Origin of the sequence: Streptomyces sp. NPDC057854 (genome assembly GCF_042797055.1) — a bacterium.
Lineage (GTDB): Bacteria > Actinomycetota > Actinomycetes > Streptomycetales > Streptomycetaceae > Streptomyces.
The window spans coordinates 112,798-169,288 of sequence record NZ_JBHVMF010000006.1; the positions used below are offsets into that span (position 1 = coordinate 112,798).

Consider the following 56,491-nt stretch of genomic DNA (forward strand, 5'->3'; position numbering starts at 1 on the left):
GGCTGTAGGGAAGGCGCGCGGAGCCCTCCACCTTGTCCAGCCGGAAGATCTCGTACGACTCGTCGCCCACGCGCAGCGTGCTGCGGGCGTCGAAGCTGTTCGCCGACACGACAGTCTCCTTCATCAATGTGCGCGTACTACCGTCATGCTGCCGCCACGGCTCCTCGCCGATCCGCTAAGGTAAGGCTAAGTTAGGTAACCCTTACCGACCTGGCGGCCACGGTGCGCCGTAAGCAGTTATCTCGATGTCGAGATAACTCTAGTGCATCCCCGCCGATCGGTCATGCCTGGGCGGGGGTGGATGTGCCGTGGCGCGGACGGAGGCGCGGCGGCAGCGGGGGCTCCACGCCCGGCCCGGCATACACCCGGCGTACAGCGGCGCCGGCCGGCCCCGTACCCGGCCCGGCATACAGCGCCACCGGCCAGCCCCGCGCCCCACCAGCGGTCCCGCACACCACCGGCACCCCCGGGGGCCCACCCGTCCGGCCGCGCGCGCGTTGCCGGGGTGCCGGGGCGGGCCGAGGATCGGGGCATGTTCAGCGGCGCGCACGTGATTCTGTACACCCGGGACGCGGAGGCCGACCGGGCCTTCCTGCGGGACGTCGTCGGCTTCCCGCACGTGGACGCCGGACGGGGCTGGCTGGTGTTCCGGCTGCCGCCCGCCGAGATCGCGGTCCACCCGACCGAGGCCGAGCCGAAGCACGAGGTCTATCTGATGTGCGAGGACCTCACCCGTACCCTCACCGCCCTGGAGGACAAGGGCGCGGAGATCTCACGGGCCATCACCGACCAGGGCTGGGGCCTGCTGGCGGCGGTACGGCTGCCGAGCGGCACCGAACTCCCCCTGTACGAGCCGCGACACCCCACGGCGCTCGACCTCCCGGCGTGACCCGCACCGGTCCGATAGCCTCACAAATAACGACATGTCACCCGTACGGCGCACCCCGATGATCGCCACATCTCATATCTGAGATAACGTGACGGCATGGCAGACGACTACCTCGTACGCATCGGCAAGCTCATCCGTGACGCCCGGCAGCACCGTGGCTGGACTCAGACGCAGCTCGCCGAGGCCCTGGCCACCAGCCAGAGCGCGGTCAACCGCATCGAGCGCGGCAACCAGAACATCAGCCTTGAGATGATCGCCCGCATCGGCGAGGCGCTCGACAGCGAGATCGTGTCCCTGGGCTACGCCGGTCCGATGCACCTCCGCGTCGTCGGCCGCCGCCGGCTCTCCGGCTCGATCGACGTCAAGACCAGCAAGAACGCCTGCGTCGCCCTGCTCTGCGCCACGCTCCTCAACAAGGGCCGCACGGTGCTGCGCCGGGTCGCCCGCATCGAGGAGGTGTTCCGCCTCCTGGAGGTCCTGAACTCCATCGGCGTCCGCACCCGCTGGATCAACGACGGCGTGGACCTGGAGATCGTGCCGCCGGCCGAGCTGGACATGGAGTCCATCGACGCCGAGGCCGCCATCCGCACCCGCTCCATCATCATGTTCCTCGGCCCGCTGCTGCACCGCATGGACCGCTTCAAGCTGCCGTACGCCGGCGGCTGCGACCTCGGTACGCGCACGATCGAGCCGCACATGATCGCGCTGCGCCGCTTCGGCCTGGACATCACCGCCACCGAGGGCCTGTACCACGCGCAGGTCGAGAAGGCCGTCGCCCCCGACCGCCCGATCGTCCTGACCGAGCGCGGCGACACGGTGACCGAGAACGCGCTGCTGGCCGCCGCCCGCCACGACGGCGTCACGGTCATCCGCAACGCCTCCTCCAACTACATGGTCCAGGACCTCTGCTTCTTCCTGGAGGCGCTGGGCGTCCGCGTCGACGGCGTGGGCACCACCACCCTCACCGTGCACGGCGTCCCCGAGATCGACGTCGACGTCGACTACTCCCCCTCCGAGGACCCGGTCGAGGCGATGAGCCTGCTCGCCGCGGCCGTCGTCACCGAGTCCGAGCTGACGATCCGCCGGGTGCCGATCGAGTTCCTGGAGATCGAGCTCGCGGTCCTGGAGGAGATGGGCCTCGACCACGACCGCTCGGCCGAGTACGCCGCCGACAACGGCCGCACCCGCCTGGTCGACCTGACGGTCCGCCCCTCCAAGCTGGAGGCGCCGATCGACAAGATCCACCCCATGCCCTTCCCGGGCCTCAACATCGACAACGTCCCCTTCTTCGCGGCCATCGCGGCCACCGCGCAGGGCCAGACCCTCATCCACGACTGGGTCTACGACAACCGCGCCATCTACCTCACGGACCTCAACCGCCTCGGCGGCCGCCTCCAGCTCCTCGACCCCCACCGCGTCCTGGTCGAAGGCCCCACCCGCTGGCGCGCCGCCGAGATGATGTGCCCCCCGGCCCTCCGCCCCGCCGTCGTCGTCCTCCTGGCGATGATGGCCGCCGAAGGCACCTCGGTCCTCCGCAACGTCTACGTCATCAACCGCGGCTACGAGGACCTGGCGGAACGCCTGAACTCGATCGGCGCCCAGATCGAGATCTTCCGGGACATCTAGAACCGCTGGACGATCGGTGCCGGGCGTCAGCCGCCCGGCATCATCCCCCCGCCCTTCAGGCGTTCGATGTCCGAGGGGCGGACCTGGATGGCGAAGAGGGCTATCAGGAGGGCCACCAGGGCGAAGGCGGCGGCGACGATGAAGCCGGCGGAGACGCCCGCGGTGAGGACCTCGTCGCCCCAGGGGGGCGGGAGTTGGCCGGTTTCGGCGAAGCGGGCCTTTTCGGCGGGGTTCGCCTGGGAGAGGAAGGCCGGGACCTGGTCGTCGGCCTCGTTGCGGCTGGCGGTGCCGAAGACGGTGACCAGGATCGACAGGCCGAGCGAACCGCCCACCTGCTGGGTCGCGTTGAGGAGGCCGGAGGCGGCGCCGGACTCGGCGGGCTCGACGTTGGAGAGGGCCATCAGGGTCAGCGACACGAACATCAGGCCCATGCCGGCGCTGAAGACCAGCATCGGGCCGAGGATCGAGCCCGCGTAGGTCGAGTGCACGTCCGTCAGCGTCAGCCAGGAGAGGCCGACCGCCAGGCACAGGGCGCCCAGCACCATGAAGGGTTTCGGGCCGAACCTCGGGAGGAGCTGCGAGGTGACGCCGGCCACGACCGCGATCACCGCGCTCACCGGCAGGAACGCCAGGCCCGCCTCCAGCGGGGAGAAGCCGAGCACCTGCTGCACGAAGAGCGTCAGGAAGAAGAACATCCCGAAGATCGCCGCCGCCAGGCAGAGCATCATGCCGTACGTGCCCGCCCTGTTGCGGTCCGCGAACATGTGCAGCGGGGTGATCGGCTGCCGGCTGCGGCGTTCCACCAGGACGAACACGGCCAGTAGCACCACCGCCACGCAGAACGAGGCGATCGTCCACGGGTCGCTCCAGCCCTCCTGCGCGGCCCGGATGAAGCCGTAGACCAGCGCCACCATGCCGAGCGTCGACGTCAGCGCGCCCGCCAGGTCGAAGTGGCCGGGATGTCGTTCGGACTCCCGTACGTGACGGGGCGTCAGGATCGCGATCATCAGGGCGATCGGTACGTTCACGAAGAAGATCCAGCGCCAGTCGAGCCATTCGACGAGCACGCCGCCCGCGAGCAGGCCGATCGCTCCGCCGCCCGCCGACACGCCCGCGAACACCCCGAACGCCCGGGTGCGTTCCGGGCCTTCCTCGAAGGTGGTCGTGATGAGCGACAGCGACGTCGGCGAGGCGATCGCGCCGCCGACGCCCTGGAGGGCGCGCGCCGCGAGGAGTTGCCACGACTCCTGCGCGAACCCACCGAGCAGGGAGGCGAGTCCGAACAGCAGGACGCCGAAGACGAAGACCCGGCGCCTGCCGAGGATGTCGCCGAACCGCCCGCCGAGCAGCAGCAGTCCGCCGAAGGTCAGCGTGTAGGCGTTGACCACCCAGGAGAGGCTGGTGGTCGAGAAGTCGAGGGCTCTCTGGATGTCCGGGAGCGCGATGTTGACGATGGTGATGTCCAGGACGACCATCAGCTGGCAGGAGGCGATGACGAACAGGGCGATGCCCTTGCCGTCGCCCGTGCGGGTGGGAGTGGAATCCACCGCCGGGGTCGTCCGCTTCGGTGTGCTACTCATGTTCGTTCATGGCGCGTCGCGCCCTCACCGCAGGGGCCGTGGGCCGGTCGGTCCACCTTTCGACCCTAAGCCCGGCCCCCGGTCGCGACCAGTCGATCATCTGGCCGCCCGAGCACCTGCCCGCCGGACGGGCCCTGCGCCGCCATCCGCCCCGAGGGCCGGTGGAGTTGAGCGGTCACGGCCCGGGCCTCGTATGGGCCAGTCCGCCGGGCCCAGTGCCACGGGCCGGGTGAGAATGCCGCCATGTGGGACCTCTCCGACGCCCCCGGGCGTCGCCCCGGTCGCCGCCACCGGCCCGGAACCGGCGGTGCGGTGACGCCGCCGTGTCGCGGATCGGTGACCTCCGTCAGCTCTACGATACGTCGGTCGGGTGTCGGACGCCGCCCCGCCCCCTCCCACCGCGGGCGGTGGCCATGGAGCTGACGCCCTCCGGGCACGAGGACCGGTTCGCCCGCGACCGGCTGCCGCCCGCCGCCCAGTGGCCCCGGCTGCTCTTCGAGCTGCCCGGGCTCGCCTACCCCGCACGGCTCAACTGCGCCGCCGAACTCGTCGACGCGACGGCGGAACGGTTCGGCGCCGGGCGGCCCGCCTTCCACGACGGCGAGGGCGGCACCTGGAGCTACGGGGAGCTGCGCGCGCACGTCGACCGGATCGCCCACGTGCTCACCGGCGAGCTGGGGCTCCGGCCCGGCCACCGGGTCCTGCTGCGCGGGCCCACGTCGCCGTGGCTCGCCGCCTGCTGGCTCGCGGTCGTGAAGGCCGGCGGGGTCGCCGTCGCCGTCACGGCGCAGCAGCGGGCCGGCGAGCTCGCGTTCGCCGCGGGGACGGCCGCCTGCTCGCTGGCCCTGTGCGCCGCCGACGCGCTCGCGGAGCTGCGGGCCGCCCGCGTCCCGGGCCTGAGGATCGTCCCGTACGGCGGCGACGGCCCCGGCGACCTCCTCGCCCGCGCCGGGCGCGGGCCCGCCCGCCCGTTCCGGGCCGCGGACACCGCCGCCGACGACGTGGCGCTGATCGCCTTCACGTCCGGCACCACCGGCCGGCCCAAGGGCTGCGTCCACTTCCACCGGGACGTGCTGGCCGCCGCCGACACCTTCTCCGCGCAGGTGCTGCGGCCCCGCCCGGACGACGTCTTCGCCGGCTCCCCGCAGCTCGCCTTCACGTTCGGCCTCGGCGGGCTGCTCGTCTTCCCGCTGCGGGCCGGCGCCGCCGCCGTCCTGCTCGACCGGGCCGGGCCGCAGCAGCTGCTCGCCGCGATCGGCCGGCACCGGGTCTCGGTGCTCTTCACCGCGCCCACCGCGTACCGCGTGATGCTGGACCTGCTGGACGCGGGCTCCCCCGCCGACCTGTCCTCGCTGCGCCGCTGCGTGTCGGCGGGCGAGAACCTGCCGGACGCCGTCTGGACCGGCTGGTACGCCAGGACCGGGCTCCGGATCGTCAACGGCCTCGGCACCACCGAGCTCCTGCACATCGTCGTCGCCGCCGCCGACGCCGACAGCCGCCCCGGCACCACCGGCCGCCCGGTGCCGGGCTGGCGGGCCGCCGTCCTCGGCCCGGACGGCCGGCCCGTCCCCGACGGGCGCGAGGGGCTGCTCGCGGTGCGCGGCCCGGTCGGCTGCCGCTATCTGGCCGACCCCCGGCAGACGGAGTACGTACGGCACGGCTGGAACATCACCGGCGACCGGTACGTCCGCGAGCCCGACGGGCACTTCCGGTACGTCTCGCGCGCCGACGACATGATCATCTCGGCCGGGTACACCATCGCCGGGCCCCAGGTGGAGGAGGTGCTGCTCGGCCACCCGGACGTCCTCGACACGGCGGTGGTGGGCCGCCCCGACCCGCTGCGCGGCCAGGCCGTCGTCGCCTACGCGGTGGTGCGCGACGGAGTGCCGCGCGACGCGGCCACCGCCGCCGCGCTGCGCTCGTACGTCCGCGCCCGCCTCGACCCGTACAAGTCGCCCCGCGCGGTCGTCTTCGTCGACGACCTGCCGCGCACCGCCACCGGCAAGCTCCAGCGCCACCGGCTGCGCGACCGCACGGGACCGGAGGCCGGTCCGGCCGCCCGCCACGGCCTAAAGTGATCACGTGGCCGAGCAGCACACCCCCCGTTCCCTGATCGTCTCCCTCTACGGCGCCTACGGCCGTCCGTCCGAGGGGACGCCGATGCCGGTCGCCGCGCTGATCCGGCTGCTCGCCGCGGTCGGCGTCGACGCCCCGTCGGTGCGCTCCTCGGTGTCCCGGCTGAAGCGGCGCGGGCTGCTGCTGCCGCGCCGCACCCCCGACGGCGCGGCCGGGTACGCGCTCTCCGACGACGCCCGGCGGCTCCTGGAGGACGGCGACCGGCGGATCTACGCGCGCACCGAGCCGTCGCTCGCGGACGGCTGGGTCCTCGCGGTCTTCTCGGTCCCGGAACAGGAGCGGCACAAGCGCCACCTGCTGCGCTCCCGGCTCGGCCGGCTCGGCTTCGGGACGGCGGCGCCGGGCGTGTGGATCGCGCCGGCCCGGCTGTACGAGGAGACCCGCCACGCCCTGGAGCGGCTGGGCCTCTCCGCGTACGTGGACTTCTTCCGCGGCGAGCACCTGGGCTACACGGTCACGGCGGAGGCGGTGGCCCGCTGGTGGGACCTGCCGGCGATCGCGCGGCTGCACGAGGAGTTCCTGGCCGGCCAGGAGCCGGTCCTGGCGGCGTGGCGCGAGGCCCCGGGGACGGACGGGGACGCCTACCGCGCCTACCTCCTGGCCCTGGACTCGTGGCGGCGGCTGCCGTACGCGGACCCGGTGCTGCCGGCCGAGCTGCTGCCCGCGCGGTGGCCGGGCCGCCGGTCCGCGGAGGTCTTCGCCGAGCTGCACGAGCTGCTGTGGGAGCGGGGAGCGGAGCACGTACGCGCCGTGGAGAAGGACCTGACGGGCGGACCCGCGTAGGTCCCGGGCGGGCGGGGCCTCGGTCCCGTGGAGGTCGGGAGGGGGGTCTCTGTGGCCGGAAACCGCTCCCCCTTTATGGTTTAAACCAGGACGTTGTGCGAGACGCCCCGGGCGTCGCGCCGACGGCGCCCCACCCCCCTCCGGGGCGGGCAGCCCGCCCCTCACCCCCGGCCAAGGGAGCCCGCCCCCATGACCGACGCCACCGGCCCGGTGTCCGACGCGCCCGGAGCGTGCCGGCGCGTCTCCCTGCCCCGTACCACCGCCGCCGTCCCGCTGGCCCGCGCCCTGGTGCGTACCGCGCTCGACGAGCTCGCCCCCGCCGCGTCCGGCCGGCCGGACCGCGACACGGCCGAGCTGCTCACCGCCGAACTGGTGGCCAACGCGGTCGAGCACACCTCGGGCGACGGGCCCATCGAGCTGGTCGTGGAGCTGTTCGCCGCGCCCGGCGGCTGTCAGATCGAGGTGCACGACCCCGATCCGGCCCGCCCGGGGCAGCTGGAGTGCCCGGGCCCGGACGCCGAGGTCGACCCGTGGCAGGAGCACGGCCGCGGGCTGCTGCTGATCCGGGCGCTCAGCAGCGGCTGCGGCCACCGGCCGACCCCGCGCGGCAAGGCGGTCTGGTTCACGCTCCCGCGGGTGCCTTCCCAGCGGAGCCGTCCCCGGGCGTGACCGCGAGGCGGGAGTGGCGGCGCCCGTAGACGGCGTACAGCACGGATCCGGCCACGAGGAAGCACGCGAAGACCAGCCAGGTGCGCCAGCCGGTGCCCCAGATGAGGTAGAGGCAGAAGCCGATGCCGAGGACCGGGCTCAGCGGGTACAGCGGCACGGTGAACGAGCGGGCGAGGCCGGGTTCGCGGCGGCGCAGCACGAGCACCGCGAGGTTGACCACGGCCATGATCGCGAGGGTGCCGATGGTGGTGAGGCCGACGACGACGTCGAGCGGGGCGAAGGCGGCCGGGACGGCGAAGACGGCGGCGACGATCCAGGTGTTGGCGACGGGCGTCGAGGTCTTCGGGGAGACCCGTTCGAGGATCCGGGGCATCAGGCCGTCGCGGGACATCGCCATCAGGATGCGGGTCTGGCCGTACATCACGGCGAGGACGACGGAGGCGATCGCGACGACCGCGCCGAAGGCGATGATCCCGCCGCCGACGGAGGAGCCGGTGACCTGGTCGACGACGAGGGAGAGCGCGGCCGGCTTGTCGGCGACCTCGCCGGCGCCGAGCGCGCCGATCGCGGCGAGGGCGACGGCGCAGTAGAGCACGGTGACGACGCCGATGCAGATGAGGATGGCCAGCGGGACGTTCCGGCGCGGGTCGCGGACCTCCTCGCCGGCGGTGGTGATGGCGTCGAAGCCGATGTACGAGAAGAAGGCGACCGAGGCGCCGGCCGTGATGCCGCCCATGCCCTCGGTGGCGAACGGCGAGAGGTGCCCGGCCTGGAAGGCGGAGAAGCCGATCGCGCAGAAGACGACCAGGATGCCGATCTTGAGGACCGACATGGCGGCGGTGGCGCGGGCGCTCTCCCGGACGCCGCGCACGAGCAGGGTGGCGGCCATGAGGATGACGACGACGGCGGGGAGGTTGACCACGCCGCCCTCGGCGGGCCCGGCGGTGAGCGCCTCGGGCAGCCGGAGGCCGGTGACGCTGTGCAGCAGTTCGTCGAGGTACTCGCTCCAGCCGACGGCGACCGCGGAGACGGAGACGCCGTACTCCAGCAGCAGGCACCAGCCGACGAGGAAGGCGGCCCGCTCGCCGAGGCTGGCGTACGCGAACGAGTAGGAGGAGCCGGAGACCGGGATGGCGCCGCCCAGCTCCGCGAAGGAGAACGCGGTGAAGACGCAGGTGAGGGCGGCGAGGACGAAGGAGACGACGACGGCGGGGCCGGCCTCGGCGACGCTGTCGGCGAGGCCGACGAAGATGCCGGTGCCGACGATCGCCCCGACGCCGAAGCACACGAGCTGGAAGAGGCCCATGGTGCGCTGGAGGCTGTGGCCTTCGAGGTCGGCGCCCGATTCGGCGATGAGCTGCTGGGGGGATTTGATCCGCGAGGACATGCGGGCGGGTTCTCTCGTTCTCGGGCGTCGTGCGGGCGCGCGCCGGATGGGCGCACGCGTCAGGGGGGTCCGGGCAAAGTGCCCGGACCCCCCTGAACGATGCGATGGTAGACCCCCGCGCGCATATTCACCCAATCGGGCGCAAAGCTATGCCGGTCCGGCCAGGGTCGCGACGAGGACCGCCTTGATGGTGTGCAGCCGGTTCTCCGCCTCGTCGAAGACCACCGAGTGCGCCGACTCGAAGACCTCGTCGGTGACCTCCAGCTCGGTGAGCCCGTACCGCTCGTGGACCTCGCGGGCGACCTTCGTGCCGAGGTCGTGGTACGCGGGCAGGCAGTGCATGAACTTGACGTCCGGGTTCCCGGTGTCCCGTAGGACCTCCATGGTGACGGCGTACGGGGCGAGGGCGGCGATCCGCTCGTCCCACACCTCCTTGGGCTCGCCCATCGAGACCCACACGTCGGTGACGACGAAGTCGACGCCCCGGACGCCGTCGAGGACGGACTCGGTGAGGGTGAGGGTGGCGCCGCTCTTGTCGGCCAGCTCGTTCGCGGCGGCGACGACCTCCTCGGCCGGCCAGTACGCCCGGGGCGCCACGATCCGCACGTCCATGCCGAGCAGGGCGCCGGTGACGAGGTAGGAGTTGCCCATGTTGAAGCGGGCGTCGCCGAGGTAGGCGAAGCTGATCCGCTCCAGCGGCTTGGCGCTGTGCTCGGTCATGGTGAGCACGTCGGCGAGCATCTGGGTGGGGTGCCAGTCGTCGGTCAGGCCGTTGTAGACGGGCACGCCGGCGAAGGCGGCCAGCTCGTCGACGGTGGCCTGGCTGTCGCCGCGGTACTCGATGCCGTCGAACATGCGGCCGAGGACGCGGGCGGTGTCCCGCACCGACTCCTTGTGGCCCATCTGGGAGCCGGACGGGTCGAGGTAGGTGGTGGAGGCGCCCTGGTCGGCGGCGGCGACCTCGAAGGCGCAGCGGGTACGGGTGGAGGTCTTCTCGAAGATCAGCGCGATGTTCCGGCCGCGCAGCCGCTGCACCTCGGCGCCCGCCTTCTTGGCGGCCTTCAGCTCGGCGGCGAGGTCGACCAGACCGCGGAACTCCTCTGCGGTGAAGTCCAGCTCCTTGAGGAAGTGGCGGCCGGAGAGGTCAAGGGCCATGGCGGGCGCTCCTGGGTGGGTACGGTCGTCGGGACGGGCGGTGCGGGCGCGCGGCGGTGCGGGACGGCGCGGCGCGCGACGGAACCCTGGAAGTCTATACGTAAGACAGCATGTATATACAGACCGGGGGGAGGGTCCGTCCGTCACACCGGGTCCCGCACCACCGGGCAGCTCATGCAGCGCGGCCCGCCCCTCCCCCGCCCCAGCTCGCTCCCAGGGATCTCGATCACCTCGATGCCCTGCTTCCGCAGATGCGTGTTGGTCGTGACGTTCCGCTCGTACGCCACCACCACCCCCGGCTCCACCGCCAGCACGTTGCACCCGTCGTCCCACTGCTCCCGCTCCGCCGCGTGCACGTCCTGCGTCGCCGTCAGCACCCGCACGTCCTGGAGCCCCAGCGCCGCCGCGATCGCGCTGTGCATCTGCTCCGGCGGGTGGTCGGTCACCCGCAGCGCCTGCCCATCGTCACCCGGCTCGATCGTGTACGAGCGCAGCATCCCGAGACCCGCGTACTGGGTGAACGTGTCACCGTCCACCATCGTCATCACCGTGTCCAGATGCATGAACGCCCGCCGCTTCGGCATGTCCAGCGCCACGATCGACCGCGCCGAACCCGCCGCGAACAGGCCCCGCGCCAGCATCTCCACCGCCTGCGGCGTGGTCCGCTCGCTCATCCCGATGAGCACCGCGCCGTTCCCGATGACGAGCACGTCCCCGCCCTCGATCGTCGACGGATAGTCCGACTGCCCCTCCGACCAGTGGTGGAACGGCCCCGCCTCCGGCCCCGTGAACAGCGGATGGTGCTTGTAGATCGCCTCGAAGTGGACCGTCTCCCGCTGTCGCGCCGGCCACTTCATCGCGTTGATCGACACCCCGTCGTAGATCCACGCCGACGTGTCCCGGGTGAAGAGGTGGTTCGGCAGCGGACCGAGGACGAAGTCGTCCAGTTCGAGCGCGTGGAAACGGACCGACGTCGGCTCCCGGTGCCCCGCCAGGAACTCACGCTTCGTCATCCCGCCGACCAGCGCCTCCACCAGCGCCGCCGTGTCCATCGAGTCGAACGCGGCCCGCAGGTGATCGGCCGCCAGCGGCCCGTACTCCTTCTCGTCGAAAACCCGGTCGAGGACCAGCGCCCGCGCCGCCGGCACCTCCAGCGCCTCCCGCAGCAGATCGCCGAAGAGATGCACCTCGACGCCCCGGTCGCGCAGCACGTCCGCGAAGCCGTCGTGCTCCTGGCGGGCCCGCCGCACCCACAGCACGTCGTCGAAGAGCAGGGCGTCCTTGTTGGACGGGGTCAGCCGCTTCAGCTCCAGATCGGGGCGGTGGAGGATCACGCGGCGGAGCCGGCCGGTCTCGGAGTCGACATGGAATCCCATGCGCCCATCCTGACGGAGCGGACGGCCGTACGCGTGGCACGCGCACGACCGAATTCCGCGAGGGGGCAGGCGTGCGACCCCGGGCCTGGCGTACGGGCTGGGCTTGGCGTACGGGCCGGGCCCGCGCGTAGGACCCGGGCCGGGCTCGCTTACGGGCCGGGCCCCACGTACGCCCGCGCTACAGCCGCGGGTCCACCGGCTCCGACTCCAGGGCCAGGACCGCGAACACCGCTTCGTGCACCCGCCACAGCGGCTCGCCCGCCGCCAGGCGCTCCAGCGCCTCCAGGCCGAGCGCGTACTCCCGGAGCGCCAGCGAGCGCTTGTGCCCGAGGTGCCGCTCCCGCAGCCGCGCCAGGTTCTCCGGACGCGTGTACTCGGGGCCGTACACGATCCGCAGGTACTCCCGGCCGCGCACCTTCACGCCCGGCTGCAGCGGACGGCCCGAGCCGTCCTTCACCAGCGCCGCCAGCGGCTTCACCACCATGCCCTCGCCGCCGGCGCCGGTCAGCTCCAGCCACCAGTCGGTGCCCGCGCGGACGGACGCCTCGTCGCCGGTGTCGACGACGATCCGCCGCGTCACCTGGAGCAGCCCCGCCGGATCGTGCTCCACGAGCCGGTCCAGCCACCCGAGCTGCACGTCGTGCGGCACGTCCGCGAGCGTCCGGCCGCGCACGGCGAGCAGCTGGAACGGCGCGAACCGCACCCCGTCCAGTCCCTCCGTCGGCCAGCAGTACCGCCGGTACGCCTCGGTGAACGCGCCCGCGTCCGCCGCCCGTTCGCGCTGCGCGGCCAGCAGCCCGTCCAGGCCCTCGACACCGCGCCCGGCCGCCGCCTCCAGCGCCCGTACGGCCTCCGGGAACACGGCCCCGGCCGCCGCGCCGACCGCCGCGTACTGGTGCCGCAGCAGCCCGCCCGACTTCAGCGACCACGGCATCAACTCGCCGTCCAGCAGCAGCCAGTCGGTGTCCAGCTCCTCCCACAGCCCGGCCGCGCCGATCGCCGTCCGCAGCCGCGCCAGGACCTCCTCGGTGGCGGCGTCGTCGTCGAAGAACGCCCGGCCCGTACGCGTGTGCAGCGCGCCCGTCGGCCCGTCCACGCCGAACCGCTCCCGGGCCGCGTCCGCGTCCCGGCAGACCAGCGCCACCGCCCGCGAACCCATGTGCTTCTCCTCGCACACGACCCGCTCGACACCGTCCGCCCGGTACTGGGCGAACGCCTCCGCCGGATGCTCCAGGAAGCCCTCCGCCCTCGCGGTCGGCGTCGGCGCCATCGTCGGCGGCAGGTACGCGAGCAGCCGCGGATCGACCGCGAACCGGCTCATGACCTCCAGGGCCGCCGCCGCGTTCTCCTCCCGCACCGCCACCTTGCCCAGGTGCCGCGTCTCCACCGTCCGCCGCCCGTGCACGTCGGCCAGGTCCAGCGGCCGGCCCTGGTGCCCGCCCGGCGCCTCCGACGCCAGCGGACGCACCGGCTCGTACCAGACCCGCTCGGCCGGCACGTCGACCAGCTCGCGCTCCGGCCAGCGCAGCGCCGTCATCCGCCCGCCGAACACCACGCCCGTGTCCAGGCAGATCGTGTTGTTGACCCAGGACGTGGTCGGCACCGGCGTGTGCCCGTACACGACCGTCGCCCGCCCCCGGTACTCCTCCGCCCACGGGTAGCGCACCGGCAGCCCGAACTCGTCGGTCTCCCCGGTGGTGTCGCCGTACAGCGCGTGCGACCGCACCCGGCCCGACGTCCGCCCGTGGTACTTCTCCGGCAGACCGGCGTGGCAGACCACCAGCTTCCCGTCGTCCAGGACGTAGTGGCTCACCAGACCGTCGATGAACGCCCGCACCCGCTCGCGGAACTCGTCCGGCTCCCGCTCCAGCTGCTCGATCGTCTCGGCGAGACCGTGGGTCCGCTGGACGTTCCGGCCCTTCAGCCAGCGTCCCAGCTTGTTCTCGTGGTTGCCCGGCACGCACAGCGCGTTCCCGGACTCCACCATGCCCATCACCCGGCGCAGCACGCCCGGCGAGTCCGGCCCCCGGTCGACCAGGTCGCCGACGAACACCGCCGTACGCCCCTCCGGGTGCACCCCGTCCACGTAACCGAGCCGGCCGAGCAGCGTCTCCAGCTCGCTCCGGCAGCCGTGGACGTCACCGATGATGTCGAACGGGCCCGTCAGGTGCCGCAGATCGTTGAACCGGCGCTCCAGCCGGACCTCCGCCGCGTCCACCTCCTCCGCCGACCGCAGGACGTGGACCTTGCGGAACCCCTCCCGCTCCAGCCCCTTCAACCCCCGGTGCAGCTCCCGCCGGTGACGGCCGATCACGTGCGGAGGCATCCCGGCCCGGTCGGCGCGCAGCGCGTTCCGCTCCCGGCAGACCCGCTCCGGCAGGTCCAGCACGATCGCGATCGGCAGCACGTCGTGCGCCCGCGCCAGCTCCACCAGCTGCCGCCGCGCCTCCCGCTGCACGTTGGTCGCGTCGACGACCGTCAGCCGGCCCGCGGCCAGCCGCTTGCCGACGATGTAGTGCAGCACGTCGAACGCGTCCCGGGACGCCGACTGGTCGTTCTCGTCGTCCGCGACGAGCCCCCGGCAGAAGTCCGAGGACACCACCTCGGTCGGCTTGAAGTGCCGCCGCGCGAACGACGACTTGCCGGAACCCGTCGCGCCGACGAGCACGACGAGGGACAGATCGGTGACGGGCAGCACCCTGCGCCGCTCCTCGGCCACGGCCGTCACGCCGGCCGCACGGTCGTCGCTCATGCCGCGCCCTCCTTCTTCCTGTCGTCGCCGTTCGCGGTCCGGTCGTCGTGCACGGTCCGGTCGTCGTGCGCGGTCCGGTCCTCGTTCGCGGTCCGGTCGTCGTTCTCTGCACGGGTGAACACCGCCATCTGCGTCGGCGCCCCCACCTCCGGGTCGTCCGCCCCGACCGGCGCGAACTCCACCCCGTACCCGTACCGCCCCGCCACGCCCCCGGCCCACTCCCGGAACTCCGCCCGGGTCCACTCGAACCGGTGGTCCGCGTGCCGGGCGTGCCCGGCGGGCAGCGACTCCCAGCGCACGTTGTACTCGACGTTCGGCGTGGTCACGACGACCGTACGGGGCCGGGCCGAACCGAACACCGCGAACTCCAGCGCCGGCAGCCGCGGCAGGTCCAGGTGCTCGATCACCTCGCTCAGCACCGCCGCGTCGTACCCGCCCAGCCGCTTGTCCGTGTACGCCAGCGAGCCCTGCACCAGCTTCACCCGCGCGGCCTGCCGCTCACCCAGCCGGTCCAGCCGCAGCCGGCGCGCCGCCACCGTCAGCGCCCGCACCGACACGTCCACCCCGACGATCTCGGTGAACCGCACGTCCTTCAGCAGCTCCTGCACCAACTGGCCCTGCCCGCAGCCCAGATCGAGGACCCGGGCGGCGCCCGCCGACCGCAGGGCGGCCAGGATCGCGGCGCGCCGGTGCTCGGCGAGCGGCACCGGCCGCTGCTCGGTGTCGCGGGCCTCGTCCACGGCGTTGTCGACGTCCTCGACGTCGAGCCCGTCGGCCTCCGCCAGCCGGACCAGTTCCAGCCGCTCCGACGCCTCGCGGGCGAGGCTCCGGCGGCGCGACAGATAGCGGGTGGTGATCAGCTCCCGCCGCGGATGGGCCGCCAGCCAGCCGTCCCCGGCCCGCAGCAGCTTGTCCACCTCGTCGGGCGCCACCCAGTAGTGCTTGGCGTCGTCGAGGACGGGCAGCAGCACGTACAGCTGGTTCAGCGCCTCCGCCAGCCGCAGCCGCTCGCTCTCCAGCACCAGCCGCACGTACCGCGAATCGCCCCACTCGGGGAACTCCGCGTCCAGCGCGACCGGTTCGGCGTCCACCGTCGTCCACCCCAGCGGCCCGAACAGCTCCCGCACCAGCTCCGGTCCGCCGCGCGCGGGCAGCACCGGCACCTCGATCCGCAGCGGCAGCGCCTCCGCCGCCCGCTCGGGCAGCGCCCGGCACACCCCGTGCAGCGCCGTCTTGAAGACCTGCGCGAGCGCGACCGCGAGCAGCGACGACGCGGCGTACGGCCGGTCGTTCACGTACTGCGCGAGCGCCGCGTCCGGCGCACCGCCCCGGCCCTTGCCCTTCCCCCGGCGCACCAGCGCCACGGGGTCCACCTCCAGCAGCAGCGCCGCGGTGCACCGCTCCGCCGTCGCCTCCGGGTAGAGCACGTGCGCGGTGCCGTGCGCGGTCGAGAACGCCTGCGCCCGCTCGGGATGCTTGTGCAGCAGAAAACCGAGATCGGTCGCGGGACGCTCCGGGCTGCCGGTCGTACTGATCGTCAAGAACACACGCCCGAGTATGAGCGCCCCTCCCCGCGACAACCAGGCATTTTCGCCGCGGCCCCGGGGGGCTACGGGGACGGTCCTGTGGGTTCACCGACCTACCGGTGGCCGGCCCCGGCCGCGGGGCTCGGCCACGGCGCTCGGCGGAGGTCTACCGGGCGTCCTCCCCCGGAACCCGCCCGGCGAGCGCGGCGATCGTCGCGGGGCCGACCCGGCAGCAGCCGCCGACGAGCCGGGCGCCCGCCGCCGTCCACGCGGCGGCCAGCCGGGGCGCGGCGGCCGGACCGAACGCGGGCGCACCCCGCCAGCCGCGCGCCCCGGCGTCCCAGCGCTCCCCGCTGTTCGGGTACACGACCGCCGGGAGGCCGGTCGCGGCGACGGCCGCCGCGACGGCGTCACCGGCCTCCACCGGGTCACAGCAGTTCACCCCGACGGCGACGACCTGCGCGTTCCCCGCCGCGACCGCGAACGCCTCCGCGAGCCCCTGCCCGGCCCGGGTCCGCCCGCCGGCGACGGTGTACGACAGCCACACCGGCACCCCGCACCCCTCGACCGCCCGCAGCAGCGCCTCCGCCTCCACGACGTCCGGCACCGTCTCCAGCGCCAGCACGTCCGGCCCCGCCGCCGCCAGCGCCTCGACACGCGGCCGATGGAACGCCGCCAGCCGTGCCACCGACAACCCGTACCGCCCCCGGTACTCGCTGCCGTCGGCGAGCAGGGCGCCGTAGGGGCCCACGGAGGCGGCCACCCACGCGGCCCGCCCTTCGCCGCTTCCCTGCCTCCCCGGGGGCCCCTCCCCCACCCCACCCTCCCCCGTCCCCCACCCCAACCCTGTCCCCTGCCCCGTCCCCGTCCCCTGCCCTGTCCCTGTCCGCGTCCCTCCTCCGGCCTCGCCGCTCCGGCGCGTGGCGGCGCGGCGGGCCAGGGTGACGCTGCGGGTCAGCAGCGTCGTGGCCTCGTCGCGGGCGAGGCCGCGGCGGGCGAAGCCCTCGTAGGTCGCCTGGTAGCTGCTCGTGATCAGCACCTCGGCGCCGGCCCGGACGTACGCGGCGTGGGCCGCCTCGATCTGCTCGGGCGCGTCGGCCAGCAGCCGCGCCGACCAGAGGTAGTCCGACAGGTCGCAGCCCTGGGCCTCCAGCTGGTTGGAGAGCCCGCCGTCGAGGACGAGCACGCCGTCGGCGAGCGCCTGGGCGAACGTCCGGACCGGTGCCATCGGCTCAGCCCAGCTGCGGAGCGACCTCGGCGGAGATCAGCTCCAGGTGGTCCAGGTCGTCCAGGTCGAGGACCTGGAGGTAGACCCGGGAGGAGCCGACCGCCGCGTAGCGGCCGAGCTTGTCGGCGACCTCGGCGGGCGAGCCCGCGAGGCCGTTGGCCTTGAGTTCGTCGACCTCCCGGCCGATGGCGGCGGCACGGCGCGCCACCTCGGCGTCGTTCTTGCCGACACAGACGACCAGCGCGTTGGAGTACACGAGGTCGCCGGCGTCCCTGCCCGCCTCCGCGGCGGCGGCCCGGACCCGTCCGAACTGCCGCTCGGTGTCCTCCAGCGACGCGAACGGCATGTTGAACTCGTCCGCGAACCGGGCCGCCAGCCGGGGCGTGCGGCTCGCGCCGTGCCCGCCGATGAGGACCGGGACCTTCCGCTGGGCGGGCTTGGGCAGCGCGGGCGAGTCGGCGAGACGGTAGTGCTTCCCTTCGTACGAGAACGTCTTGCCGGTCTCGGTCTCCCACAGGCCCGTGACGATCTCCAGCTGCTCCTCCAGCCGGCTGAACTTCTCCTTCGGGAACGGGATGCCGTACGCGGTGTGCTCCTCCTCGAACCAGCCCGCGCCCAGGCCGAGTTCGACCCGTCCGCCGGACATCCGGTCGACCTGGGCGACCTGGATGGCCAGGACGCCCGGCAGCCGGAAGGTGGCGGCGGTCATCAGGGTGCCGAGGCGGATCCGCCGGGTCTCGCGGGCGAGGCCCGCGAGGGTGATCCAGGCGTCGGTCGGCCCGGGCAGTCCGTCGCCCGCGCCCATCCGCAGGTAGTGGTCGGAGCGGAAGAAGGCGTCGAAGCCGAGGTCCTCGGTGGCCCGGGCCACCCGGAGGAGGGTGTCGTAGTCGGCGCCCTGCTGGGGTTCTGTGAAGATGCGAAGATCCATACCTCCATCCTGCACCGTGGGGTGCGTGTCAAGCCGCGCGTCAGCGCGCCGTGCCGTCCGGCACGGTCGGGTGAATATCCGTCCCCCTGGGCGGGACGGGTCGCCGCTGGCCAGTGACCGTGTCCGGGTGTCGTCGTTGGCTCGGGCGGAGCCGGACCGCCCGGCCCGCGCGCCGGCGGCAGCAGCCGGTGCGTCGTTCTTCTCCCGTGATCCCGTCCGCGCCGGCCGGGGCCCGGGTCGAGGAGGCCGCGATGTCCCAGGAAGCCGCGTCGGAGCAGGCCCTGCCCGAACCGCAGGCGCCGCAGTCCGTGCCCGGGCAGCAGGCTCCCGGAGCCCCGAAGGGGCTGCTCCAGCAGATGGAGGAGCTGATGGCGGCGCTCTCCGCCGACCTCTCCCAGCTGGACGCGGACCTCCAGTCGTCCGTGGACCGTCTCGGTTCGGACCCGTCCGTCTCCGGCGGGCCTTCCGCCGGCGAGCGAGCCGTGTAGCGGTACGCCGCCCCCTCCGTTCCGCCCCCTCCCTCCCGCTTCCCGGGCCCCGGACCGTCACCGGTCCCGGGCCCGGTCGCGTTCCCGCTCCCGGTGCTCCCCCTGGCCCTGGTCCTGGCCCTGCTCCCGGTCCTGGCCCTGACCCTGCTCCCGACCCCCATCCAGTCCCCGCCCCTGGTCCCGCTCCCCGTCAAGGTCCCGCGCGGGCTCGGGGGCCGGGCGGGGGGTCGTGCCAGCGGCCGGGGTGCCGACGGCCACGTTCTCGGTTGCCGCGAGCCCGGCGGGCGGGGCGCCGGTGGCCGGGGCGCCGAGGGGCCCGTCCGGTGGGGGGTCCGGGGAGCGGTGGGCGGGGCGCGGGATGGCCGGGAGGGGGTCGGCGCGGCCTCGCGGCGGGTCGGGAGGGCGGGCCCGGGTTTGTTCGCGTACGTCGAGCCGGCGGAGCATGCCCCGTACCCGGTCCCCGGCCTCGTCGGCGGCGTCGATGGCCTCCATGCACTGCCAGTACAGTCCCTCGTCGTCGGTGACCGAGGCCACCCCGACGAGCGCGATGCCGACCTCTCCGAGGAGTTCGCCGAGCGCGGTCAGTGCCGAGCGCGGGTCGCCGACCTCGGTGAGCCGTGCGGCGCGGGGGCCGGTCGTGCCCCACGTCGGGTACTCCTCCTCCCCCTCCCCGGCCTCGCTGAGCCCCCGCGCCTCGCCGCGCAGCTCCCGTGGGCCGCACAGCGCGAGGTGACTCCCTATCGCCTCGGCGAGCGCCCGGGCCTGCCAGGCTTCCGCCACGATGTCGTGTGCCGTCCCGCTCTCGGCCAGTGCCCGCAGGCCGGCCTGGACGAGCCGCTCCGCTTCCATCAACTACGCCCCCGTTCGTGCGACTTGCTCGTGCGACGTGCCTTCGCGCGCCTTCCCTTCAATCCACTACCCAGAGTGAGGCCGTGCGAGCCCCGGCACCAGAGGAATTCGGAAATCTGTGGACAGGCGGCTCGATGAGGGGAAAGCGATCACTCCGAAGAGTGACGGTCGCCGCCATCGCTGTCCGACTCGCCCGTTCCGTCCCTTCTGCGGGCGGGGAAACGGAGCTCGTTCCGGTCGATCTTGGCGGCGAGGGCGGCCAGCGGGTCGATCCCCAGCACCTGGCAGAACTGGAGGAGGTACGCGAGGACGTCCGCGACCTCGTCCGTCACGCGGTGGGCCGTGTCCGGGTCGTCCATCACCCGAGCCGCCTGCTCGGGTGTCGACCACTGGAAGATCTCCAGGAGTTCGGCCGCCTCGACGCTGAGTGCCGCCGCCAGGTTCTTGGGCGTGTGGTAGGGCTGCCAGTCGCGCGCCGCCGCGAAGTCGGCGAGGCGGCGCTGGAGCCCTGCCACGTCGTGTTCGGTGTCCGTCACGGGGTCAGGTCTACCACTGTCACTCCGGGAACCCGCCGGGCCTCCGCCGCCCCGGCCTCGCCTAGGGTGCCGACGAGCCGGATGTGGCCGTCGGCGGCGATGGTCGCGGCCAGCCCGAGCAGCGCCGCCGTCTGCCGGGCGTCGAGCCCGCGGTCGAGGTCGTCGGTGAGCAGCGTGAGGCACTGCATGGCGTCCGGGACCTCCGCGATCCGGTCCATGGCGAAGACGCCCGGGCCGGTCAGCAGCGTCAACGCCAGGGCCAGGTAGCGCAGTTCGCCGTCGCCGAGCCGGCCCAGCGGGGTGGCGGGGCGGGCGCCCCGGGCGAGGAGGGCCTGGACGGTGCCGTCGGGCAGTTCCTCGACGGCGACGGCGGTGACGGGTCCCGCGCAGCCCGCGCCGGCGACCGTCGCGAGGCGCTGGTGACGGCGCGGGCAGGCGTTGTGCGTGCGGTGCAGGACCTCGGCGAGGTTCGCGCAGTCGGGCCGCAGCCGGCCCTCGCCGGGGAGGACGGGGGCCCGCATCCTGGACGGCTCGGGCGTGCACGGGAAGAGCGACCGGAGGCCGACGACGGTCTGTTCGGCGGCGGCCAGCACCTCGCGCTGCCCCGCGGTGGCCCCGGCGACGCGCAGCGGGAGGAGCGCGGTGCCGAGCAGGTCGTCGGGGAGCGGGGCGCGCGTCACCGGGGTGGACCCGGCGGTGAGCCACGCGGCCTGCACGGTGGCGCGGCCGGGGTCCCTGAGGGCGGTGGTGAGGAGGGTGCGTCCGTGGCGGGTGAGGCGTTCGCCGACGATGCGGAGGCGCGGCTCGGCCTGAACGGCGAGGTCGAGCTGGACGGGGCCGAGGGGGCCGTCGACGGTGCAGCCGATGCGGAAGCCGCGGCGGCCCTCGGAGTCGGGCTGGGCGCCCTCGGGGACGAGGGCGCTGGGGTCGGGGAAGACCTCGCCGAGCGGGTCGCCCGCGCCGAGCCGGGCCAGCGTCTCGTACGCGCCCAGCACCGTGGACTTTCCGCTGCCGCTCGGCCCGGTGAAGAGCGTGACGGGCCCGAGGGCGTGGTGCGCGCGCCGGCGTCCGGCGTAGGCGGAGAGGCGCAGTTCGGTCACGACGGGCCGCGCGAAGGCGGGCGGTGCGGCTTCGGCGCCGTCTCCGGAGCGAAGGCCGGGGCCGCCGCCGGGCGTGTTGTGCGGGGTGCGGGTACGGGCGCGGGGGCTGGTGCGGGACGACTGCCCGTCGGCCGCGCCGGGACGCGTACCGGCGACCGCGCCCGACCCCGCCCCCGACCTCGTACCCGGATCAGCATCCGTACGCGTACCCGTACCCGGCGCCGGAGTCGGGCGGGGGTGGGGGACGGTTTCGGGGCGGGCGCCGGTGGCCCGTGGGGCGTCGGGGGTACGGGGGTCGGCGGGGCGGGCGTCAGGGGTGCCGGGGTCGGGCGTCGGGGCGTCCGGGGTACGCGGGTCGGGGGTGCGGGGAGCGGGGGTGCGGGCGAGGGCGGGGCCGCCGGTGAGGTCCATGATCGGACCGTACGCAGGGGCGCAACTGGCGAACCGTTACGGCGAGATGACCTCCTACGATCGGGGGACGCTCGCGTGCGGGGCGCCGACGGGCTCGTCGTCCTCGTCGCCCGTCGGGGCGTCGCCGGTGCTCTCGACCTCGGTGCCGGCCGGGGCGAGCAGGAAGACGTTGCGGTCGACGCGGTGCATGCCGCTGCCGAGGCCGAACACGACGCCGCTGCTGAAGTCGAGGACGCGCTTGGCGACTTCGGGGTCGGCGCTGGTGAGGTCGAGCAGGACCGGGATCTGGGCGATGAGGTACTCGGCGACCTCGCGGGCGTCGGCGAAGACCTGGACCCGCAGCACGACCATGCGGCGCTGCTCGGCGGATGCGTACTGCTCGGGGATGGTGCGGTGATCGACCCTGGACGGCCATTCGTCACGGCCGCGCAGGGGCAGGACCTGGGCCAGACCCTCCCACTGCTCGTCGGTGACGTCGTACCTCTCGTACCTACTCATGGCACCATCCTCCCGTCCCTCACCCGTTCGGCCCAACAACGACACGGGCGAACGGGTGACGGACGGTACCAGGACCGTCCACGGGAGGACCGATCCGGGGGGGCGAGATGCGGAGGGGGGCGCGATCCGGGGGTCGATCCGGCAAGCGCGCCGGGGTCGATCCGGGCGGACGGAGGGGGAGCCTCAGGCGAAGGTCCTGGCGAGGCGGCGCAGGCCCTCGGCGATCTCGTCGGGAGCGTGGGTGGTGAAGGAGAGGCGCAGGGAGGCGGCGTCGGGGGTGCCGGAGAAGAACGGGGCGCCGGGGACGTACGCGACCTGATGGCCGACGGCGGTGGCGAGGAGGGCGGTGGCGTCGTGGCCGTCGGGGAGGGTGGCCCAGACGAACATGCCGCCCTCGGGCCGGTTCCAGCGGCTGCCCTCGGGGAGCGCGGCCGGCAGTCCCGCGAGCAGGGCGTCGCGGCGGGCGCGGTAGGCGGTGCGCATGCCGGCGACGTGGGCGTCGAGGTCGCTGTCGCGGAGGTAGCGGGCGACGGCGGCCTGGTCGACGGTGGAGGTGTGCAGGTCGGCGGCCTGCTTGGCGATGACGCAGGCGCGGCGCAGGGCGGCCGGGGCGCGCAGGTACCCGAGGCGGAGGCCGGGGGCCATGACCTTGGAGAAGGAGCCGAGGAGGGCGGTGCGGTCGGCGCCGGCGGGCTGGGCGGCGAGGTACGGGACGGGTGCGCCCTCGAAGCGGAGTTCGCCGTACGGGTCGTCCTCCGCGATCCAGAAGCCGTGGCGGGCGGCGGCCTCGGCGACGGCGGCGCGCCGGGCGGCGGGGAGGGTGCGGCCGGTGGGGTTCTGGAAGGTGGGGATGACGTAGAGGAGGGTGGGCTTCTCGCGGGCGGCGATCTCGTCGAGCGCCTCGGGGACGATGCCGTCGTCGTCGGTGGGGACGGGGACGACGCGGGCGCCGGAGAAGCCGAAGGTCTGGAGGGCCGCGAGGTAGCAGGGGTCCTCGACGAGGACGACGCTGCCGGGTTCGAGGAGCGCGGTGGCGAGGAGGGTGAGGGCCTGCTGGGAGCCGGTGGTGATGACCAGGTCGTCGGCGTCGGTGGGCAGGCCGCGGGCGGTGAGCCGGGCGGCGACGGCGGTGCGGAGCGCGGGGTCGCCCTCGGTAGTGGAGTACTGGAGGGCGGCGTCCGGGCGGTCGGTGAGGACGGCCTGGTAGGCGGCCTTGATGCCTTCGGTGTCGAAGAGTTCGGGTGCGGGCAGGCCGCCGGCGAACGAGATGACCTCGGGCCGTGCCGTGAGCGCCAGGATCTCGCGTACGGGCGAGGCGGCCACGCTTCCCAGCCGGGCGGCGAAGGGGGCCAGGGGGGCGGTGCCGGTCGGGAGCGAGGGGGCGGCGGTCGCCGCGGTGTCGGTGGGGAGCGAGGGGGCGGCGGAAGGCATGCGGTTCAGTGTAGGCAGCAACTGTTCGCTGTCCAGGGGTGTCTCACGGGCTGAGTACGGGGGCGGCTTGTGAGCCGATCGCCGCTCTCCGTAGGGGGGTTGGGGCGGTGGTGGAGTCGGCGCCGCCCGCGGTGAAGGTGCGGGTGTACGGGATGCGGTGGGCGCCGAGGGCGCGGCGGGTCGCTTCGGTGCGGGCCTCGGCGCCGGGGGCGGTCGGGTCGTGGAGGACGCCGGCGACGGAGCCGCTGTGGGAGATCTGGACGCCGACGGCGCCGGTACGCCGGGCGAGGGCGACGAGCGCGTCGAACTCCGGGTGCCGCAGCACCCTTTGGGCACGGCGGGCGCTGGCGGTGGCGACCCGGCCGAGGAGCGCGGTGTCGCCGTCGGTGACGGCGCGGCGGAGCAGGTCGCGGAGCCGGGCGTAGGCGCGGAGATCGGCGGGGCCGGCGGCGGGGGCGGGCAGGGCGAGGGTGTCGACGGGGGCGCCGCCGCCGAGGAGGCAGCCGACGACGAGGAGCGGCGGCAGCGCACGGCCGAGGACTTCGAGGACGCGGCCCTCGCGCTGGGCGAAGAGGACCGGCCGGGCGTCGAGCATGAGGGGGTCGCTGGCGCGTTCGGCGCGGACGGCGAGGCGGGCGGTGGTGCCGGGGTCCAGGCGGAGCCCGTACGCGTCGGCGACGGCCCGCACCGCGGCGAGGACGTCGCTGGTGGAACTGCCCATGCCGAGGCCGAGCGGAACGGCGCCGGTGAGCCGCAGGGTGCCGCCGTACGCGGGCCGGCCGGTGCGCGCCGCGCAGGCGGCGACGGCCAGCCGGGCGGCGCGGGCGGCCTTGGCGCGGTCGGCGGGGACGACGGTGACGGTGGTGGGCGGGGTGCCGGGGCGGGGGGTGAAGTCGGCGCGGGTGGCGGGGGTGGCGACGGGGAGGGTGACGAGCCCGGCGTGCGGGCGGCCGTCGGCGTCGGTGAACACGCCTTGGAGGAGTTCGCCGTGGTGGGAGGGGGCGTGACCGGTGCCGGGGGCGGGGGTGGGGGTGGGTTCTGGGGCGCTCGTGGTCACGGAGAAGAGTGTGACTGCCGCCCGGGCCTCCGCCGGCTGCGAGGGGGGGGGTGACGGCCCCTGCCGCCCGCACGCGCGCGTGGGGAACACGCTCCACCGCCCTCCGCCGCCACGCGCGCGTGATGCACGTGCTCCGCACCTCCCCGCCGCCACGCGCGCGCGTGCGTCTCGGGTTCTCAGCCGGCCGGCCACCACTCCGGGCCCGGGCCCCGGGCGGCGTCCTTCACGAAGACGAGCGCGTCGTGGTCGGCCAGGCGTGCGGGGTCGAGGGGGGCGTAGCCGTACCAGGGGGATGCGCGCGGGGCCGGCGGTACGCCGCCGAGCGCGGCGGTCAGCAGCGGTACGTCGACGGCGTACCCGTCCTCGGGGAGCGCGTACAGGAGCCCTTCGACGGTGTCCGGCGGCGGGGCCTGCACGCCGCGGTGGCGGAGGGTGCCGAGGGCGCCGCCGACGAAGGCGTACGCGTCGCCGAGCCGGGAGGCGGCGATCGCGCCGGCGCTCCAGCACTCCGCGCGCCCCTCCCCCGTTCCCATGCCGGTCCGCCCGCGCTGGAGGTGGCTGTTGTGGCCGTACGCGAAGACGGGGCCGCGTTCGGCGAGGGCGAGCAGGTTGGCGGCCATCATGGCGTCGCGGACGGTGAGGAGTCCGGTCAGGCGCGCGGGCGTGGGGTCGGCCGTCCGGGCGTGGTAGCGGAGCAGGCCGGCGGCGGTGCGGGCGAAGAGGCGCGCCCGGTGCCATGCCTCGCGTTCGGCGGGGTCCCGCAGGTCCGGGGCCTGTGCGTCGAGGAGGGCGGTCAGGTCGTCGGTGATCCGCCGGAGCCGCTCGGCGTCGGGCGTGCGGCCCACGGAACGGGACGGGTCGCGCAGGGCGGCGGGGTCGGTCCAGCGGGCGTCCGCGCCGAGGAGTCCGTCGAGTTCGGTGGCGGTGCAGGGCAGCGGCGCGGCGTCGCAGCGGGCGGCGAGGTGGGCGTGGAGGGCGGTGAGGGCCTGGCGGGGCGAGGCGGCGCCGGACATCTCCAGCGGACCGTCGAACCCGGCGAACCGCACCTGGTCCGCGGCGGGCCGGCCCTCGTTGAACGCGCGCATCCAGCGCACCAGCGCGCGGTTGGCGGGCGATCCGCCGAAGCCGTGGCTGAAGCCGCGGTCCATCACGTCGTCCAGCGTGCCGGTTCCGGTGGTGACGTGGTCGTCGACGGCCAGTCCGGCCAGGCAGTCGCTCTCGAGGGCGAAGATCCGGTACCCGTCCTCCTCGACGAGCCGCCGGAACAGTGCGTTGCGTACGTCGAGGAGGGCGTCCTCGCCGTGGGTGGGTTCTCCGAGGGCGAGGACCCGCGGCCGGGTGCCGAGGAGTCCGGTGAGGCTCGCCGCGCCGACGCTCCGGGCGGCGTCCTCGAGGGTGACGGTCATGCGGTCCACCTTTCTCGCGCGTTCTCGCGCTTTCACGGGCTTTCTCGCGCTTTCACGGGCTCGCGACTCCGTGAGGTGGAAGCTATACCTGAACACCCGAGTGAAGGTTTCGGCGAAAGAGCCCCCGAATGACGGCGGATGACCGCCCTGGAGTTTCCAACGTGCCCTCTCTGCGCCCGGTCGACCTCGCCCGGGAGCACAACCTCTCCCCGCAGACCGTCCGCAACTACGAGCGCGACGGGTTCCTGCCCCCGGCCGCGCGCACCGCGACCGGGTACCGCCGGTACACCGCCCGCCACGCGGCGGCCCTGCGGGCCTATCTCGCCCTGGTGCCGGCCCATGGGTACGCGGCGGCCGGGGCGATCATGCGGGCGGTCACCGAGGGCTGCCTGGACGACGCCCTGGCGGCCGTCGACCGCAGCCACGCGGAACTCCTGCGCGACCGGGGCACCCTGGCGGCGGTCGGCGCATCCCTCGCCCACCTCAGGAAGACCCCGGGAGACACCGGCCGGCGCGCCCCGGGAGACACCGGCCGGCGCACCCCGGGAGACTCCAGCCGCCGCGCGCCGGGAAAGTCCGGCCGACGCACCCCGGGAGAGGCCGGCCCGCACGCCCCGGGGACGACCGCGCAGCCCTTCACCATCGGCGAACTGGCCCGCCGGCTGGACGTCAGCGTGGCGACCGTCCGCGCGTGGGAGCGGGCGGGCGTCCTCTCCCCGGCCCGCCGCCCGGACACCCGCCACCGCACGTACGACGCCGACGACGTGCGCGACGCCGAGCTGGCCCACTTCCTCCGCCGGGGCCGGTACCCGCTGGAGCTGATCGCCACGGTCGTCCGGCAGGTCCGTACGGCCGGCGGCACGGAGGCGCTGGAGGCGTCCCTGGAGGACTGGCACCAGCGCGTCTCGGCCCGGGGCACCGCCATGCTGCGGGCGGCGGGCCTCCTCTCCGCCTACCTCGGCATGACCGACGACGCGTCCGCGCCGCCCTCCTGACCAGCGGGTACGGCGCCGGGGACACGGACGGCGACCGCGTCGTACGGCGTGCTCGGGATCGGGGCCGGGGCGGACACGAAGCGGGCGTTGGGCAGGTACAGGCGGGCGCCGTACGCCGCCACGGTCGTCGGCGTGTCGAAGCGGTCGTCGCGTACGCGCCGCAGGACGCGGCCCTCGGTGCCGGACGCGTTCAGGCGCAGGACGGTGAGGGCGCTGTCGCCGTTCCGGGCCCCGTTCTCCACGGCGTACAGCGTGCTGCCCCGGAGCAGCAGCCCGTCGCCGTTGGGCAGCGACTCCCCGTGGAGGTCGACGCGGCGGCTCCGGCCGTCGGCATCGACGCGGAACAGGTCACCGGTGCTCGACTGGACGACGAGCAGCGCGCGGCCGTCCGGGGTCGGCGCGATGCCGTTGGCGTTGAAGCCGTCGCCGTACGTCAGATCGCCGGTGATCGGGATCCGTACCGGCGCGGCGGGGAGCCGTCCGCCGCGCAACGGCAGTCTGTAGAGCACCGGGTTGGTGGAGTCGGTGAAGACGGCGGCGTCCCCGGTGAGGACGACGTCGTTGACGAACGCCGGTCCGTCGGCGAGCCGGTAGGAGGCGAGCGTCCGTCCGGTACGGGTGTCGAGGACGCGCGCGTCGCCACCCCTGCCGCCCGCCACGAACAGCCGCCCGTACCCGTCGGTCTTCATGCCGAGGGCGGGCGTGCCGGGGCCGCGGCTGAGGAGCGCGCCGCGGCCGGTCCGCAGGTCGGCGCGGTAGACGGAACCGTCGGCCGTGGAGCCGAAGAAGGCGTACGGGCCGGGGCCGATGGCGATGCCCTCCGGCCGGAAACCGTCCGGGAGCGCGATGACCGCCGGAGGGCCGGCGGACGGGGTGGGCACGACCCGTGCCACGGCGGGCGCGGGCGGCTCGGTACGGGCCTCGGCCGGGCCGCTGGGGGTGGCCGCCAGGGTGACCGCGACGGCGAGCGCGCCGCCCGCCCTCGCCGCACGGAGAGCCACACGCATGATCGGATCCCTTTCTCCTCATATCTGCTTCCTGTGTCCCGTCCGAGCCGGGAGACACCGGTCACCACGCCAGACAAACGACGGGAACCGCCCCATGTCCAGCTCCCAGCCAGGTACTTCGGGCACCAGGAGCGGGCCGCGTACTCCCGGGTACGTTGGTGACCATGAGTTTCTTCGGGTTCCTCGGCGGCGGGCGGCCGGGTGTCGGCCGCCGCGCGCGGCGCCGCTCCTCCAGGGGCGGCGCCGCCGTGGCGAGACCGTCCGGCCGTCAGTGACCGGCCATCACGTGCTTGCCGCTGCCGTGTTCGGCACCGCTGTCCGCCGGTGTCCCCTCCTTCCCGCGGTGCAGCAGCAGGAGGAGCGCGGTGACCAGTCCGGTGAGGGCGAAGACGGCGGTGGTGAGGAAGCCTGCCTGGAAGCCGTTGTTGAGGGCTTCGGGGCTGGTGCCGGTGGTGTGGGCGAAGGCGACGGAGGAGGCGAGGGCGATGCCGAGGGCGGCGCCGATCTGGAAGACGGCGTTGTTGATGCCGGAGACGAGGCCGGATTCCTCGGGCTTGGCTCCGGTGAGGGAGGCGATGGAGGCGGCGACGTTGGTGGAGCCGATGCCGGTGCCGAAGACGACGAGGCCGAAGAAGAGGTCGCTCCAGTAGCCGCCGTTGGGGTCGATCTGGGTGAGCAGGAGCAGGCCGCCGGAGAGCAGGGCCATGCCGACGATGGCGATGGGCTTGTAGCCGGTGCGGGCGACGAGGCGGGCGCTGACGTTCGCGCCGATGATGGACATCACCGCGTACACGGCCGTCGACAGGCCGAACTTGACGGCGCTGTAGCCGAGGACCTGCTGTGCGTACAGCGAGGTCATGAGCGCGCCGCCGTAGACCGCCATGGCGACGATCAGCATGAGGATGTTGCCGCCGACGACGGTCGCCGAGCGGAAGATCCGCAGCGGGACCAGCGGCGCGGCGGAACGGTTCTCGATCAGGGTGAAGACGACGAGCAGGACGGCGGAGGCGATCAGCATGCCGATCGTCTGTCCGCTGCCCCAGCCGACCAGCGGGGCCTCGGAGACGGCGTAGACGAGCAGGGCGACGGCGGCCGTGACGGTCACAGCGCCGGCCGGGTCGAAGCGGCGCCGGCCCTCCTGGACGGGGGTCTGCCTCAGCAGGCGCGGGCCGAACAGGAGCACCGCGGCGACGACAGGGACGTTGATGTAGAAGATCCACTCCCAGCCGAGGCCGTCGGTGAGGGGGCCGCCGATGAGCAGGGCGGCGGTGGCGCCGAACGCGCCGATGCCGGTCCAGATGCCCAGGGCCTTGTTGCGCTCGGGGCCCTCGGCGAAGGTGTGCATCAGGACGGCCATCGCGGTCGGCGTCATCACGGCGGCGGCAACGCCCTGGACGACACGGGCGGTGATCAGCACCTCGTCGGTCCAGGCCAGACCGCACAGCACCGACGCGACACCGAACAGCGCCGTGCCGTACAGGAACATCCGGCGCCCGCCGAGCAGATCGGCGGTCCGCCCGCCGAACATCAGCAGACCACCGAAGCTCAGCAGATACGCGCTCATCACCCACTGGACCCCACCCGGCGCGAAACCGAGCTCCGACTCGATCGCCGGCATGGCCAGCATGACGATCTGCGAGTCCACGATGACCATGAAGAAGGCCGCGACGAGCAGGGTCAGGGCGAGCCATCTGCGTGGGTCGGGCATGGCGTCGGCCTCGGGGCCGGTTCTCCGGTTCTTCGCTCCGTGACGTGGTTCGTGAGACATGCGTGCTCCTCTTTCGTTTCCGTGGCGGGCGCGGTGTGCGCGATGGGCGCGGCAGGGACGCCGGGCCCGCCGCCTGTGTCCGACATGCCGGGTCCGCCAGGTGCGCCCGGCATGTGTCAGGGCAGCGCGAGGCGACCGCGCGGCTGTCGCGGTGGTCGTCTCGCGTGGGGTGGGCCAGGGGCCCGAGGGGTGAGGGATGCGGCGCGGTGTGCGCGCCGTACGCGGTGTCCACGCCGTACGTGTCGTGGCCGCTGTCCCCCGTGACCAGTGTGGTCCGGGGACGGACGCCGAACAACGGCGAAGGTCTCACCGCCCGGTAAGGCGGGCTAACAGCAATGCATGCGTGAACGGGGGACGTGGATGAACTGGCAGGAACTGGAGACGTTTCTGATGCTGGCCGAGGAGCTTCACTTTGGCCGCGCGGCGGAGCGGTTGCACGTGTCACGGGCTCGGGTGAGCCAGGTGACCAAGGCGCTGGAACGGCGCGTGGGCGCCCCGCTGTTCGAGCGCACCAGCCGGAACGTGTCGCTGACGCCGCTCGGCCGGCAGTTGCGGGACGACCTCGATCCGCACCACCACGGCGTCCTGAAGGCCGTCGCCAGGGCGGCGGACACGGCGCGGGGCGCCTGCGGCGTCCTCCGCGTGGGGTTCTCCAGCCCGCTGGCGAGCGAGCGGATCATGGCCGCCGTGGAGCCCTTCCGCAGCAGGCACCCGCGGTACGAGGTGCGGATCCGGGAGGTGCACCTCTCCGACCGGTTCGGGGCGCTGCGGCGCGGCGAGCTGGACCTCCAGCTGATCGAACTGCCCGTGGACGAGCCGGATCTGACGATCGGTCCGGTGCTCGTGCGCGACGCGACCGTGCTCGCGGTCCACGCGGCGCACCCGCTGGCGGCGCGGGAGGCGGTCCGCCTGGAGGACCTGGCGGAGGAGACGCTGCTGATCATCGACGGCATGCCGGAGACGTTCCGGGCCCGGCACATGCCCGACCGCACGCCGTCGGGCCGCCCCGTCCACCTCAGGACGACGACGCGGTACTGGCAGGAACTGCTCGCGCTGGTGGCCGCCGGCGAGGGCGTCACCGTCGCCGCCGCCCAGGGCATCCGCTATTACCCGCGTCCCCGGCTGGTGTACGTCCCGTTCGAGGACGTGGAACCCTTCGAGTACGCGATGGTCTGGCGCTCCCAGGACCTGTCGGCCGAGGCCCGCGCGTTCGTCCGCGCCGCCCTGAACCTCGGCCCCGTCCCGACCTCGGCCCCGGGCCCGGCCCCGGGCCCGGGCCCGGGCCCAGCGCCAGCACCCGCCCCAGCCCCAGCCCCAGCCCCAGCCCCAGCCCCAGCCCGGTAGAACGCCCCGCCGCCCGCCCCGTCACGAGGCGGCGAGCGGCGTCCCGGAGACGAGGTGGGTCAGCTTCTCAGGGTTGCGGACGAAGTAGAGCCCGGTGATGCGGCCGTCCTCGACGCGGACGGCCATGACGCCGTCGAGTTCGCCGCCCACGTGCACGGCCAGCGCGGGGCTGCCGTTGATGAGCGCCGGCTCCCAGGTGATGGGCTGCCGGACCCTGGCGGAGCCGCCGGTCCAGAAGCGGACGAGCTTGTCGGCGCCGACGACCGGGTGCAGCGCGGCCTGTTTGACGCCGCCGCCGTCGCTGAGCAGGACCACGTCGGGTGCGAGCACGTCGAGGAGGGCCTGCGGGTTGCCGGTCTCGATGGCGAGCCGGAAGGAGTCGAGGGCGGCCCGGGTCTCGCGCGGGGAGGCGGTCCTGCGGGGGCGGCGGTCGCCGACGTGCTCGCGGGCGCGGTGCGCGATCTGGCGGACGGCGGCCGGGGTCTTGCCGACGGCCGCCGCAATCTCCTCGTACTCCACCTCGAACACCTCGCGGAGCACGAAGACGGCCCGCTCGGTCGGTGCGAGGCTCTCCAGGACGAGCATCATCGCCATCGACATGCTCTCGGCGAGTTCGACGTCCTCGGCCACGTCCGGCGCCGTCAGCAGCGGTTCGGGCAGCCACTGCCCGACGTACGCCTCGCGGCGGCGCCGCAGCGTGCGCAGCCGGTTGAGGGCCTGCCGGGTGGTGACGCGGACGAGGTACGCCCGCTGGTCGTCGACGCGCTCCAGGGGGACCCGGACCCACCGCAGCCAGGTCTCCTGGAGGACGTCCTCGGCGTCGGCGGCCGAGCCGAGCATCTCGTAGGCCACCGTGAACAGCAGGTTCCGGTGGGCGACGAACGCCTCGGTCGCCGGATCGGTGCCGTGCCCGGCCGTCATCCGGCCCCCTCCGGGTCGCCCGTGGGCCGGGGCGCACGGGCGACCGGGATGCCGTCAGCCATGCGCGGCCGCCCCGCGCTCCGCCGCGCGGCCCGTCGCCGTCACGCCCTCTCCCGTCACGCCTTCCGGCGCCGCGGCGAGACGGTGCTTCCGCTTCGGCAGTCCGAACGTCGGGTGCTCGGTCGCCCACAGGGACATCCCGATGATGCCGGCCTTGATCCGCGCGGCCTTGCGCCCGCCGACGTACGTGGGCTTGGCCAGTCCCTCGCCGTCGACCATCTGCAGGATGCCGTCGTGCCTGCCGAGGCTGATGTGGTTGCCGACGTAAGGGAGCTTGACGTGCGGCACCTCGCGGCCGGCGAGCCGGGCGACGATCGCCTCGGTTGGCCTGCCGGCCGGTGAAACCGGCCGAGGCGCAGGACATCGGCAGCGGCAGCCCGTTGTCGCCGAGGGTGAAGACGCTGTCGCCGACGGCGTACACGTCGGGATGCGACACGGACCGCATGGTCCGGTCGACGACGATCCGCCCGTCCTCCGTGACCTCCAGCCCGGACGCGGCGGCGACGGACCCGACGGCGAACCCGGCCGTCCACACGACGGCGTCGGCCGCCAGGACCGTGCCGTCGGCGCACCGCACCTGGTCCGCCTCGACGGCCGTGACGGTGACGTGTTCCAGGACGGCGACGCCGAGCCGGTCGCAGGCGCGGCGCAGGTGCGCGCGGGCTCCGGCGGAGAGCGCGGCGCCGAGTTCGCCGCGGGCGATCAGCGTCACGGCGAGCCCGGGCCGGGTCTCGGCGATCTCGGTGGCGGTCTCGATGCCGGTGAGCCCGTCGCCGACGACCAGCACCCGTCCCCCGCGCAGCCCGTCCAGGCGCTCGCGCAGCCGCCGCGCGGACGGCCGGGCGCTCACGTCGAAGGCGTACGCGGCGACGCCGGGCACGCCGTGGTCGGCGCCGTGGCTGCCGAGGGCGTGCACCAGCGTGTCGTACCCGACCTCGGCGGGCCCGCTCGCGCCGTCGAGGACCACGGTCCGCCGCCCGGTCTCGATGCCGGTGACCCGGGCGATCCGCAGGTCGATGCCCGTCCCCGCGAAGACGTCGGCGAGCGCCGGCGCGGCGATGTCCCGCCCCGCGGCCAACTGGTGGAGCCGCAGCCGCTGCACGAAGTCCGGCTCGGCGTTGACGACGGTGATGTCGACGTCCCGCGGCGCCAGCCGCCGGGCCAGCGTCCCTGCCACGTACGCCCCGGCGCACCCGGCCCCGAGGACGACGATGCGATGCCTGTCCATGTCACGCTCCTGTGATCGGCCCCTGCCCCGGACCCGGGGGCGGCCGACCCAAGCCGCACCGCCCCCGGTCCGAGGCTGTACGACCTCCAGACACCACGGCCCCGACCACCGTGACATGATGTGACGCAGGTCACTCCCCCGACAGCTCCCCGGACACACCACCGGCCGGACCACGACGAGGCGGCCCGGCCGGAACGGCGGATCGGAACGGTCGATCGGAACGGGACTACTTCACCGGCTCCAGAATCGCCACGCACTCCACATGGTGCGTCATCGGGAACAGGTCGAACGCCCGCAGCGTGCGGACGCGGTAGCCGCCCTCCGCGAAGTAGGCGAGGTCGCGGGCGAGGGCGGCCGGGTCGCAGGCGACGTAGGCGATGCGGCGGGCACCGAGGCCGGCGAGGTGGCGGACGGTCTGCTTGCCGGCGCCGGCGCGCGGGGGGTCCAGGACGATGAGGTCGACCTCGGTGATGCCGGTGCGCGGGAGGACCGACTCGACCTTGCCCTGTTCGATGCGGACGCGCGGGAAGCCGGCCAGGTTGTGGCGGGCGTCCTCGACGGCGCGCTTGCCGGACTCGATGCCGAGGACGGCACCCTGGTCGCCGACGCGGTCCGCGAGGGCGCCGGCGAAGAGGCCGACGCCGCAGTAGAGGTCGAGGGCGGTGTCGCCCTTGCGCGGGAGGAGGCCCTGCATGACGGCCTTCATGAGGGTGTCGGCGGCCTTCGGATGGACCTGCCAGAAGCCGCCGCTGCCGACGCGGTGGGTGCGGTCGTCGGCGCGCTCGCGGACGAAGGCGCGGCCGTGGACGCGGTGGACGCCGCCGTCCTTCTCGTCGACGCGCATCACGGAGACCGGCTTGTCGAGCTCGACGAGCGGGAGGCGGGCGCCGGGGCGGGGGGCCAGGATGACCTGGCGGTCGTTCGAGCCGGAGGCGGCGATCGCCTCGACGGCGGCCATGCCCTCCCAGGTGCGGGCCTCGATGCCGAGCTCCGAGACGCCCTGCGCGGCGATCATGCAGTGGTCGATGACCTGGACCTCGTGCGAGCGGTGCTTGCGCAGGCCCGCGTGTCCCTCGGCGTCGACGGCGTACTGGACGCGGGTGCGCCACTGCGGGACCTCGCCGGCCGGGAGCTTGTCGCCCTCGGCGGGGACGACCGTGCCGTCCCAGCCGGCCTCCTCGGGGGTGAGGCCGGCGAGCCGCTTCAGCTGCTCGGCGACGACCTCGCCCTTGAGGCGGCGCTGGGCGCCCGGCTTGGCGTGCTGCCAGTCGCAGCCGCCGCACTTGCCGGGGCCGGCGAAGGGGCACGGGGCCTCGATGCGGTCCTTGGAGGCGTCGAGGATCTCGACGGCGTCGGCGCGCAGGAAGCGGCTGGTCTCGTCGCCCTCGGTCACCCGGGCCCGGACGCGCTCGCCGGGCAGGGCGTGGCGGACGAAGAGGACGCGGCCCGCCTCCGTACGCGCGATGCAGTGGCCGCCGTGGGCGACCGGGCCGACCTCGACCTCGTACTCCTCCCCGATCAAGGACGTCACAGGGGTGTTCTGCATGATCGGGGACTCCGTAGCCGAGAGAAGAGAAGAAGAAGGCGGGCCGCTGCGCGGACAGCAGCCCACCAGTCTAGTTGCTCTTCGAGGCGGGTTCCTTCCTGGTCTTCTCGACCGGTCCACGGCGGACCGAGCCGGGCGCGTTCCAGTCCTGGCGCTTGCGGGCCCGCTTCTTCGCGGCCTCGGACGACCGGAGCTGGTACGGGACCGAGGTCACCATGACGCCCGGGGTGAAGAGCAGCCGGCCCTTGAGGCGGAGCGCGGACTGGTTGTGGAGCAGGTGCTCGTACCAGTGGCCCACAACGTACTCCGGGATGTAGACGGAGACGGCGTCGCGCGGGCTCTCCTTGCGGAGGTTCTTCACGTACTCGATGACCGGCCGGGTGATCTCGCGGTACGGCGAGTCGAGGATCTTCAGCGGCACGTTGATGCCGCGCCGCTCCCACTCCTCGCGGAGCGCCTTGGTCTCCGCCGGGTCGACGTTCACGGTCAGCGCCTCCAGCTCGTGGGCGTGGAGCAGCTTCGCGTAGGCGAGGGCGCGGAGGGTGGGCTTGTGGAGCTTGGAGACGAGGACGATCGAGCGGACCCGGGAAGGGCGCACGTATTCGTCGGGGCGTTCCTCGGCGGCGGCGATCTCCTGGGAGACGGAGTCGTAGTGGCGGCGGATCGCGGTCATCGTCACGTAGAAGATCACCATGCCGAGGAGGGCGACCCAGGCGCCGTGGGTGAACTTGGTGGCGAGGACGACGACGAGGACGAGGCCGGTGAAGAAGGCGCCGAAGGCGTTGATCGCGCGGGAGCGGATCATGTGGCGGCGCTTGGCCGGGTCCTTCTCGCTCTGGAGGTGCCGGTTCCAGTGCCGGACCATGCCGATCTGGCTGAGCGTGAAGGAGACGAAGACGCCGACGATGTACAGCTGGATGAGGCGGGTGGAGTCCGCGCCGTAGATCCAGACGAGGAGGGCGGCGGCGCCGGCGAGGAGCACGATGCCGTTGGAGAAGGCGAGGCGGTCGCCGCGGGTGTGGAGCTGGCGCGGCAGGTAGCGGTCCTGGGCGAGGATCGAGCCGAGGAGCGGGAAGCCGTTGTACGCCGTGTTGGCGGCCAGGAAAAGGACGAGCGCGGTGGCGGCGGCGAGCAGCACGAAGAAGAACGTTCCGTCGCCGAAGACGGCGGCGGCGACCTGGGAGATCACCGGGTCCTGGACGTAGTCCTCGCCGACCGGGACGCCGTTGTGGAGCAGGTCCTGGGCGGGCTTCTCGGCCATCCGGACGTCGGTGGCGCCGGCCAGGAAGATGATGCCGCAGAACATGGTGACGGCAAGGCCGCCCATGAGCGCGAGGGTGGTGGCGGCGTTCTTCGACTTCGGCTTGCGGAAGGCGGGGACGCCGTTGGAGATGGCCTCGACGCCGGTGAGGGCGGCACAGCCGGAGGAGAAGGCGCGCAGCAGCAGGAAGATCAGCGCGAAGCCGGCGAGGCCGGGGTGCTCGGGCTTGATCTCGAAGTCGGCGGTGGGCGCCTTCATGGTGTCGCCGAGGACGATCCCGCGCCAGGCGCCCCAGGCGATCATGCAGAAGACGCCGAAGACGAAGACGTAGGTGGGGATGGCGAAGAGGCTGCCGGACTCCTTCACGCCGCGGAGGTTCATCACGGTGAGGAGGACGATCACGCCGATGGCGCAGGCGACCTTGTGCTCGACGACGAAGGGGATCGCGGAGCCGAGGTTCTCGATGCCGGAGGAGATCGAGACGGCGACGGTCAGGACGTAGTCGACGAGCAGGGCGCTCGCGACGGTCAGTCCGGCCTTCGGGCCGAGGTTGGTGGTGGCGACCTCGTAGTCGCCGCCGCCGCTCGGGTAGGCGTGCACGTTCTGCCGGTACGAGGCGACGACCGTGAACATCAGGACGACGACGGCCAGCGCGATCCACGGGCTGAAGTGGTAGGCCGACAGGCCCGCCACGGAGAGGACGAGAAGGACCTCGCCCGGTGCGTACGCCACCGACGAGAGGGGGTCGGAGGCGAAGACGGGGAGGGCGATCCGCTTGGAGAGCAGGGTCTCCCCGAGCTTGTCGCTGCGCAGGGCCCGCCCGATCAGGATCCGTTTGGGCACGTCGGTCAGTTTGGACACAACAGAGGATCGTAAGCGTTCGAAAAGAGCCAACCTCGCCGCGACCCCGGCCTCGCGGAAATCCATACGGAATCTTTCCGCGGGCCCCTCGGATGCGGTCCCGTTCCGCGTTGCGGCTTAAGCTCGGACCGGGCAACCCGGCAGGGCGTTGCCCGCCACGGCCCGGGCCGATCGGGCGAGGAAAGTTGTGAGCAGGGTGTTTTCGCAGGTCAGCAGGGCGATCAGGAGTGCGGGGTAGCGGGGACGTGCACATCGTCATCATGGGCTGCGGGCGAGTGGGAGCCGCTCTCGCGCAGACCCTGGAGCAGCAGGGCCACACGGTCGCCGTGGTCGACCAGGACCCGACGGCTTTCCGCCGCCTGGGCTCGGGTTTCGGCGGGCGGCGCGTCACCGGCGTCGGCTTCGACCAGGACACGCTGCGCGAGGCGGGGATCGAGGAGGCCGGTGCCTTCGCCGCGGTGAGCAGCGGCGACAACTCCAACATCATCGCGGCCCGGGTGGCCCGCGAGATGTTCGGCATCGAGAACGTGGCGGCGCGGATCTACGACCCGCGGCGCGCCGAGGTGTACCAGCGCCTGGGCATCCCGACGGTGGCGACGGTCCGCTGGACCGCCGACCAGATGCTGCGCCGGCTGCTGCCGTCGGGCGCGGAGCCGCTGTGGAGCGACCCGAGCGGTGGCGTGCAGCTCGCGGAGGTGCACACCTCCCCGGCGTGGATCGGGCACAAGATCAGCCGGCTGCAGGACGAGACCGGCGTGCGCGTCGCCTTCCTGACCCGGCTGGGTGAGGCGATCATCCCCACGTCGCAGACGGTCCTCCAGGAGGGGGACCTGGTGCACGTGATGATGCGGGTGGACGAGATCACGAAGGTCGAGGCGGCCTTCGCCGAGGGGCCCGAGGAGGGCGGTCACTGATGCGGGTCGCGATTGCGGGCGCGGGTGCGGTGGGCCGTTCCATCGCGGGCGAGCTGCTGGAGAACGGTCACGAGGTCCTGCTCGTCGACAAGGCGCCGACCGCCATCTCGGTGGAGCGGGTGCCGCAGGCGGAGTGGCTGCTGGCCGACGCCTGTGAGATCACCTCGCTGGACGAGGCGGCGCTGCAGCGCTGCAACGTGGTCATCGCGGCGACCGGCGACGACAAGGTGAACCTGGTCGTCTCGCTGCTCGCGAAGACCGAGTACGGCGTGCCGCGGGTGGTCGCCCGGGTGAACAACCCGAAGAACGAGTGGCTGTTCAACGAGGCGTGGGGCGTGGACGTGGCCGTCTCGACGCCGCGGCTGATGTCGGCCCTGGTGGAGGAGGCGGTGAGCGTCGGCGACCTGGTCCGGCTGCTCCGCTTCAGCCACGGCGACGCGAACCTGGTGGAGCTGACGCTGCCGCCGGAGTCGGCGGTGGCCGGTACGCAGGTGGGCGAGGTCGCCTGGCCGCAGGACACGTCGCTGGTGACGATCATCCGCGGTTCGCGGGTCCTGACGCCGAGCCCCGAGGAGACCCTGGAGGCCGGCGACGAGCTGCTGTTCGTGGCGGCGCAGGCCCGCGAGGAGCAGCTGGAGGAGCTCCTCCAGGTGCGCCGGGAGCCGGCGGAGTAGCGGCACGGACCGTACGTACGCGGAAGGGCCCGGGACCGTCACAGGTCCCGGGCCCTTCGGCGTACGGCGGACGTCCGGGTGGCCGCGGGGCCCGTGAGGCGTCGGCGGCCGACCGCGGACGGCGCTGCCGGATCAGGCCTCGGTACGGCCCCGGGCCGCGGCCTCGCGTTCCTTCTCGGCCCGCTCCTCCGCCTCCATCTCGGCGAAGACGTCGATCGGCGGCGGCGCCTTGGCGAGGAAGATCCAGGTGAGGTAGACGGCCAGCAGGAAGGGCGGGATCTTCAGCGCGACGAGGACCCAGCCGAGCTGGGTGGTGTCGGCCCACCAGTAGAGCGGGAAGAGGATCGCGCACTTGGCGAGCAGGATGAGGCCCCAGGCCCAGCTGGCCTTGGCGTACGCCTTCTTCCGTCCCGGGTTGCGGGTCCGCCAGGAGAGGTTCTCCTTGAAGACCGGGCCGAGGATGAGGCCGATCAGGGGGACGCCGGCGAGCGTGGTGATGATGTACGCGAGGCCGAGGCCCAGCGTGTAGAGCATGCCGGGGAGGTAGAAGTCCTTCGCGTTGCCGGTCATCATCGCGAAGACGACGCCGAAGCCGACGCCGAAGACGCCGCTGAAGGCGTGCTTGACGGTGTCGCGGCGGACCAGCCGGACGACGACGAGCAGCAGGGAGACGGCGAGCGCGGCGACGGCCGAGCTCTTCAGGTCCTTGTTGACCGTGTAGATCGTGACGAAGAGCAGTCCGGGCAGGACCGTCTCGACCATGCCCCGGACGCCGCCGAACGCCTCGAAGAGCGCGGCCTCGGTCACCGCCTTGTCGGTCCGGGCGTCCTGGTCCGGGGTCGGCGGTGCGGTGGTCGGCTTGTCGACGGACGTCACCGGCTACTCCTGTCCGAGCGGTCGGAGCTCGTATTTGGGGTTGAAGAGGACCCGCCGGCCGTGGCTCATGGCGATCCGGCCGGAGGCGATCAGCTTGCGGCCGGGCTCGATGCCCACGATGGAGCGGCGGCCCAGCCAGACGACGTCGAGCGGCGCGGTGCCGTCGAAGAGCTCGGCCTCCAGGGCGGGGACACCGGCCCGGGGGCGCAGTGTGACCGTGCGCAAGGTACCAGTGACCTTGACGATCTGGCGGTCGGAACAGTCCGAGATCCGCGTGCAGCCCGAGGCCGCCGTGTCCTCCTGGAGCTCCTCCGACTCCAGGTCCTCCGGGGAGGAGGAGAGCCGGTCGAGCATCCGGCGGAACCGGCCTGCCGGCTTGTCGGTACGGGGTGCAGCACTCATACCTGAAAGCGTACCGGCCGGGGCTCCGGCGGGAAGATGCCCGTATCACCGTTCGAAGCGGTACCCCATGCCCGGTTCGGTGACGAAGTGGCGGGGGTGCGAGGGGTCGGCCTCCAGTTTGCGGCGCAGCTGGGCCATGTAGACCCGGAGGTAGTTGGTCTCGGTGCCGTACGAGGGCCCCCAGACCTCCTGGAGGAGCTGCTTCTGGCTGACGAGCCGGCCGCTGTTGCGGACCAGGACCTCCAGGAGGTGCCACTCGGTGGGGGTGAGCCGGACGTCGCGCCCGTCGCGGTGGACCTTCTTGGCGGCGAGGTCGACGGTGAAGCCCTCGGTCTCGACCACGACGACGCCGTCCTCGGCGCCGCCGACGGGTTCGGCGCGGCGGACGGCGGCGCGCAGCCGGGCGAGGAGTTCGTCCATGCCGAACGGCTTGGTGACGTAGTCGTCGGCGCCGGCGTCGAGCGCCTCGACCTTCTCGTCGGAGGTGTGCCGGGCGGAGAGGACGATGATCGGGACCCGGGTCCAGCCGCGGAGCCCCTTGATGACGTCGACGCCGTCGAGGTCGGGCAGGCCGAGGTCGAGGACGACGACGTCGGGGTGGCGTTCGGCGGCGAGCCGGAGGGCGGTGGCGCCGTCGGGCGCGGAGTCGACCTCGTACTTCCGTGCCTTGAGGTTGATCACCAGGGCGCGGACGATCTGCGGCTCGTCGTCGACCACGAGGACCCGGGTCATGTCGGAGGGCCTTCCTTCTGCTGTGCGGGTGTACGGGGGTGGGTACAGGAGCGGGTTCGGGTACGCGGGCGGGGCCGGGCGCGGCCCGGGATCAGGTCACCGCCCCGGCGGGCAGCTCAGCCGGGGGTCCCGGCGGGGCGCCGCCGGCGGCGCGGAGGGTGAGGACCATGGTGAGGCCGCCGCCGGGGGTGTCCTCGGCGCTGAGGGTGCCGCCCATGGCCTCCACGAAGCCGCGGGCGACGGCGAGGCCGAGGCCGACGCCGGAGCCGCGCGGGGCGTCGCCGAAGCGCTGGAAGGGCTCGAAGATGCCGTCCTTGGAGGCGTCGGGGACGCCGGGGCCGCGGTCGACCACGCGCAGTTCGACGCGGTCGCCGAGGACGCTGGCCCCGACGGCGACGGGCACGCCGTCCGGGCTGTACTTGACGGCGTTCTCGACGATGTTGGCGACGGCCCGTTCCAGGAGGCCCTTGTCGACCTCGACCATGGGCAGGGATTCGGGGATGTCGGCCTCGGCGCTGCCGTCGGGGACGCCGCCGAGGGCCATGGGGACGACCTCGTCGAGGTCGACGGCGCGGATCAGCGGGGTGACCGTGCCGGTCTGGAGGCGGGACATGTCGAGGAGGTTGCCGACGAGGTGGTCGAGGCGGTCGGCGCCGGCCTCGATGCCTTCGAGGAGTTCGGCGCGGTCCTCGTCGGACCACTCGACGTCGTCGGAGCGCAGGGACGACACCGACGCCTTGATGCCGGCGAGCGGGGTCCGCAGGTCGTGGCTGACGGCGGCGAGCAGCGAGGTCCGGATCTTGTTGCCCTCGGCGAGCTTGCGGGCCTCCTCCGCCTCGCCGACCAGCCGCTGCCGGTCGAGGACGACGGCCGCCTGGGCGGCGAAGGCGCCGAGCACCCGGCGGTCCTCGGCGGGCAGCACCCGGCCGGTGAGGGCGAGCGCGAGGTGGTCGCCGACCGGCATGTCGACGTCGGCGTCCTCGGGGCGGGCGGCGGGGTGGGGGCCGACGGCCGCGGCCCGGTTCCACGGCTCGGCGCCGTCGGCCCGTTCGAGGAGGGCGACGGACTCCATGGAGAAGGTCTCGCGGACCCGTTCCAGGAGGGCGTCGAGGCTGGTCTCGCCGCGCAGCACGCTGCCGGCGAGGTAGGACAGCACCTCGGACTCGGCGCGCAGCCGGGCCGCCTGGTGGGTGCGCCGGGCGGCCAGGTCGACGACGGAGGCGACGGCCATGGCGACGCCGAAGAAGACCGCGATGGCGACGATGTTCAGCGGGTCGGCGATCGTGATCCGGTGGATCGGCGGGGTGAAGAACCAGTTGAGCAGCAGCGAGCCGACGGCCGCCGAGGCGAGCGCCGGCAGGAAGCCGCCGAGCAGCGCCGCGCCGACGGTGAGCGCCAGGAAGAGCAGCATGTCGTTGGCGAGGCCGAGGTCGGCGTCGGTGTGGGTGAGCAGCAGGGCGAGCGCGAAGGGGGCGGCGACGCCGACGAGCCAGCCGCCGAGGATCCGGGAGCGGCCGAGGCGGGCGCCGCGGGCGACCGGGAGGCCGCGGCCCTTGGCGACCTCTCCGTGGGTGACGATGTGGACGTCGAGGTCGGGGCCGGAGTCGCGGGCGACGGTCTGGCCGACGCCGGGGCCGAGGACGTACTGCCAGGCGCGGCGGCGGCTGGAGCCGAGGACGATCTGGGTGGCGTTGACCCCGCGGGCGAACTCCAGGAGGGCGGTCGGTATGTCGTCGCCGATGACGTGGTGGAAGGTGCCGCCGAGGTCCTCGACGAGGGTGCGCTGGACGGCCAGCTCCTTGGGCGAGGCGGCGGTGAGGCCGTCGCTGCGGGCGATGTAGACGGCGAGGACCTCGCCGCCGGCGCCCTTCTCGGCGAGCCGGGTGGCGCGGCGTATCAGGGTGCGTCCCTCGGGGCCGCCGGTGAGGCCGACGACGATCCGCTCGCGGGCCTGCCAGGTGGAGCGGATGTTGTGCTCGCCGCGGTAGCGGCGCAGGTACTCGTCGACCCGGTCGGCGGTCCACAGCAGGGCCAGCTCGCGGAGGGCGGTGAGGTTGCCGGGGCGGAAGTAGTTGGAGAGGGCGGCGTCGACCTTGTCGGGGGTGTAGACGTTGCCGTGGGCCATGCGGCGGCGCAGGGCCTCGGGCGACATGTCGACCAGTTCGATCTGGTCGGCGCGGCGGACGATCTCGTCGGGGACGGTCTCCTGCTGCCGGACGCCGGTGATGGCCTCGACGACGTCGCCGAGGGATTCGAGGTGCTGGATGTTGACGGTGGAGACGACGTCGATGCCGGCGGCGAGAAGTTCGGCGACGTCCTGCCAGCGCTTGGGGTTCCGGGAGCCGGGGACGTTGGTGTGGGCGAGTTCGTCGACGAGGGCGACGGCGGGGCGGCGGGCGAGGACGGCGTCGACGTCCATCTCGGTGAAGGACGTGCCCCGGTACTCGACGGTGCGGCGCGGGACCGTCTCCAGGCCGTGCAGCAGCACCTCGGTGCGCGGCCGGCCGTGGTGCTCCACGAACCCGACGACGCAGTCGGTGCCGCGCTCCACCCGGCGGTGGGCCTCGGCGAGCATCGCGTACGTCTTGCCGACGCCCGGTGCCGCGCCGAGATAGATCCGAAGCGTGCCACGTCCCATGGACCGACCATACGTCCGGCTGATCGGACATTCCGCACCCGGAGGAACACCCCGTGGTGGTATTGACGTGATCCTGACGCCCGCCCGGGTCCCGCGGTCCGCCGCCGGGCGGGCCGGTCAGGCCTCGGCTATCTCGCCGTCGCGGAGTTCGAGGACGCGGTCCGCGAGGCCGAGGAGCTGGTGGTCGTGGGTGGCGACGAGGGCCGTGCAGCCCTCGCTGCGGACGACGGCCCGGAGCAGTTCCATGACGGCGAGGCCGGTCTCGGCGTCGAGCTGGCCGGTCGGCTCGTCGGCGATGAGGAGGGCCGGCCGGTTGGCGAGGGCGCGGGCGATGGCGACCCGCTGCTGCTGGCCGCCGGACAGCTCGCCGGGGCGCTGGTTGGCGTGGTCGGCGAGGCCGACGAGGGCCAGGAGCAGGGCGACCCGCTCCTCCCGCTCGGCGGGGTCCGCGGCGCGCAGCCGCAGCGGGACGCCGACGTTCTCGGCGGCGGAGAGGATGGGCAGCAGGCCGAAGGACTGGAAGATGAAGCCGATCCGGTCCCGGCGCAGCGCCAGCAGGCCCTCCTCGCCGAGGGTGGAGAGGTCGGTGCCGTCGATGACGATCCGGCCGCCGTCGGCGCTGTCGAGGCCGCCGACGAGGTTGAGGAGCGTGGTCTTGCCGGAGCCGGAGCGCCCCTTGAGGGCGACGAGCTCACCGCGGGAGACGTCGAAGGAGACACCCTTGAGGGCGTGGACGGCGGCCTCGCCCTCGCCGAAGGTGCGGCGCAGCCCCTCCACCCGGATCATCGGCCCCCCGGCCGGGTCCTCCGCCACGGCCGTCGCGGACCGCGTGCTGTTCTCGCTCACCTTGCGCTCCCCCTCCTCGAACACCTGCGCAGACCAGTATGGTCGGCCGCCGCGCCCGGGACCAGGGTCCGGAACCCTGAACGGACCCCGGTCTTCGGACGCCGCTCCCCGGCCACCGGACGCCCCGACCCGTAGGGGAGCCCCGTGGGGGCGGTAGGGGTCGGCCGCCCCTGCGGGGCTCCGCCGGTCCCTGAACCGCCGGTGGGCCGCCGTCCGTACGGTGTGCGTACGGGCGGCGGCCCACCGGACCGGGGCTCGCGGGGTGCGTCAGCGGATCTCGGAGATCTCCGGGCCGCGCTGGAGCTGGCCCATGCCGCCGGAGAAGCGGGACCCGGCCTGCTCCTCCTGCTGCACGCCGTCCGGCACCATCTGGGCGTCGTTGGGCAGCTTGAGGACGAGCGGGTCGCGCGGGGCCATCGGGCCCTCGCCGCGGTTGACCACGGTGTCCCGGACGATCTGCTCCAGCAGGCCGGCGGCCTCGGGCTGGACCGCGCCCTGGCCGGAGATGACGCCGCGCAGGAACCAGCGCGGGCCGTCGACGCCGACGAAGCGCACGATCTGCACGCCGCGGTTGCCGTCGGGCAGCTGGACGGGGACCTGCGCGCGCAGCTCCCAGCCGAGCGGGCCCTCGACCTCGTCGATGGCGCCGCCCTGCTGGACGATGCCGGTGGCGATCTCCTCGCGGACCTCGCCCCAGATGCCTTCCTTCTTGGGCGCCGCGAACGCCTGGAGCTGCACGGCGCTGTCGCGCAGCACGATGGTCGCGGCGACGATCGCGTCGCCCGCCACCTCCACGCGGAGCTCCATGCCCTCGACCCCGGGCACGAAGAGGCCGCCGAGGTCGACGCGGCCCTCCTCGGGCTTGGCGACCTCGGAGATGTCCCAGGGGCCGTCGGGCCGGGGCGCCGGCGGAAGGTTCACCTTGCGCGGCTGGTCGGCCGCGTCCGCGGCGTCCTCGCCGGCCACGGCGTCGACGACCTGCTCGGCCTCGCCCGCCTTGTCGGCGGCACCGCTCTTCTTGCGACGTCCGAACACGTCACTGTCCTTCCCGGTCGGATACGACCGAAGCGTATCGATTCCCACCCGTGGTGCCGTCCACGGCGGCATGGCCGCCGGTGGACCCGAAGCCCCCCTCGGCCCGCGCCGAGCCGGGAAGCTCCGCCACCTCGTGGAAGCGCACCTTCTCGACCTGCTGGACGACCAGTTGGGCAATCCGGTCGAACCGTTCGAACCGCACGCTCTCGCGCGGGTCGAGATTGACCACGATCACCTTGATCTCTCCACGGTACCCGGCATCCACCGTCCCCGGGGCATTCACGAGCGCGACTCCGCAGCGCGCGGCCAGTCCGGAGCGGGGGTGAACGAAGGCGGCGTAGCCGTCCGGGAGGGCGATCGACACGCCGGTGGGCAGCACGGCGCGCTCGCCGGGGGCCAGCACGGCGGCCTCGGTGGTGACGAGGTCGGCGCCGGCGTCGCCGGGGTGGCCGTAGGCGGGGATCGGCACGTCCGGGTCGACCCGGCGGATCAGAACGTCGACGGGAGGACGCATCAGGGGTTCACCTCGAAGGCGCGGGCGCGCCGGACCTGGTCGGGGTCGGACATGGCGGCCTGGATCTCCTCCGGCCGCCCGTTGTCGATGAAGTGGTCGACCTTGACCTCGACGAACATGGCGTCGGCCCGGACGGCGACGGGGCCGTCGGGGCCGCCGATGCGGCCGGTGGCGGTCGAGTAGATCTTGCGCCCGTGGACGGCGGTGACCTCGGCCTGGAGGTGGAGCACGGTGCCGACGGGCACGGGCCGGCGGAAGTCGGTCTCCAGGCGGCCGGTCACGGCGATGACGCGGAGCAGCCAGTTCAGGGAGCCGAGGGTCTCGTCGAGGGCGGTGGCGAGCACGCCGCCGTGGGCGAGCCCGGGGGCGCCCTGGTGGTCGGGGGTGACGGTGAACTCGGCCGTGACGGTCACGCCCTCGCCCGCGCGGGCGTCCAGGTGGAGGCCGTGGGGCTGCCCGTCGCCGCACCCGAAGCAGTGGCCGTAGTGCGAGCCGAGCGGCTCGCCGGGGGCGGGTGCGTCCGGATGGCGGGTCGGCGCCACGGCGTCGGCCGGCGGGGTGAGGGCGGCAGATGTTCCAGTCACAGGCGCAGACCTTACCCGCGCGGCCGGCCGCGGGGCGCGCCGTGCCAAGCTTGGACGCATGCAGCCTTCCGCATCGAGCCCCGGCCCGACCCCCTCGCCGGGGGCCCCTTCGCCCGTGTCCCCCGCGGCCTCCGCGGCGCCCCGTTTCGACGAGCGGCTGACCGTGCCCGGTTCGTGGTGGGTGATCGTCGTCCTGCTGGCGCTCTCCGGCGGTCTGATCATGTTCCCGCTGGGGACGGTGCCGCTGCTGGGCGGTCTGATCGTGGCGGGCGTGGCGGCCGGTGTGGCGGCGTCCTCGTACGGCTCGGCCCGGATCCGCGTGGTGGCCGGTTCGCTGGTGGCGGGCGAGGCCCGGGTGCCGGTGTCGGCGCTGGGGGCGGTCGAGGTGCTGGACGAGGAGGAGGCGCGCGCCTGGCGCACGCACAAGGCGGATCCGCGCGCCTTCCTGCTGATGCGCAGCTACGTGCCGCGGGCGGTGCGGATCGTGGTGACGGATCCGGCGGATCCGACGCCGTACCTGTACGTGTCGACGCGGGACCCGGAGGGCCTGGCGGCGGCGGTCGAGGCGGTACGGGCGGAGGGCTGAGCCCTACGCCGTACGGGAGTCCGTCCGGACCCGTCCTGGGTTGGTCCCGGGGCCGCTCCGGGCGGCCCTGGGCGGTCTAGAAGCCGAGTTCCTTGGGGTTCTCCGGCTGTTCCAGCGGGGGCAGCGCGTCGAGCCTGTCCCAGGGGACCTGGCGGGCCCTGAGGTCCTTGCGGATGTGGCCGGCGAGCTTCCTGGTGTCGCGCCGGTTCATGACCGCGCCGACGGCCGCGCCCACCATGAACGGGGTGAGGTTCGGCAGGTTGCGGACCATGCGCTTCATGATCTGCTGGCGCAGTTCGCGCTTGAGCTGGCCGCCGAGGGCCGCGTTGATCGTCGTGGGCTTCGTGGGGTCGATGCCCCGTTCCTCGGCCCAGGAGGTCAGGTAGGCGGCGGAGCGCTGGGGCAGCGTGCCGGGCGGGCGCAGTCCGTAGACCTCGTGGAGTTCGGCGATGAGCTTGAGCTCGATCGCGGCGACGCCGGTGATCTCCGCTGCCAGCTCGGCCGGCATGGCCGGCGGTACGGGGAGCATGGCGGCGGCGCCGACGCCCGCGCCGACGGTCGAGCTGGCGTTGGCCGCGCCGAAGACCAGCTTGTCGGCGATCTCCTCGGGGCCGAGCCCGGGGAACTGCTTGCGCAGGGTCGCGAGGTCGCGTACGGGGACGCGGGGGGCCAGGTCGATGACCCGGTCGGCCAGATAGGCGATGCCGGCCCTGGCGCCGTCGCCGCTCCGCTTCACGCCCTGTTTGACGCCCGCCACGCTGCGGCGGACGGCGTCGATGCGCGCGGCGTCGATCCGGACGCGGTCGAGCTGTGCGCGCGCCGGGTTGGCCAGCCGCTTGACGACGTCCAGCCTGCCGTGACGGCTCGCGTCACGCTCGTCGGGCGCCTCGGGGTCCGAGGGGCCTTCGGGGTCCCGCTCCGCGGGGAGCGGTGCCTCGCCCGGGCCGGGGGCGCCGGCAGCTGCGAGCGAGGCCGTGGGGCCTCGCTCGTCGTCCGCCACGCCGAAGGAGGGCAGGGGGGCGGCCTGCTCGGCGTCGGGAGCCTCCTGGGCGCCTTCTGTCGGGCCTGTGCCGCCCTTGTACGTCCAGGGCTTCAGGGGAAGCCTCGGACGCCGCTTCCGGGACGGTGTGTCGCCTGCCACGACCGCGCCTGTCTCAGTCGCAGTCGCGGCAGATCGGCTGGCCGTTCTTCTCGCGCGCCAGCTGGCTGCGGTGGTGCACGAGGAAGCAGCTCATGCAGGTGAACTCGTCGGCCTGCTTGGGCAGGACCCGGACGGCCAGCTCCTCGTTCGAGAGGTCGGCGCCGGGGAGCTCCAGGCCCTCGGCGGCCTCGAACTCGTCGACGTCGACGGTCGAGGTCGACTTGTCGTTCCGGCGGGCCTTGAGCTCCTCAAGGCTGTCCGAGTCGACGTCGTCGTCGGTCTTGCGTGGGGTGTCGTAATCCGTTGCCATGTCGCTCTCCCCCTCTGGGTCGTTGCGGGTGTCTCAGCGCACGTAACGCGTGAGAGGTCGGACTTGTGCCCGACCTGAGGCGCAGATTTTGCCTCACATCAAGGTCTGTTACTCAATCGACACCCGTCCCGCACGCTCAACGAGTGATCGGTACGAGTGGCGATGCGGACCGTACACGGTCCCGGGGGCCGCCGCGCGCGCCGCCACCCCGTGTACTTTCCGCCCGTCGATGCCCGGGAAACCCGGACTTTTCCGGGTTTTCCCCCGGAATTCACGGTCACGGAGCGCGACCCGACGGCCACGAACGCTTGTGATCGATCACACATGCGCATCTCGCGACCGGGGTCACGGAATTCCGCTCAAAGCGAACAGTTCGGGCCGGGTCCGGGCAGTCTGTCAGATCGGCAGGGTGACACGCATCACCAGGCCGCCGCCCTCGCGGGGCTCCGCGCTGATGCGCCCGCCGTGCGCCCGGGCCACCGAGCGCGCGATCGACAGACCAAGCCCGACACCCTTGTCGCTGCCGGTCCGCTCCTGCCTCAGCCGCCGGAACGGCTCGAACAGGTTGTCGATCTCGTACGCGGGGACCACCGGGCCCGTGTTCGACACCACGAGCACCGCCTGGCCGTGCTGGGCCTCCGTGGTCACCTCGACCCAGCCGCCCTCCGGGACGTTGTACCGGACGGCGTTCTGGAGCAGGTTCAGGGCGATCCGCTCCAGCAGCACGCCGTTGCCCTGCACCACGACCGGGGGCCGCTCGCCGCGCATCTCGACGCCCCTGGCCTCGGCCTCCGCGTGGACCTGGTCGACCGCCCGCTCGGCGACCTCGGCGAGGTCGACGGGCTTGCGCTCCACGATCTGGTTGTCGCTGCGGGCGAGCAGCAGCAGGCCCTCGACCAGCTGCTCGCTGCGCTCGTTGGTGGCCAGCAGGGTCTTGCCGAGCTGCTGGAGCTCGACCGGCGCCCCGGGGTCGGAGAGGTGGACCTCCAGGAGGGTGCGGTTGATCGCCAGCGGGGTCCGCAGCTCGTGCGAGGCGTTGGCGACGAAGCGCTGCTGGGCGGTGAAGGCCCGCTCCAGGCGGTCCAGCATCTCGTCGAAGGTGTCCGCCAGCTCCTTCAGCTCGTCGTCCGGGCCGTCCAGCTCGATCCGGCGGGCCAGGTCGGAACCGGCCACCTGGCGGGCGGTGCGGGTGATCCGGCCGAGCGGCGAGAGCACCCGGCCCGCCATGGCGTAGCCGAAGGCGAAGGCGATGATGCTCAGCCCGAGCAGGGCGAAGAGCGAGCGGCGCAGCAGGTCCTGGAGCGCCAGGTCGGTCTGGTGGCGCAGGCAGATCGAGACGGCCGCGTTGAACTGCTCGCCGGTGCCCTTGTCGGGCAGCACGCACTCCGCCGTGGTGGGCAGGACCTGCCCCTCGACGATCTTGAACGGCAGCCGGGCGACGCTGTCGGTGAGGCTCTGCGCGGTGAAGAGGTAGATGATCGACAGCAGCAGGATGCCGGCGATCAGGAACATGCCGCCGTACAGCAGCGTGAGCCGTATCCGGATGGTGGGCCGGAGCAGCGGTCTGACCGGGTCCCGGGGGTCCCAGGTGGGCTTCGGCGGCGCCTGCGGGTGCGGCACCGGGGTGGTGGCCATCGGTTCAGATCCGGTAGCCGGAGCCGGGGACGGTGACGATGACGGGCGGCTCGCCCAGCTTGCGCCGCAGCGTCATCACGGTGACCCGGACCACGTTGGTGAACGGGTCGGTGTTCTCGTCCCACGCCTTCTCCAGGAGCTGCTCCGCCGAGACGACGGCGCCCTCGGAGCGCATCAGCACCTCCAGGACGGCGAACTCCTTGGGCGCGAGCTGGACCTCGCGGCCGTCCCGGAAGACCTCGCGGCGGTTGGGGTCGAGCTTGATGCCGGCCCGCTCCAGGACCGGCGGCAGCGGCACGGAGGTGCGGCGCCCGAGGGCGCGCACGCGCGCGGTGAGCTCGGTGAAGGCGAAGGGCTTGGGGAGGTAGTCGTCGGCGCCCAGCTCCAGTCCCTCGACCCGGTCGCTGACGTCGCCGGAGGCGGTGAGCATCAGGATCCGGGTGGGCATGCCCAGTTCGACGATCTTGCGGCAGACGTCGTCGCCGTGGACCAGGGGCAGGTCGCGGTCGAGGACGACGACGTCGTAGTCGTTGACCCCCACGCGCTCCAGGGCGGCGGCGCCGTCGTACACGACGTCGACGGCCATGGCCTCCCGGCGCAGTCCGGTGGCCACCGCATCGGCGAGCAGCTGCTCGTCCTCGACGACGAGTACGCGCACGTCGTTCTTCCTTCCCTCCGGCACCCGGTCCGGGCGGGCCGGGGGCGCTGCTGAACACTGACTGTGCGTGTCCATCCTGCCCCGTACGCGCGTAAACCGGCTGTAAGTCGGCGGGGCCCGGCCGCCCGCGCGGGTGCGGCCGGTGGGGCCCGAGGGGCAGGTGGGGAAGCGGCACCGAGAATTCACCTGACTCGGGGGGAAGTTGAGGTTTCCGGCTCCTGAGGGGTGGGGAGGAGGTGTGCACACCCCGCGATCACGCCCTGCTTGTGGCACGCCCACGGCTCTCTTCCGTCCCCCGGGAGAGCGTGTGATCCACCCACCCCCGGCACACCCCCGTGCCGCCGGAACCATGAGGAGGGGCGCATGGACGCTTTCACCGCAGGGCTGCTGCACCGCATCAGGACCACGCAGTCGGACCTCACGCGGGCCCGCGAGACCGGCGACGACTACCTCGCGGACGTCGAGCAGGCCGAGCTGGAGGACCTGCACCGGCTGGCCGCCGAGCACGGCGTGGAAATCGCGTCGGCCTGCGCGCAGAGCGCCTGAGCGACGCCGCTCCCCGGAGCGGCGCGGCGGTGCCCCGGAACCGTTCGGTTCCGGGGCACCGCCGTGTCCGGGTCCGCCCGGTCGTGCCGGGCGCTCAGTCGTGCCAGGCGCCGAGCCGGTCGAGCAGCTCCTGGAGCGGTCCGAAAAGGCCCTCGGGGGCCGCCACGGCCAGTTCTCCGGACTCGGGCTCCCCCGGGCGCCCGCCGGTGCGCGCGCCCGCCTCGCGGGCGATCAGGGCTCCTGCGGCGTGGTCCCAGGGGTTGAGCCCGCGCTCGTAGTACGCGTCGAGCCGGCCGGCCGCGACGTCGCACAGGTCGATGGCGGCGGAGCCGCCCCGCCGGATGTCCCGGACCAGCGGAAGGACCTCGCGGACGACCTCGGCCTGGTGGGCGCGGCGGGACTGCACGTAACCGAAGCCGGTGCCGAGCAGGGCCTGGTCGAAGGGGGGCGCGGTGCGGACGGCGAGCCGTCGCTCGCCCAGGTACGCGCCGCCGCCGAGGACGGCGCGGAAGGTCTCGCCGCGCAGCGGGGCCTCGACGACGCCGACGACGGTCTCGCCCTCGTACTCGGCGGCGATGGAGACCGCCCAGGACGGGAGGCCGTAGAGGTAGTTCACGGTGCCGTCGAGGGGGTCGATGACCCAGCGGACACCGCTGGTGCCGGTGGTGGCCGCGCCCTCCTCGCCGAGCAGGCCGTCGTGGGGGCGGTGCTCGGCGAGGAAGCCGGTGATCAGCTTCTCGGCGGCGATGTCCATCTCGGTGACGACGTCGATGGCGCTGGTCTTGGTGGCGGCGACGGCCAGGTCCTCGGGGCGGCCGTCGCGCAGCAGGGCGCCGGCCCGCCGCGCGGCCTCCAGGGCCAGGTCGAGGAGTTCGGCGAGCAGGGGGGCGGGGGCGGGGGTCACGGCGTGGCTCCTCAGGCGTAGGGGCTGTCGGCGCCGGCGGCGGCGGGGTGTTCGGTGCGGGCGGGGCAGCAGCCGATGGGGCAGAGGTCGTGGGAGGGTCCGAGGGCGCCCAGGGCGCAGCGCTCCGTGCGCGTGCCGCGTTCGGTGGCGGCGCGTTCCAGGAGCAGGTCGCGGACGGCGGCGGCGAAGCGGGGGTCGGCGCCGACGGTGGCCGAGCGGCGGACCGGCAGGCCCAGCTCGGCGGCCTTGGCGGTGGCCTCGGTGTCGAGGTCGTACAGGACTTCCATGTGGTCGGAGACGAAGCCGATCGGCACCATGACGGCGGCGGGGGCGCCGGCCGCGCTCAGTTCCTCCAGGTGGTCGCAGATGTCCGGTTCCAGCCAGGGGATGTGCGGGGCGCCGCTGCGGGACTGGTAGACGAGCTTCCAGGGGTGGTCGGTGCCGGTGCGCTCGCGCACCGCGTCGGCGATGAGGCGGGCGACGTCGAGGTGCTGCTTGACGTAGGCGCCGCCGGAGCCGTGGTCGGCGACGGGGCCGGAGGTGTCGGCGGCGGAGTCCGGGATGGAGTGGGTGGTGAAGGCGAGGTGGGCGCCGGCCCGGACGGAGTCGTCGAGGTCGGCGAGGGAGGCGAGGACGCCTTCCACCATGGGCTCCACGAAGCCGGGGTGGTTGAAGTAGTGGCGGAGCTTGTCGACGCGGGGCAGCGGCAGGCCCTCGGCCTCCAGGGCGGCGAGCGCGTCGGCGAGGTTCTCGCGGTACTGGCGGCAGCCGGAGTAGGAGGCGTAGGCGCTGGTGGTGAGGACGGCGATGTGGCGGCGTCCGTCGCGGACCATCTCGCGGAGGGTGTCGGTGAGGTAGGGGGCCCAGTTGCGGTTGCCCCAGTAGACCGGCAGGCCCAGGCCGGCGTCGGCGAAGTCGGCCCGCAGCGCGTCGAGCAGGGCCCGGTTCTGGCCGTTGATCGGGCTCACGCCGCCGAAGAGGAAGTAGTGCTGCCCCACCTCCTTGAGCCGCTCCCTGGGGATGCCGCGGCCGCGCGTCACGTTCTCCAGGAACGGGACGACGTCGTCCGGGCCCTCGGGACCGCCGAAGGAGAGCAGCAGCAGGGCGTCGTACGGGGCGGGATCGTGCTGATCGGACATGGCACCGATCCTCCCACCCGGCACCGACGGCCGGGGGCGCGGCCCGTCCGGCGAAAAAAGAGGGGTGACCGGACGGCTTCGAACCCTTAGGCTTTAGACGTTAATTACACGTGTTGACCGCCAGGCGCGGCGGCACGCCGCGTCGCACAGCCGGAGAACACCTTGGCCAGTCCCTACCGCGCGATCTTCTCGGCGCCCGGTACCGTCTCGTTCTCCGCGGCCGGGTTCCTCGGCCGGATGCCGCTGTCCATGATGGGCATCGGCATCGTCACGATGATCTCCCAGGTCACCGGCCGGTACGGACTGGCCGGCGCCCTGTCGGCGACCCTCGCGATGTCCGCTGCCGTGCTCGGCCCGCAGGTCTCCCGGCTCGTCGACCGGTACGGGCAGCGCCGGGTGCTCCGCCCCGTCACCCTGGTCTCCGTCGTCGCCGCGGCCGGACTGCTGCTCTGCGTGCAGCAGGAGGCCCCGGACTGGACGCTCTTCGCGTTCACGGCCGTCATCGGCGTCGTGCCGAGCGTCGGGGCGATGACCCGGGCCCGCTGGGCGGGCATCTACCGGGGCGACGGGCGGTCGCTGCACACCGCGTACTCGTGGGAGTCGATCGTCGACGAGGTGTGCTTCATCTTCGGCCCGATCATCTCCATCGGTCTGTCGACCACCTGGTTCCCCGAGGCCGGCCCGCTGCTGGCCGGCGTCTTCCTCGCGATCGGCGTCTTCTGGCTGACCGCCCAGCGGGACACCGAGCCGGCGCCGCACCCGCAGCCGGCCGTCAAGGCCGGTTCGGCGCTCCGCTCCCCCGGCCTCCAGGTCCTCGCCCTGGCCTTCGTCGCCACCGGCGCCATCTTCGGCTCGGTGGACGTGGTCACCGTCGCCTTCGCCGAGGAGCGCGGCCAGAAGGCCGCCGCCAGCCTGGTCCTCGCCGTCTACGCGCTGGGCTCCTGCCTGGCCGGCGCGGTCTTCGGACTGCTGCACCTCAAGGGCGAGCCGTCCCGCCGGTGGCTGCTGGGCGTGTGTGCGATGGCCGTGAGTATGATCCCCCTCCTACTGGCCGGGAACCTGCCGTTGCTGGCCGTGGCGCTCTTTGTCGCGGGCCTCTCCATCGCGCCGACGATGGTGACCACGATGGCCCTCGTCGAGAAGCACGTACCGCACACCCAGCTCACCGAGGGCATGACGTGGACCGGCACCGGTCTCGCGATCGGCGTGGCGCTCGGTTCCTCGGCGGCCGGCTGGGTGGTCGACGCCTCGGGGGCGGAGTCGGCGTACGTGGTGCCCGTCGTCTCGGGCGCGCTCGCGGTCGTGGTGGCCCTGCTCGGCCACCGCCGGCTGCGCAGGCCGGTTCCGAACCGGGAGGGGCGAGATGAGCGTGAGGACAGCGGGACCGGGGAGCGCCGGGACGGGCACCCCGTGGCGTAACTGGGCGGGGAACGTCTCGGCCCGGCCGGCGCGGGAAGCGCGCCCGGCGTCGGCCGAGGAGGTGGCCGCCGAGATCCGCCGGGCCGCCGAGGACGGGCTGCCGGTGAAGACGGTCGGCACCGGCCACTCGTTCACCTCGATCGCGGCCACCGACGGCGTGCTGATCCGCCCGGACCTGCTCACCGGCATCCGCGGGATCGACCGCGAGGCGATGACGGTGACGGTGGAGTCGGGCACTCCGCTGAAGCGGCTCAACGTGGCGCTGGCCCGGGAGGGCCTGTCGCTCACGAACATGGGCGACATCATGGAGCAGACCGTCGCCGGGGCCACCTCCACCGGCACCCACGGCACCGGCCGCGACTCGGCCTCGCTCGCGGCCCAGATCCGCGCCCTGGAGCTGGTGACGGCCGACGGCACCGTGCTGACCTGCTCGGCGACGGAGAACCCGGACGTCTTCGCCGCGGCCCGGATCGGGCTCGGCGCGCTCGGCGTGGTCACCGCGCTCACCTTCGCCGTCGAGCCGGTCTTCCTGCTCACCGCGCGGGAGGAGCCGATGCGCTTCGACCGGGTGCTCGCCGACTTCGACGCGCTGCACGCGGAGAACGAGCACTTCGAGTTCTACTGGTTCCCCCACACGGACAACTGCAACACCAAGCGCAATAACCGCAGCGCCGGCCCGGCCGCCCCGCTGCCCCGGTTCGGCGGCTGGTTCGAGGACGAGTTCCTGTCCAACGGCGTCTTCCGGGCCGCGTGCGCGCTCGGCCGCGCGGTGCCGCCGGTCATCCCGGCGATCGCCCGGGTCTCCAGCCGCGCGCTGTCCGCCCGCACCTACACCGACATCCCGTACAAGGTCTTCACCTCGCCGCGCCGGGTCCGCTTCCTGGAGATGGAGTACGCGCTGCCGCGGGAGGCCGCGACGACGGCGCTGCGCGAGCTGAAGGCGATGGTGGAGGGCTCGCCGCTGAAGGTGAGCTTCCCGGTGGAGGTGCGCACCGCGCCCGCCGACGACATCGCGCTGTCCACGGCCTCCGGCCGGGAGACGGTCTACATCGCGGTGCACCTCTACAAGGGAACGCCCCACCGCGGGTACTTCACCGCGGTGGAGCGCATCATGACCGCCCACGGGGGCCGGCCCCACTGGGGGAAGGTGCACACCCGGGACGCCGCGCAGCTGGCCGCCGCCTATCCGCGCTTCGCCGAGTTCACGGCGCTGCGCGACCGGCTCGACCCGGACCGCCGCTTCGGCAACGCCTATCTGCGGCGGGTCCTGGGCGACTGACGGGACCTCACCCGGTGGTGCCGCCGGCCGGCGCGGTGGGCGCGTCCTCGGCGGGCGGGCCGGTCGGGGCGGGCGCCTCGGTGGGCGCGGACGGGGTGGCGGGGGCCGTGGGAGCCGTCGTCGGCGCGGTGGGCTCCTGGGTGGGAGCGCCGCCGCCGTCGCCGGAGCCGGTGGGCTCCTGGGTCGGCGCGGTCGTGGCGTCGCCGCCCGGCGTCGCGGTGCCGGAGCCGGGAGTGGCGCCGGTGGCGGGGGTTTCCGCGTCCGTGCCGGTCCCGTCCCCGGGCTCGCGCGTGCCGTCCTGGCCCGCGGATCCGGTCGGGGCGGGCGTCCGCGGCTCGCCGCTCTGGTCCTGGCCCGGCTGCCGGTCCTGCTCCTGCGGCTGTTCCCGCTCCTCGGGGGCGTCGTGCTGCCCGGTGTCGCCGCCGCGGACCACGGAGCCGAAGGTGGTGGTGCCCTTGGTGCCGCTGAAGTCCTCGCCGGAGACCAGCTCGTAGGCGGTGATGCCGCCCATGGTGACGCCGAAGACGAGCGCGGCGGCCAGCACCGGGCGCCTCCAGCCGCGCAGCCGGGTGCCGTGGGTGGTGGCCGCGCCGAACTCCTCGTCGTACGGGAACGGCGCCGCGGCCTCGGGGACGGTGCCGAGCATCAGGGTGCGGCGGTCGTCCGCGGGCACGGCGGAGGGGGCGGCGGGGACCTGACGCGCCTTCGGCCGGGCGGCGGTGGTGACGTCCCGCACCTGCTTGCCGGTGCGCGTGAAGAGCTGCTGGAAGAGCGGCCCTCCGCAGGTGGCGATGACGCTGATCACACCGGCGCCGACGATCGTCCCGTAGACGCCGAGGGTGGAGGCGAGCTTGGCG

Annotated in this window: 49 protein-coding genes and 2 pseudogenes (2 of these 51 running past the window's edge); 14 read left to right on the top strand and 37 right to left on the bottom strand. The window is 73.8% G+C overall.

What is annotated here, in order from left to right; genetic code table 11:
- Positions 1-109, bottom strand: the 5' end (the start) of a protein-coding gene (acnA, locus tag ACFVQZ_RS11285; RefSeq protein ID WP_383621194.1) for an aconitate hydratase AcnA. 2,606 nt of this gene lie to the left of the window's left edge; 109 of the gene's 2,715 nt are visible here — the first part of the coding sequence; the start codon lies at positions 107-109; the stop codon falls past the left edge of the window.
- 423 nt (positions 110-532) lie between these two features.
- On the opposite strand from acnA, the gene ACFVQZ_RS11290 reads away from it, so the two are divergent.
- A complete protein-coding gene (locus tag ACFVQZ_RS11290; RefSeq protein ID WP_030494634.1) occupies positions 533-889 on the top strand; it encodes a VOC family protein in 357 nt (118 codons plus the stop codon).
- 96 nt (positions 890-985) lie between these two features.
- Positions 986-2,515 carry a helix-turn-helix domain-containing protein gene (locus tag ACFVQZ_RS11295; protein ID WP_383621196.1) on the top strand — a complete coding sequence of 510 codons (1,530 nt, stop codon included), beginning with the start codon at positions 986-988 and terminating at the stop codon, positions 2,513-2,515.
- A gap of 26 nt (positions 2,516-2,541) precedes the next feature.
- On the opposite strand, the gene ACFVQZ_RS11300 is transcribed toward ACFVQZ_RS11295, so the two are convergent.
- Positions 2,542-4,095, bottom strand: coding sequence for an MFS transporter (locus tag ACFVQZ_RS11300; protein WP_383621198.1), 1,554 nt, complete (start codon positions 4,093-4,095; stop codon positions 2,542-2,544).
- 413 nt (positions 4,096-4,508) lie between these two features.
- Between ACFVQZ_RS11300 and ACFVQZ_RS11305 the strand changes: the two genes are divergently transcribed.
- The 3 genes from ACFVQZ_RS11305 to ACFVQZ_RS11315 all read left to right on the top strand — a co-directional run bounded on the left by ACFVQZ_RS11305 (position 4,509) and on the right by ACFVQZ_RS11315 (position 7,683).
- On the top strand, positions 4,509-6,173 hold the full coding sequence (locus ACFVQZ_RS11305) for an AMP-binding protein (protein WP_383621200.1): 1,665 nt from the start codon (positions 4,509-4,511) through the stop codon (positions 6,171-6,173).
- A gap of 4 nt (positions 6,174-6,177) precedes the next feature.
- Positions 6,178-7,014, top strand: a complete 837-nt coding sequence (locus ACFVQZ_RS11310) for a PaaX family transcriptional regulator C-terminal domain-containing protein (RefSeq protein ID WP_030494652.1) — start codon at positions 6,178-6,180, stop codon at positions 7,012-7,014.
- Positions 7,015-7,203: 189 nt separating this feature from the next.
- Positions 7,204-7,683: an ATP-binding protein gene (locus ACFVQZ_RS11315; protein WP_383621202.1), complete on the top strand. Its 480-nt coding sequence runs from the start codon at positions 7,204-7,206 to the stop codon at positions 7,681-7,683.
- Here ACFVQZ_RS11315 and ACFVQZ_RS11320 read toward each other — a convergent pair.
- The 7 genes from ACFVQZ_RS11320 to ACFVQZ_RS11350 all read right to left on the bottom strand — a co-directional run bounded on the left by ACFVQZ_RS11320 (position 7,637) and on the right by ACFVQZ_RS11350 (position 18,035).
- The gene (locus tag ACFVQZ_RS11320; RefSeq protein WP_383621204.1) at positions 7,637-9,070 is read right to left on the bottom strand and encodes an amino acid permease; all 1,434 of its coding nucleotides are present in this window, start codon (positions 9,068-9,070) and stop codon (positions 7,637-7,639) included. The genes ACFVQZ_RS11315 and ACFVQZ_RS11320 overlap by 47 nt on opposite strands.
- A 147-nt stretch (positions 9,071-9,217) precedes the next feature.
- Positions 9,218-10,225: an ornithine carbamoyltransferase gene (gene argF, locus ACFVQZ_RS11325; protein ID WP_383621206.1), complete on the bottom strand. Its 1,008-nt coding sequence runs from the start codon at positions 10,223-10,225 to the stop codon at positions 9,218-9,220.
- A gap of 143 nt (positions 10,226-10,368) precedes the next feature.
- Positions 10,369-11,601 carry an arginine deiminase gene (locus ACFVQZ_RS11330; protein ID WP_383621208.1) on the bottom strand — a complete coding sequence of 411 codons (1,233 nt, stop codon included), beginning with the start codon at positions 11,599-11,601 and terminating at the stop codon, positions 10,369-10,371.
- A 178-nt stretch (positions 11,602-11,779) separates the two neighbouring features.
- Entirely contained in the window at positions 11,780-14,353 is a 2,574-nt protein-coding gene (locus tag ACFVQZ_RS11335; protein WP_383621210.1) for a polynucleotide kinase-phosphatase, read from the bottom strand.
- On the bottom strand, positions 14,350-15,900 hold the full coding sequence (locus ACFVQZ_RS11340; RefSeq protein ID WP_383621212.1) for a 3' terminal RNA ribose 2'-O-methyltransferase Hen1: 1,551 nt from the start codon (positions 15,898-15,900) through the stop codon (positions 14,350-14,352). The genes ACFVQZ_RS11335 and ACFVQZ_RS11340 overlap by 4 nt, the downstream gene beginning before the upstream one ends.
- Before the next feature lie 145 nt (positions 15,901-16,045).
- Complete coding sequence (gene mmuM / locus ACFVQZ_RS11345) at positions 16,046-17,107, bottom strand: homocysteine S-methyltransferase (RefSeq protein WP_383621214.1); 1,062 nt, start codon at positions 17,105-17,107, stop codon at positions 16,046-16,048.
- A 4-nt stretch (positions 17,108-17,111) separates the two neighbouring features.
- Positions 17,112-18,035 (bottom strand): LLM class F420-dependent oxidoreductase, encoded by a 924-nt coding sequence (locus tag ACFVQZ_RS11350; RefSeq protein ID WP_383621216.1) that lies wholly within the window; start codon positions 18,033-18,035, stop codon positions 17,112-17,114.
- 251 nt (positions 18,036-18,286) lie between these two features.
- Between ACFVQZ_RS11350 and ACFVQZ_RS11355 the strand changes: the two genes are divergently transcribed.
- Entirely contained in the window at positions 18,287-18,523 is a 237-nt protein-coding gene (locus tag ACFVQZ_RS11355; RefSeq protein WP_051787780.1) for a hypothetical protein, read from the top strand.
- A gap of 369 nt (positions 18,524-18,892) precedes the next feature.
- On the opposite strand, the pseudogene ACFVQZ_RS11360 reads toward ACFVQZ_RS11355, so the two are convergent.
- From ACFVQZ_RS11360 to ACFVQZ_RS11390, 7 genes and pseudogenes are all read right to left on the bottom strand, one after another.
- A pseudogene (locus ACFVQZ_RS11360) lies at positions 18,893-19,372 on the bottom strand (DUF6099 family protein); the annotation flags it as partial.
- A gap of 149 nt (positions 19,373-19,521) precedes the next feature.
- Positions 19,522-19,908 (bottom strand): nucleotide pyrophosphohydrolase, encoded by a 387-nt coding sequence (locus ACFVQZ_RS11365; protein ID WP_030494663.1) that lies wholly within the window; start codon positions 19,906-19,908, stop codon positions 19,522-19,524.
- Positions 19,905-21,008, bottom strand: coding sequence for an ATP-binding protein (locus ACFVQZ_RS11370; RefSeq protein WP_383621363.1), 1,104 nt, complete (start codon positions 21,006-21,008; stop codon positions 19,905-19,907). Before ACFVQZ_RS11370 ends, ACFVQZ_RS11365 begins: the two co-directional genes overlap by 4 nt.
- A gap of 465 nt (positions 21,009-21,473) precedes the next feature.
- The gene (locus ACFVQZ_RS11375) at positions 21,474-21,917 is read right to left on the bottom strand and encodes a cell division protein SepF (RefSeq protein ID WP_383621219.1); all 444 of its coding nucleotides are present in this window, start codon (positions 21,915-21,917) and stop codon (positions 21,474-21,476) included.
- A 183-nt stretch (positions 21,918-22,100) separates the two neighbouring features.
- The gene (locus ACFVQZ_RS11380) at positions 22,101-23,348 is read right to left on the bottom strand and encodes a PLP-dependent aminotransferase family protein (protein WP_383621221.1); all 1,248 of its coding nucleotides are present in this window, start codon (positions 23,346-23,348) and stop codon (positions 22,101-22,103) included.
- A gap of 43 nt (positions 23,349-23,391) precedes the next feature.
- Positions 23,392-24,405, bottom strand: coding sequence for a GHMP kinase (locus tag ACFVQZ_RS11385; protein WP_383621222.1), 1,014 nt, complete (start codon positions 24,403-24,405; stop codon positions 23,392-23,394).
- A gap of 176 nt (positions 24,406-24,581) precedes the next feature.
- Entirely contained in the window at positions 24,582-25,811 is a 1,230-nt protein-coding gene (locus ACFVQZ_RS11390) for an erythromycin esterase family protein (RefSeq protein WP_383621224.1), read from the bottom strand.
- A 161-nt stretch (positions 25,812-25,972) separates the two neighbouring features.
- On the opposite strand from ACFVQZ_RS11390, the gene ACFVQZ_RS11395 reads away from it, so the two are divergent.
- Positions 25,973-26,806 (top strand): TioE family transcriptional regulator, encoded by an 834-nt coding sequence (locus ACFVQZ_RS11395; RefSeq protein ID WP_383621226.1) that lies wholly within the window; start codon positions 25,973-25,975, stop codon positions 26,804-26,806.
- On the opposite strand, the gene ACFVQZ_RS11400 is transcribed toward ACFVQZ_RS11395, so the two are convergent.
- Positions 26,764-27,813: a superoxide dismutase gene (locus ACFVQZ_RS11400; RefSeq protein WP_383621228.1), complete on the bottom strand. Its 1,050-nt coding sequence runs from the start codon at positions 27,811-27,813 to the stop codon at positions 26,764-26,766. The genes ACFVQZ_RS11395 and ACFVQZ_RS11400 overlap by 43 nt on opposite strands.
- Before the next feature lie 268 nt (positions 27,814-28,081).
- The gene (locus ACFVQZ_RS11405; protein WP_383621230.1) at positions 28,082-29,581 is read right to left on the bottom strand and encodes an MFS transporter; all 1,500 of its coding nucleotides are present in this window, start codon (positions 29,579-29,581) and stop codon (positions 28,082-28,084) included.
- 360 nt (positions 29,582-29,941) lie between these two features.
- Between ACFVQZ_RS11405 and ACFVQZ_RS11410 the strand changes: the two genes are divergently transcribed.
- A complete protein-coding gene (locus ACFVQZ_RS11410; RefSeq protein WP_383621232.1) occupies positions 29,942-30,925 on the top strand; it encodes a LysR family transcriptional regulator in 984 nt (327 codons plus the stop codon).
- A 21-nt stretch (positions 30,926-30,946) separates the two neighbouring features.
- On the opposite strand, the gene ACFVQZ_RS11415 is transcribed toward ACFVQZ_RS11410, so the two are convergent.
- The 4 genes and pseudogenes from ACFVQZ_RS11415 to ACFVQZ_RS11430 all read right to left on the bottom strand — a co-directional run bounded on the left by ACFVQZ_RS11415 (position 30,947) and on the right by ACFVQZ_RS11430 (position 36,802).
- Positions 30,947-31,846, bottom strand: coding sequence for an RNA polymerase sigma-70 factor (locus ACFVQZ_RS11415; protein ID WP_383621234.1), 900 nt, complete (start codon positions 31,844-31,846; stop codon positions 30,947-30,949).
- Between the two features lie 54 nt (positions 31,847-31,900).
- A pseudogene (locus ACFVQZ_RS11420) lies at positions 31,901-33,134 on the bottom strand (NAD(P)/FAD-dependent oxidoreductase).
- A 226-nt stretch (positions 33,135-33,360) separates the two neighbouring features.
- Positions 33,361-34,680, bottom strand: coding sequence for a class I SAM-dependent RNA methyltransferase (locus ACFVQZ_RS11425; protein WP_383621236.1), 1,320 nt, complete (start codon positions 34,678-34,680; stop codon positions 33,361-33,363).
- Positions 34,681-34,750: 70 nt separating this feature from the next.
- Positions 34,751-36,802 (bottom strand): APC family permease, encoded by a 2,052-nt coding sequence (locus ACFVQZ_RS11430; RefSeq protein ID WP_030496283.1) that lies wholly within the window; start codon positions 36,800-36,802, stop codon positions 34,751-34,753.
- Positions 36,803-37,047: 245 nt separating this feature from the next.
- Here ACFVQZ_RS11430 and ACFVQZ_RS11435 point away from each other — a divergent pair, with 245 nt between their 5' ends.
- Together ACFVQZ_RS11435 and ACFVQZ_RS11440 are read left to right on the top strand one after the other, a co-directional pair.
- Positions 37,048-37,716, top strand: a complete 669-nt coding sequence (locus tag ACFVQZ_RS11435) for a TrkA family potassium uptake protein (protein ID WP_030496284.1) — start codon at positions 37,048-37,050, stop codon at positions 37,714-37,716.
- Positions 37,716-38,390 (top strand): TrkA family potassium uptake protein, encoded by a 675-nt coding sequence (locus tag ACFVQZ_RS11440; RefSeq protein WP_030496285.1) that lies wholly within the window; start codon positions 37,716-37,718, stop codon positions 38,388-38,390. Before ACFVQZ_RS11435 ends, ACFVQZ_RS11440 begins: the two co-directional genes overlap by 1 nt.
- Positions 38,391-38,522: 132 nt before the next feature.
- Here ACFVQZ_RS11440 and ACFVQZ_RS11445 read toward each other — a convergent pair whose 3' ends face one another.
- From ACFVQZ_RS11445 to ACFVQZ_RS11480, 8 genes are all read right to left on the bottom strand, one after another.
- Complete coding sequence (locus tag ACFVQZ_RS11445; RefSeq protein ID WP_383621238.1) at positions 38,523-39,266, bottom strand: DUF3159 domain-containing protein; 744 nt, start codon at positions 39,264-39,266, stop codon at positions 38,523-38,525.
- Between the two features lie 3 nt (positions 39,267-39,269).
- The gene (locus tag ACFVQZ_RS11450; protein ID WP_081959322.1) at positions 39,270-39,668 is read right to left on the bottom strand and encodes an OB-fold nucleic acid binding domain-containing protein; all 399 of its coding nucleotides are present in this window, start codon (positions 39,666-39,668) and stop codon (positions 39,270-39,272) included.
- 45 nt (positions 39,669-39,713) lie between these two features.
- Positions 39,714-40,400 carry a response regulator gene (locus ACFVQZ_RS11455; RefSeq protein WP_030496288.1) on the bottom strand — a complete coding sequence of 229 codons (687 nt, stop codon included), beginning with the start codon at positions 40,398-40,400 and terminating at the stop codon, positions 39,714-39,716.
- Positions 40,401-40,491: 91 nt separating this feature from the next.
- Positions 40,492-43,038 (bottom strand): sensor histidine kinase KdpD, encoded by a 2,547-nt coding sequence (locus ACFVQZ_RS11460; RefSeq protein ID WP_030496289.1) that lies wholly within the window; start codon positions 43,036-43,038, stop codon positions 40,492-40,494.
- Positions 43,039-43,155: 117 nt separating this feature from the next.
- Positions 43,156-43,824: an ABC transporter ATP-binding protein gene (locus ACFVQZ_RS11465; RefSeq protein WP_383621365.1), complete on the bottom strand. Its 669-nt coding sequence runs from the start codon at positions 43,822-43,824 to the stop codon at positions 43,156-43,158.
- A gap of 327 nt (positions 43,825-44,151) precedes the next feature.
- Complete coding sequence (locus ACFVQZ_RS11470) at positions 44,152-44,919, bottom strand: DUF3710 domain-containing protein (protein ID WP_383621241.1); 768 nt, start codon at positions 44,917-44,919, stop codon at positions 44,152-44,154.
- Between the two features lies 1 nt (position 44,920).
- Positions 44,921-45,433, bottom strand: coding sequence for a dUTP diphosphatase (gene dut, locus ACFVQZ_RS11475; RefSeq protein WP_043230240.1), 513 nt, complete (start codon positions 45,431-45,433; stop codon positions 44,921-44,923).
- On the bottom strand, positions 45,433-46,017 hold the full coding sequence (locus tag ACFVQZ_RS11480; RefSeq protein ID WP_383621243.1) for a PaaI family thioesterase: 585 nt from the start codon (positions 46,015-46,017) through the stop codon (positions 45,433-45,435). The genes dut and ACFVQZ_RS11480 overlap by 1 nt, the downstream gene beginning before the upstream one ends.
- A gap of 58 nt (positions 46,018-46,075) precedes the next feature.
- Between ACFVQZ_RS11480 and ACFVQZ_RS11485 the strand changes: the two genes are divergently transcribed.
- Positions 46,076-46,603, top strand: a complete 528-nt coding sequence (locus ACFVQZ_RS11485; protein WP_383621244.1) for a DUF3093 domain-containing protein — start codon at positions 46,076-46,078, stop codon at positions 46,601-46,603.
- A 76-nt stretch (positions 46,604-46,679) separates the two neighbouring features.
- Here the strand turns inward: ACFVQZ_RS11485 and ACFVQZ_RS11490 are convergent, their stop codons facing one another.
- From ACFVQZ_RS11490 to ACFVQZ_RS11505, 4 genes are all read right to left on the bottom strand, one after another.
- A complete protein-coding gene (locus ACFVQZ_RS11490; RefSeq protein WP_030496295.1) occupies positions 46,680-47,744 on the bottom strand; it encodes a hypothetical protein in 1,065 nt (354 codons plus the stop codon).
- Positions 47,745-47,757: 13 nt separating this feature from the next.
- A complete protein-coding gene (locus tag ACFVQZ_RS11495; protein WP_003955561.1) occupies positions 47,758-48,054 on the bottom strand; it encodes a DUF4193 domain-containing protein in 297 nt (98 codons plus the stop codon).
- 396 nt (positions 48,055-48,450) lie between these two features.
- A complete protein-coding gene (locus ACFVQZ_RS11500; RefSeq protein ID WP_383621246.1) occupies positions 48,451-49,689 on the bottom strand; it encodes a sensor histidine kinase in 1,239 nt (412 codons plus the stop codon).
- Between the two features lie 4 nt (positions 49,690-49,693).
- On the bottom strand, positions 49,694-50,347 hold the full coding sequence (locus tag ACFVQZ_RS11505) for a response regulator transcription factor (protein ID WP_030496297.1): 654 nt from the start codon (positions 50,345-50,347) through the stop codon (positions 49,694-49,696).
- Positions 50,348-50,710: 363 nt separating this feature from the next.
- Here ACFVQZ_RS11505 and ACFVQZ_RS11510 point away from each other — a divergent pair, with 363 nt between their 5' ends.
- The gene (locus tag ACFVQZ_RS11510; protein ID WP_030496298.1) at positions 50,711-50,893 is read left to right on the top strand and encodes a hypothetical protein; all 183 of its coding nucleotides are present in this window, start codon (positions 50,711-50,713) and stop codon (positions 50,891-50,893) included.
- 94 nt (positions 50,894-50,987) lie between these two features.
- On the opposite strand, the gene ACFVQZ_RS11515 is transcribed toward ACFVQZ_RS11510, so the two are convergent.
- Complete coding sequence (locus tag ACFVQZ_RS11515; RefSeq protein ID WP_383621249.1) at positions 50,988-51,797, bottom strand: inositol monophosphatase family protein; 810 nt, start codon at positions 51,795-51,797, stop codon at positions 50,988-50,990.
- A gap of 11 nt (positions 51,798-51,808) precedes the next feature.
- Positions 51,809-52,936, bottom strand: a complete 1,128-nt coding sequence (locus ACFVQZ_RS11520; protein WP_383621251.1) for a ferrochelatase — start codon at positions 52,934-52,936, stop codon at positions 51,809-51,811.
- A gap of 162 nt (positions 52,937-53,098) precedes the next feature.
- On the opposite strand from ACFVQZ_RS11520, the gene ACFVQZ_RS11525 reads away from it, so the two are divergent.
- Together ACFVQZ_RS11525 and ACFVQZ_RS11530 are read left to right on the top strand one after the other, a co-directional pair.
- Entirely contained in the window at positions 53,099-54,355 is a 1,257-nt protein-coding gene (locus tag ACFVQZ_RS11525) for an MFS transporter (protein WP_036414912.1), read from the top strand.
- The gene (locus tag ACFVQZ_RS11530; protein WP_383621253.1) at positions 54,300-55,634 is read left to right on the top strand and encodes a D-arabinono-1,4-lactone oxidase; all 1,335 of its coding nucleotides are present in this window, start codon (positions 54,300-54,302) and stop codon (positions 55,632-55,634) included. The genes ACFVQZ_RS11525 and ACFVQZ_RS11530 overlap by 56 nt, the downstream gene beginning before the upstream one ends.
- Positions 55,635-55,641: 7 nt before the next feature.
- Here ACFVQZ_RS11530 and ACFVQZ_RS11535 read toward each other — a convergent pair whose 3' ends face one another.
- Positions 55,642-56,491: the 3' portion of a hypothetical protein gene (locus tag ACFVQZ_RS11535; RefSeq protein ID WP_383621254.1), read on the bottom strand. Its footprint extends 182 nt past the window's final position; only the last 850 of its 1,032 coding nucleotides appear in the window; its start codon lies off the right edge, out of view — the gene reads right to left on this strand; the stop codon is at positions 55,642-55,644.

Coding starts and splice junctions, on each gene's coding strand:
- ACFVQZ_RS11290 (WP_030494634.1), top strand. CDS start 533: ATGTTCAGCGGCGCGCACGTGATTCTGTACACCCGGGACGCGGAGGCC.
- ACFVQZ_RS11295 (WP_383621196.1), top strand. CDS start 986: ATGGCAGACGACTACCTCGTACGCATCGGCAAGCTCATCCGTGACGCC.
- ACFVQZ_RS11300 (WP_383621198.1), bottom strand. CDS start 4,095: ATGAGTAGCACACCGAAGCGGACGACCCCGGCGGTGGATTCCACTCCC.
- ACFVQZ_RS11305 (WP_383621200.1), top strand. CDS start 4,509: ATGGAGCTGACGCCCTCCGGGCACGAGGACCGGTTCGCCCGCGACCGG.
- ACFVQZ_RS11315 (WP_383621202.1), top strand. CDS start 7,204: ATGACCGACGCCACCGGCCCGGTGTCCGACGCGCCCGGAGCGTGCCGG.
- ACFVQZ_RS11320 (WP_383621204.1), bottom strand. CDS start 9,070: ATGTCCTCGCGGATCAAATCCCCCCAGCAGCTCATCGCCGAATCGGGC.
- argF (WP_383621206.1), bottom strand. CDS start 10,225: ATGGCCCTTGACCTCTCCGGCCGCCACTTCCTCAAGGAGCTGGACTTC.
- ACFVQZ_RS11330 (WP_383621208.1), bottom strand. CDS start 11,601: ATGGGATTCCATGTCGACTCCGAGACCGGCCGGCTCCGCCGCGTGATC.
- ACFVQZ_RS11335 (WP_383621210.1), bottom strand. CDS start 14,353: ATGAGCGACGACCGTGCGGCCGGCGTGACGGCCGTGGCCGAGGAGCGG.
- mmuM (WP_383621214.1), bottom strand. CDS start 17,107: ATGGCACCGGTCCGGACGTTCGCCCAGGCGCTCGCCGACGGCGTGCTC.
- ACFVQZ_RS11350 (WP_383621216.1), bottom strand. CDS start 18,035: ATGGATCTTCGCATCTTCACAGAACCCCAGCAGGGCGCCGACTACGAC.
- ACFVQZ_RS11355 (WP_051787780.1), top strand. CDS start 18,287: ATGTCCCAGGAAGCCGCGTCGGAGCAGGCCCTGCCCGAACCGCAGGCG.
- ACFVQZ_RS11375 (WP_383621219.1), bottom strand. CDS start 21,917: ATGAGTAGGTACGAGAGGTACGACGTCACCGACGAGCAGTGGGAGGGT.
- ACFVQZ_RS11380 (WP_383621221.1), bottom strand. CDS start 23,348: ATGCCTTCCGCCGCCCCCTCGCTCCCCACCGACACCGCGGCGACCGCC.
- ACFVQZ_RS11390 (WP_383621224.1), bottom strand. CDS start 25,811: ATGACCGTCACCCTCGAGGACGCCGCCCGGAGCGTCGGCGCGGCGAGC.
- ACFVQZ_RS11400 (WP_383621228.1), bottom strand. CDS start 27,813: ATGCGTGTGGCTCTCCGTGCGGCGAGGGCGGGCGGCGCGCTCGCCGTC.
- ACFVQZ_RS11405 (WP_383621230.1), bottom strand. CDS start 29,581: ATGTCTCACGAACCACGTCACGGAGCGAAGAACCGGAGAACCGGCCCC.
- ACFVQZ_RS11410 (WP_383621232.1), top strand. CDS start 29,942: ATGAACTGGCAGGAACTGGAGACGTTTCTGATGCTGGCCGAGGAGCTT.
- ACFVQZ_RS11415 (WP_383621234.1), bottom strand. CDS start 31,846: ATGACGGCCGGGCACGGCACCGATCCGGCGACCGAGGCGTTCGTCGCC.
- ACFVQZ_RS11425 (WP_383621236.1), bottom strand. CDS start 34,680: ATGCAGAACACCCCTGTGACGTCCTTGATCGGGGAGGAGTACGAGGTC.
- ACFVQZ_RS11440 (WP_030496285.1), top strand. CDS start 37,716: ATGCGGGTCGCGATTGCGGGCGCGGGTGCGGTGGGCCGTTCCATCGCG.
- ACFVQZ_RS11450 (WP_081959322.1), bottom strand. CDS start 39,668: ATGAGTGCTGCACCCCGTACCGACAAGCCGGCAGGCCGGTTCCGCCGG.
- ACFVQZ_RS11455 (WP_030496288.1), bottom strand. CDS start 40,400: ATGACCCGGGTCCTCGTGGTCGACGACGAGCCGCAGATCGTCCGCGCC.
- ACFVQZ_RS11460 (WP_030496289.1), bottom strand. CDS start 43,038: ATGGGACGTGGCACGCTTCGGATCTATCTCGGCGCGGCACCGGGCGTC.
- ACFVQZ_RS11465 (WP_383621365.1), bottom strand. CDS start 43,824: ATGATCCGGGTGGAGGGGCTGCGCCGCACCTTCGGCGAGGGCGAGGCC.
- dut (WP_043230240.1), bottom strand. CDS start 45,433: ATGCGTCCTCCCGTCGACGTTCTGATCCGCCGGGTCGACCCGGACGTG.
- ACFVQZ_RS11485 (WP_383621244.1), top strand. CDS start 46,076: ATGCAGCCTTCCGCATCGAGCCCCGGCCCGACCCCCTCGCCGGGGGCC.
- ACFVQZ_RS11495 (WP_003955561.1), bottom strand. CDS start 48,054: ATGGCAACGGATTACGACACCCCACGCAAGACCGACGACGACGTCGAC.
- ACFVQZ_RS11500 (WP_383621246.1), bottom strand. CDS start 49,689: ATGGCCACCACCCCGGTGCCGCACCCGCAGGCGCCGCCGAAGCCCACC.
- ACFVQZ_RS11510 (WP_030496298.1), top strand. CDS start 50,711: ATGGACGCTTTCACCGCAGGGCTGCTGCACCGCATCAGGACCACGCAG.
- ACFVQZ_RS11520 (WP_383621251.1), bottom strand. CDS start 52,936: ATGTCCGATCAGCACGATCCCGCCCCGTACGACGCCCTGCTGCTGCTC.
- ACFVQZ_RS11530 (WP_383621253.1), top strand. CDS start 54,300: ATGAGCGTGAGGACAGCGGGACCGGGGAGCGCCGGGACGGGCACCCCG.